This is a genomic window from Streptomyces sp. NPDC005648, assembly GCF_040605395.1.
GTDB lineage: Bacteria > Actinomycetota > Actinomycetes > Streptomycetales > Streptomycetaceae > Streptomyces.
This window is the reverse complement of record NZ_JBEXCS010000056.1, coordinates 1-57,671: the sequence shown is the minus strand read 5'-3', so window position 1 is coordinate 57,671 and position 57,671 is coordinate 1. Positions and strand designations below refer to the sequence as shown.

49 protein-coding genes and 3 tRNA genes (1 of these 52 running past the window's edge) are annotated in these 57,671 nt (G+C 69.2%); 29 read left to right on the top strand and 23 right to left on the bottom strand.

The genetic code is table 11. The annotated features are described in order from the left end of the window. The 7 genes from ABZT17_RS28450 to trxA all read left to right on the top strand — a co-directional run. On the top strand, positions 1-1,447 hold the 3' portion of the coding sequence (locus ABZT17_RS28450; protein WP_356352718.1) for a DUF6049 family protein. Its footprint begins 941 nt before the window's first position; the window shows 1,447 of its 2,388 coding nt (coding positions 942-2,388); the start codon falls outside the window, past its left edge; its stop codon occupies positions 1,445-1,447. A gap of 45 nt (positions 1,448-1,492) precedes the next feature. Continuing rightward, positions 1,493-3,760, top strand: a complete 2,268-nt coding sequence (murJ, locus tag ABZT17_RS28445) for a murein biosynthesis integral membrane protein MurJ (RefSeq protein ID WP_356352716.1) — start codon at positions 1,493-1,495, stop codon at positions 3,758-3,760. 139 nt (positions 3,761-3,899) lie between these two features. Then, positions 3,900-5,618, top strand: coding sequence for a protein kinase family protein (locus ABZT17_RS28440; RefSeq protein ID WP_356352714.1), 1,719 nt, complete (start codon positions 3,900-3,902; stop codon positions 5,616-5,618). 31 nt (positions 5,619-5,649) lie between these two features. Then, the gene (gene sigM / locus ABZT17_RS28435; RefSeq protein WP_356352712.1) at positions 5,650-6,375 is read left to right on the top strand and encodes an RNA polymerase sigma factor SigM; all 726 of its coding nucleotides are present in this window, start codon (positions 5,650-5,652) and stop codon (positions 6,373-6,375) included. Beyond that, a complete protein-coding gene (locus tag ABZT17_RS28430; RefSeq protein ID WP_356352710.1) occupies positions 6,372-7,283 on the top strand; it encodes a hypothetical protein in 912 nt (303 codons plus the stop codon). Before sigM ends, ABZT17_RS28430 begins: the two co-directional genes overlap by 4 nt. A 170-nt stretch (positions 7,284-7,453) precedes the next feature. Beyond that, a complete protein-coding gene (trxB, locus tag ABZT17_RS28425; protein ID WP_356352709.1) occupies positions 7,454-8,422 on the top strand; it encodes a thioredoxin-disulfide reductase in 969 nt (322 codons plus the stop codon). Between the two features lie 41 nt (positions 8,423-8,463). Then, on the top strand, positions 8,464-8,796 hold the full coding sequence (gene trxA, locus ABZT17_RS28420; RefSeq protein WP_356352707.1) for a thioredoxin: 333 nt from the start codon (positions 8,464-8,466) through the stop codon (positions 8,794-8,796). Positions 8,797-8,857: 61 nt separating this feature from the next. Here trxA and ABZT17_RS28415 read toward each other — a convergent pair whose 3' ends face one another. The 9 genes from ABZT17_RS28415 to rpmH all read right to left on the bottom strand — a co-directional run bounded on the left by ABZT17_RS28415 (position 8,858) and on the right by rpmH (position 15,814). Beyond that, positions 8,858-9,475 carry a GNAT family N-acetyltransferase gene (locus ABZT17_RS28415; protein ID WP_356352705.1) on the bottom strand — a complete coding sequence of 206 codons (618 nt, stop codon included), beginning with the start codon at positions 9,473-9,475 and terminating at the stop codon, positions 8,858-8,860. Between the two features lie 329 nt (positions 9,476-9,804). Beyond that, the gene (locus tag ABZT17_RS28410; protein ID WP_356352703.1) at positions 9,805-10,905 is read right to left on the bottom strand and encodes a ParB/RepB/Spo0J family partition protein; all 1,101 of its coding nucleotides are present in this window, start codon (positions 10,903-10,905) and stop codon (positions 9,805-9,807) included. Further along, entirely contained in the window at positions 10,902-11,975 is a 1,074-nt protein-coding gene (locus tag ABZT17_RS28405) for a ParA family protein (RefSeq protein ID WP_356352724.1), read from the bottom strand. The genes ABZT17_RS28410 and ABZT17_RS28405 overlap by 4 nt, the downstream gene beginning before the upstream one ends. Before the next feature lie 265 nt (positions 11,976-12,240). Further along, a complete protein-coding gene (gene rsmG, locus ABZT17_RS28400; protein WP_356352701.1) occupies positions 12,241-12,957 on the bottom strand; it encodes a 16S rRNA (guanine(527)-N(7))-methyltransferase RsmG in 717 nt (238 codons plus the stop codon). A gap of 119 nt (positions 12,958-13,076) precedes the next feature. Beyond that, positions 13,077-13,589, bottom strand: a complete 513-nt coding sequence (locus ABZT17_RS28395) for a R3H domain-containing nucleic acid-binding protein (protein ID WP_356352700.1) — start codon at positions 13,587-13,589, stop codon at positions 13,077-13,079. A gap of 15 nt (positions 13,590-13,604) precedes the next feature. Next, the gene (gene yidC, locus ABZT17_RS28390; RefSeq protein ID WP_356352698.1) at positions 13,605-14,909 is read right to left on the bottom strand and encodes a membrane protein insertase YidC; all 1,305 of its coding nucleotides are present in this window, start codon (positions 14,907-14,909) and stop codon (positions 13,605-13,607) included. A gap of 3 nt (positions 14,910-14,912) precedes the next feature. Then, the gene (gene yidD, locus ABZT17_RS28385) at positions 14,913-15,287 is read right to left on the bottom strand and encodes a membrane protein insertion efficiency factor YidD (protein ID WP_356352696.1); all 375 of its coding nucleotides are present in this window, start codon (positions 15,285-15,287) and stop codon (positions 14,913-14,915) included. Beyond that, entirely contained in the window at positions 15,284-15,655 is a 372-nt protein-coding gene (gene rnpA, locus ABZT17_RS28380; protein WP_356352694.1) for a ribonuclease P protein component, read from the bottom strand. Before rnpA ends, yidD begins: the two co-directional genes overlap by 4 nt. Before the next feature lie 21 nt (positions 15,656-15,676). After that, positions 15,677-15,814 (bottom strand): 50S ribosomal protein L34, encoded by a 138-nt coding sequence (gene rpmH, locus ABZT17_RS28375; protein ID WP_015659252.1) that lies wholly within the window; start codon positions 15,812-15,814, stop codon positions 15,677-15,679. Positions 15,815-16,198: 384 nt separating this feature from the next. Here rpmH and dnaA point away from each other — a divergent pair, with 384 nt between their 5' ends. The 9 genes from dnaA to ABZT17_RS28330 all read left to right on the top strand — a co-directional run bounded on the left by dnaA (position 16,199) and on the right by ABZT17_RS28330 (position 29,168). Continuing rightward, positions 16,199-18,259, top strand: a complete 2,061-nt coding sequence (dnaA, locus tag ABZT17_RS28370) for a chromosomal replication initiator protein DnaA (protein WP_356352692.1) — start codon at positions 16,199-16,201, stop codon at positions 18,257-18,259. Positions 18,260-19,136: 877 nt separating this feature from the next. Next, positions 19,137-20,267, top strand: coding sequence for a DNA polymerase III subunit beta (gene dnaN, locus ABZT17_RS28365; RefSeq protein WP_356352690.1), 1,131 nt, complete (start codon positions 19,137-19,139; stop codon positions 20,265-20,267). Between the two features lie 179 nt (positions 20,268-20,446). Further along, positions 20,447-21,322, top strand: coding sequence for a phosphogluconate dehydrogenase (NAD(+)-dependent, decarboxylating) (gene gnd, locus ABZT17_RS28360; RefSeq protein WP_356352689.1), 876 nt, complete (start codon positions 20,447-20,449; stop codon positions 21,320-21,322). A 53-nt stretch (positions 21,323-21,375) separates the two neighbouring features. Beyond that, on the top strand, positions 21,376-22,497 hold the full coding sequence (gene recF / locus ABZT17_RS28355) for a DNA replication/repair protein RecF (protein WP_356352687.1): 1,122 nt from the start codon (positions 21,376-21,378) through the stop codon (positions 22,495-22,497). Beyond that, positions 22,494-23,024 (top strand): DciA family protein, encoded by a 531-nt coding sequence (locus tag ABZT17_RS28350; protein WP_356352685.1) that lies wholly within the window; start codon positions 22,494-22,496, stop codon positions 23,022-23,024. The genes recF and ABZT17_RS28350 overlap by 4 nt, the downstream gene beginning before the upstream one ends. Positions 23,025-23,422: 398 nt before the next feature. Beyond that, entirely contained in the window at positions 23,423-25,483 is a 2,061-nt protein-coding gene (gyrB, locus tag ABZT17_RS28345; RefSeq protein ID WP_356352683.1) for a DNA topoisomerase (ATP-hydrolyzing) subunit B, read from the top strand. 42 nt (positions 25,484-25,525) lie between these two features. After that, complete coding sequence (gene gyrA / locus ABZT17_RS28340; RefSeq protein WP_356352681.1) at positions 25,526-28,120, top strand: DNA gyrase subunit A; 2,595 nt, start codon at positions 25,526-25,528, stop codon at positions 28,118-28,120. Between the two features lie 18 nt (positions 28,121-28,138). Beyond that, a complete protein-coding gene (locus tag ABZT17_RS28335; protein WP_356352679.1) occupies positions 28,139-28,990 on the top strand; it encodes a DUF3566 domain-containing protein in 852 nt (283 codons plus the stop codon). Positions 28,991-29,091: 101 nt separating this feature from the next. Continuing rightward, a tRNA-Ile gene (locus tag ABZT17_RS28330) sits at positions 29,092-29,168 on the top strand. 213 nt (positions 29,169-29,381) lie between these two features. On the opposite strand, the gene ABZT17_RS28325 is transcribed toward ABZT17_RS28330, so the two are convergent. Continuing rightward, positions 29,382-33,365 carry a hypothetical protein gene (locus tag ABZT17_RS28325; RefSeq protein ID WP_356352677.1) on the bottom strand — a complete coding sequence of 1,328 codons (3,984 nt, stop codon included), beginning with the start codon at positions 33,363-33,365 and terminating at the stop codon, positions 29,382-29,384. A 334-nt stretch (positions 33,366-33,699) separates the two neighbouring features. Then, positions 33,700-34,191, bottom strand: coding sequence for a hypothetical protein (locus ABZT17_RS28320; RefSeq protein WP_356352676.1), 492 nt, complete (start codon positions 34,189-34,191; stop codon positions 33,700-33,702). A gap of 185 nt (positions 34,192-34,376) precedes the next feature. On the opposite strand from ABZT17_RS28320, the gene ABZT17_RS28315 reads away from it, so the two are divergent. Further along, on the top strand, positions 34,377-34,793 hold the full coding sequence (locus tag ABZT17_RS28315; RefSeq protein ID WP_356352674.1) for a hypothetical protein: 417 nt from the start codon (positions 34,377-34,379) through the stop codon (positions 34,791-34,793). A gap of 52 nt (positions 34,794-34,845) precedes the next feature. Here the strand turns inward: ABZT17_RS28315 and ABZT17_RS28310 are convergent, their stop codons facing one another. Next, positions 34,846-35,610 (bottom strand): glycosyltransferase family A protein, encoded by a 765-nt coding sequence (locus tag ABZT17_RS28310; protein ID WP_356352672.1) that lies wholly within the window; start codon positions 35,608-35,610, stop codon positions 34,846-34,848. 57 nt (positions 35,611-35,667) lie between these two features. Then, a complete protein-coding gene (locus tag ABZT17_RS28305; protein WP_356352670.1) occupies positions 35,668-36,006 on the bottom strand; it encodes a DUF6344 domain-containing protein in 339 nt (112 codons plus the stop codon). Between the two features lie 292 nt (positions 36,007-36,298). Here ABZT17_RS28305 and ABZT17_RS28300 point away from each other — a divergent pair, with 292 nt between their 5' ends. Together ABZT17_RS28300 and ABZT17_RS28295 are read left to right on the top strand one after the other, a co-directional pair. Continuing rightward, on the top strand, positions 36,299-36,427 hold the full coding sequence (locus tag ABZT17_RS28300) for a DLW-39 family protein (protein ID WP_003999697.1): 129 nt from the start codon (positions 36,299-36,301) through the stop codon (positions 36,425-36,427). Between the two features lie 156 nt (positions 36,428-36,583). Then, positions 36,584-37,876 (top strand): hypothetical protein, encoded by a 1,293-nt coding sequence (locus ABZT17_RS28295; protein WP_356352669.1) that lies wholly within the window; start codon positions 36,584-36,586, stop codon positions 37,874-37,876. 97 nt (positions 37,877-37,973) lie between these two features. On the opposite strand, the gene ABZT17_RS28290 is transcribed toward ABZT17_RS28295, so the two are convergent. Continuing rightward, positions 37,974-39,677, bottom strand: a complete 1,704-nt coding sequence (locus ABZT17_RS28290; RefSeq protein ID WP_356352667.1) for a protein kinase — start codon at positions 39,675-39,677, stop codon at positions 37,974-37,976. Positions 39,678-39,854: 177 nt separating this feature from the next. Then, the gene (locus tag ABZT17_RS28285; RefSeq protein ID WP_356352666.1) at positions 39,855-40,403 is read right to left on the bottom strand and encodes a DNA-binding protein; all 549 of its coding nucleotides are present in this window, start codon (positions 40,401-40,403) and stop codon (positions 39,855-39,857) included. A gap of 181 nt (positions 40,404-40,584) precedes the next feature. On the opposite strand from ABZT17_RS28285, the gene ABZT17_RS28280 reads away from it, so the two are divergent. Further along, positions 40,585-40,657: transfer RNA gene (locus ABZT17_RS28280), tRNA-Ala, on the top strand. Positions 40,658-41,269: 612 nt separating this feature from the next. On the opposite strand, the gene ABZT17_RS28275 is transcribed toward ABZT17_RS28280, so the two are convergent. Then, positions 41,270-41,971 carry a DUF5324 family protein gene (locus ABZT17_RS28275; RefSeq protein ID WP_356352664.1) on the bottom strand — a complete coding sequence of 234 codons (702 nt, stop codon included), beginning with the start codon at positions 41,969-41,971 and terminating at the stop codon, positions 41,270-41,272. A gap of 250 nt (positions 41,972-42,221) precedes the next feature. On the opposite strand from ABZT17_RS28275, the gene ABZT17_RS28270 reads away from it, so the two are divergent. Beyond that, complete coding sequence (locus ABZT17_RS28270) at positions 42,222-42,755, top strand: peptidylprolyl isomerase (RefSeq protein WP_356352663.1); 534 nt, start codon at positions 42,222-42,224, stop codon at positions 42,753-42,755. A gap of 130 nt (positions 42,756-42,885) precedes the next feature. Continuing rightward, positions 42,886-43,770, top strand: coding sequence for a rhomboid family intramembrane serine protease (locus tag ABZT17_RS28265; protein ID WP_356352661.1), 885 nt, complete (start codon positions 42,886-42,888; stop codon positions 43,768-43,770). Positions 43,771-44,039: 269 nt separating this feature from the next. Here the strand turns inward: ABZT17_RS28265 and crgA are convergent, their stop codons facing one another. After that, on the bottom strand, positions 44,040-44,294 hold the full coding sequence (crgA, locus tag ABZT17_RS28260) for a cell division protein CrgA (RefSeq protein ID WP_356352659.1): 255 nt from the start codon (positions 44,292-44,294) through the stop codon (positions 44,040-44,042). Between the two features lie 142 nt (positions 44,295-44,436). Here crgA and ABZT17_RS28255 point away from each other — a divergent pair, with 142 nt between their 5' ends. Genes ABZT17_RS28255 through ABZT17_RS28230 form a run of 6 tightly spaced genes read left to right on the top strand, consistent with a single transcriptional unit; the run spans position 44,437 to position 48,754 of the window. After that, a complete protein-coding gene (locus ABZT17_RS28255; protein WP_356352658.1) occupies positions 44,437-45,216 on the top strand; it encodes a DUF881 domain-containing protein in 780 nt (259 codons plus the stop codon). Between the two features lie 23 nt (positions 45,217-45,239). Next, the gene (locus ABZT17_RS28250; RefSeq protein ID WP_356352657.1) at positions 45,240-45,950 is read left to right on the top strand and encodes a class E sortase; all 711 of its coding nucleotides are present in this window, start codon (positions 45,240-45,242) and stop codon (positions 45,948-45,950) included. A gap of 17 nt (positions 45,951-45,967) precedes the next feature. Beyond that, complete coding sequence (locus ABZT17_RS28245) at positions 45,968-46,165, top strand: hypothetical protein (protein WP_356352655.1); 198 nt, start codon at positions 45,968-45,970, stop codon at positions 46,163-46,165. After that, positions 46,162-46,800, top strand: a complete 639-nt coding sequence (locus ABZT17_RS28240) for an aminodeoxychorismate/anthranilate synthase component II (protein ID WP_356352654.1) — start codon at positions 46,162-46,164, stop codon at positions 46,798-46,800. The genes ABZT17_RS28245 and ABZT17_RS28240 overlap by 4 nt, the downstream gene beginning before the upstream one ends. Continuing rightward, entirely contained in the window at positions 46,797-47,990 is a 1,194-nt protein-coding gene (locus tag ABZT17_RS28235; RefSeq protein WP_356352652.1) for a class E sortase, read from the top strand. Before ABZT17_RS28240 ends, ABZT17_RS28235 begins: the two co-directional genes overlap by 4 nt. 14 nt (positions 47,991-48,004) lie before the next feature. Then, entirely contained in the window at positions 48,005-48,754 is a 750-nt protein-coding gene (locus ABZT17_RS28230; RefSeq protein WP_356352650.1) for a class E sortase, read from the top strand. 86 nt (positions 48,755-48,840) lie between these two features. Here ABZT17_RS28230 and pknB read toward each other — a convergent pair whose 3' ends face one another. The 6 genes from pknB to ABZT17_RS28200 all read right to left on the bottom strand — a co-directional run bounded on the left by pknB (position 48,841) and on the right by ABZT17_RS28200 (position 57,038). Further along, positions 48,841-50,850, bottom strand: a complete 2,010-nt coding sequence (gene pknB, locus ABZT17_RS28225; RefSeq protein ID WP_356352648.1) for a Stk1 family PASTA domain-containing Ser/Thr kinase — start codon at positions 50,848-50,850, stop codon at positions 48,841-48,843. Between the two features lie 169 nt (positions 50,851-51,019). Next, positions 51,020-52,507, bottom strand: coding sequence for a penicillin-binding protein 2 (locus tag ABZT17_RS28220; protein WP_356352646.1), 1,488 nt, complete (start codon positions 52,505-52,507; stop codon positions 51,020-51,022). Beyond that, on the bottom strand, positions 52,504-53,946 hold the full coding sequence (locus tag ABZT17_RS28215; RefSeq protein ID WP_356352644.1) for an FtsW/RodA/SpoVE family cell cycle protein: 1,443 nt from the start codon (positions 53,944-53,946) through the stop codon (positions 52,504-52,506). The genes ABZT17_RS28220 and ABZT17_RS28215 overlap by 4 nt, the downstream gene beginning before the upstream one ends. Before the next feature lie 27 nt (positions 53,947-53,973). Beyond that, positions 53,974-55,560: a Stp1/IreP family PP2C-type Ser/Thr phosphatase gene (locus ABZT17_RS28210; protein ID WP_356352722.1), complete on the bottom strand. Its 1,587-nt coding sequence runs from the start codon at positions 55,558-55,560 to the stop codon at positions 53,974-53,976. Positions 55,561-55,660: 100 nt separating this feature from the next. After that, positions 55,661-56,179 carry an FHA domain-containing protein gene (locus ABZT17_RS28205; RefSeq protein WP_356352642.1) on the bottom strand — a complete coding sequence of 173 codons (519 nt, stop codon included), beginning with the start codon at positions 56,177-56,179 and terminating at the stop codon, positions 55,661-55,663. A gap of 10 nt (positions 56,180-56,189) precedes the next feature. Continuing rightward, complete coding sequence (locus ABZT17_RS28200; protein WP_356352640.1) at positions 56,190-57,038, bottom strand: DUF3662 and FHA domain-containing protein; 849 nt, start codon at positions 57,036-57,038, stop codon at positions 56,190-56,192. Between the two features lie 475 nt (positions 57,039-57,513). Here ABZT17_RS28200 and ABZT17_RS28195 point away from each other — a divergent pair. Then, positions 57,514-57,600, top strand: a tRNA-Leu gene (locus ABZT17_RS28195). Positions 57,601-57,671 lie beyond the last annotated feature (71 nt).

Here is a 57,671-nt window from a genome sequence, read left to right as displayed (position 1 = left end):
CTTCGCCGACCCGGACCTGGCCTCCCTGGCGCACAACGGCACGACCGTGACCGGTTCGCTGAGCCATCTCAAGGAAGCCACCGACGTCGCCGCCACCACCGTGCAGACGGTGCTCCACGTGACGCCGGACACCGACTTCGCCTGGCCCGTGAACGGCGCCGTGGACGCGTCCATCGTCAAGGTCGCCACCTCCGCGGGCGCCGACAAGGTGATCGCCCGCAGCGACAGCTTCCAGGAGACCGGCGGGCTGCCCTACACGCCCTCAGCGGCCCGTCCGATCGGTGGCGGCACCACGGCGGTCGTCGCGGACGCCCGTCTGTCCACGGCGTTCCAGGGCGACCTGACGCGAGCCTCCGACTCCACGCTGGCCGTGCAGCAGTTCCTCGCCCAGAGCCTGGCGCTCAACGCCCAGACGGACAAGCAGCGCAGCATCGTCGTCGCCCCGCAGCGGATGCCGACGACCCGCCAGGCCCAGGCGATGGCCGCGGCACTGACGGCCCTGGAGGGCGGCAACTGGTCGCAGAGCCAGAAGCTCACCGCGGCCGCCAAGGCCAAGCCGGACGCGGGCGCCACCACCAAGGTGCCGTCGACCTCCGCGTATCCCTCGTCGCTGCGCAAGCAGGAGCTGTCGCGACCCGCCTTCGAGCAGATCGCACGAACCCAGGACGCGCTCGACAACTTCCGGGTGATCCTCACCAACGAGTCCCGGGTGGTGACCCCCTTCGGGCGGGCCATGAACCGTGAGATGTCCACGTCGTGGCGCGGCAGCCCCGGTGCCGCAGCGAGCTTCCGCACCGGTGTGGAGGACCACCTCGGGGAGCTGACCAGCCAGGTCAAGCTGATCGACAAGTCCCCCACCAAACTGTCGGGTCGCAGCGCGACCATCCCCGTGACCGTGCAGAACAACCTGGTGCAGGGGGTCCAGCATCTGGTGCTGCGCCTCACCTCGAGCAACCCCACCCGCCTCCAGATCGGCGGCAAGGCCTACTACGAGCAGCGCATCACGGTCTCCGGCGGCCACAGCACGACCGTGAAGTTCACCACGTCCGCCAAGGCCAACGGACAGGCGACGGTGTACGCCCAGCTGTACACGGAGGACGGCCAGGAGTACGGCAACTCCGTCAGCTTCGACGTCAAGGTCACCGAGTTCACCGCCACCGTGATGCTGGTGATCGGCGGGGGCTTCCTCCTGCTCGTCCTCGCCGGCTTCCGGATGTACACCCAGCGCAAGCGGGCCGCCCGGGAGGCCGAGGAGAACGGCGGCGACGGAGCCACGGACGAGGGCGCCGAGGAGCCCGAGAACCCGGAGGGCCCCGACGGCCGTCTCAAGGAGGAGTCGGGCACGGATGCCCGGGCAGGCGACCCGGTGCAGCCGAGTGACCCGACACCGGACACCGCAGCGGAAAGCGCCGACCCGTCCGGCACGGGTGAGAGAGTGGACCGTTGAGCGAAGTCGTGGCCGGTGGGCCCGGGACGATGAGGTGGGGTAACCATGAACGCGCCGTACGAGGGTGACCGCGGCCGGGCCGCGGGCAGCTCGGGCCCCCCCGAGGGCCCGCCGCCCGAGCCCGGCCAGGTGCCGGCGCAACCGCCCGCCGACATGTACCTCCAGGACGCCTACGACCAGGACCCCTACCGCGCGCAGGACCTCGCCGCTCAGGACCCGGTCGCCGAGGCCCTCTACGACCGTGCCGCGCACCCCCCGCCGCCCCCGGGCACCTATCAGCCTCAGCAGCCCCTCTACGCGCAGCCGCAGCAGTCGGCGTACGCCCCCGATCCCCAGGTATGGGCCCAGACCCCGGCACCGGAGCCGGACGGTCCCACCCAGTACCTGCCCTATGGCGACAATCCGCGCACGACCCAGTTCGTGGGCGTCGACGACCTGGTGACCCAGGCCGGCGAGGAGCGCCATGAGCCGGACGCCTTCGCCCACCTCTTCCGGGACCAGCAGCAGGGCGGACGCCCCACGGATCCCCCGTCGGTGCCTGGCCCGGCGGCCGCTCCTGGCGGCCCGTCACAGGCACCCCCGTACCAGGCGCCGGCGGCTCCCGTGGCAGCGGCGGCCGACGAGACCATGAACCTCGGCACCGCGGCCGCCGTCGCCGCGGCGGCGCCGGCCGCGGCGAAGAGCGGGAAGGCCGGCGGCCTCCTCAAGTCCAGCGCCGTGATGGCCGCGGGCACGATGGTCTCCCGCCTCACCGGCTTCGTCCGCTCGGCCCTGATCGTCTCCGCGCTGGGCACGGCACTTCTCGGTGACACCTTCCAGGTCGCCTACCAGCTCCCGACGATGATCTACATCCTCACGGTCGGCGGCGGCCTCAACTCCGTGTTCGTGCCGCAGCTCGTGCGCGCCATGAAGGAGGACGAGGACGGCGGTGAGGCCTTCGCCAACCGGCTGCTGACACTGGTGATCGTGGCCCTCGCGGCGCTCACCGCCGTCGCGGTCCTCGCCGCGCCGGTGCTGGTGCGGGTGCTGTCGGTGGAGGTCGCCCACGATCCGGCCGCCAACGAGGTCGCCGTCACCTTCACCCGCTACTTCCTGCCCTCGATCTTCTTCATGGGGATCCATGTGGTGATGGGCCAGATCCTGAACGCGCGAGGCAAGTTTGGCGCGATGATGTGGACCCCGGTCCTGAACAACATCGTCATCATCGTGACGCTGGGCATGTTTCTGTGGGTGTACGGCACCTCCGCCAGCTCCGGGATGACCGTCCACACCATCCCGCCGGAGGGCCAGCGGCTCCTCGGTATCGGTGTCCTGCTGGGGCTCGTGGTCCAGGCTCTGGCCATGATCCCGTATCTGCGCGAGACCGGGTTCAGGCTGCGGCTGCGCTTCGACTGGAAGGGCCACGGCCTCGGCAAGGCCGCGATGCTCGCCAAGTGGACCGTGCTGTTCGTCCTCGCGAACCAGGCGGGCGCCCTCGTCATCACCCAGCTGGCCACCGCGGCCGTCAAGGCGACGGGCATCGCCGGCACCGGGTTCAGCGCCTACGCCAACGCCCAGCTGATCTGGGGCCTTCCGCAGGCCATCATCACCGTCTCCCTGATGGCCGCCCTGCTGCCGCGGATCTCGCGGTCGGCGGCCGAGGGCGACAGCGGCGCCGTCCGCGACGACATCTCCCAGGGGCTGCGCACCACGGCCGTCGCCATCGTGCCCATCGCCTTCGGATTCCTGGCGCTCGGCATCCCCATGTGCACGCTGATCTTCGGCGGCTCCGGCGTCGGCGCCGCCACCAACATGGGTTACATGCTGATGGCGTTTGGTCTGGGCCTGATCCCGTACTCCGTGCAGTACGTTGTCCTGCGCGCGTTCTACGCCTATGAGGACACCCGGACGCCGTTCTACAACACGGTCATCGTGGCCGCCGTCAACGCGGGTGCCTCGGTGGTCTGTTACTTGGTGCTGCCCCTGCGATGGGCCGTCGTCGGCATGGCCGCCTCCTACGGCCTCGCCTACGCGACCGGTGTCGGTGTCGCCTGGAACCGGCTGCGCAAGCGGCTCGGCGGCGATCTGGACGGCGCCCGGGTGCTGCGCACCTACGCCAGGCTCTGCATCGCCTCGGTGCCCGCGGCGGTGCTCAGCGGTGCGGCTTGTTACGGGATCGGCCACACGCTCGGCCAGGGAGTCGTGGGTTCCTTCGCGGCGCTATTGGTGGGTGGTGCGATTCTCCTCGGGATCTTCTTCGTAGCCGCACGAAAGATGCGCATCGAGGAGCTGAACTCGCTGGTCGGCATGGTCCGCGGGCGTCTGGGGCGCTGACGCGGGGGTACGCGCACAACCATCGTCCGCCACCGTGTGTCGTGCATACCGGCGGACTGTGGGCACAATTGGTTTCGGCGTCGGACGGCGCGCACGCAGGTCGGTCGGCGCGCAATGGATGGGGAGGCAGGGAACGACGGTGGCGGAACGGAGCACGGCTGCCGTCGACGTGGCAGACAACAGCGGCGACCAGTCGCTGACCGCACAGGCGGACCAGTCCACGGCCGACGGGGTGGCCCAGAACCGGGAGCGGGACACGGACATCGACGAGGCACAGGGGAGTGGCGGGACCGACGGTCCCGAGAAGGCCTCACCAACCGAACTGCACAGCGGCCACAAGCTGGCCAGACGGTACCGGCTCGAGGAGTGCGTCACCCGTCTGGACGGATTCAGCAGCTGGCGCGCGGTGGACGAGAAACTCCGGCGTGCCGTCGGAGTCCACATCCTGCCCGCGGACCATGCGCGGGCGCGTTCCGTGCTGGCCGCGGCCCGTTCCTCGGCGCTGCTCGGCGATCCGCGCTTCGTCCAGGTCCTCGACGCCGTCGAGGAGGACGACCTCGTCTACGTCGTCCACGAGTGGCTGCCCGACGCCACCGAGATGACCGCGCTGCTGGCCGCCGGCCCCCTGGAGCCGTACGACGCCTACCAGATGGTCAGTCAGATCGCCTCGGCGATGGCCGCCGCGCACCGGGAGGGCCTCGCCCATCTCCGGCTGAACCCCAACGCCGTGCTGCGGACGTCCAGCGGTCAGTGGCGCATCCGCGGCCTCGCGGTCAACGCCGCGCTGCGCGGCATCAGTTCGGACACCCCGCAGCGCACGGACACCGAGGCCATCGGCGCCCTTCTGTACGCGGCGCTCACCCAGCGCTGGCCGTACGAGAACGACGCCCATGGTCTGTCGGGGCTGCCCAAGGACATTGGCCTGATCGCACCCGACCAGGTGCGGGCCGGTGTTCACCGGGGCCTGTCCGAGCTCAGCATGCGCGCGCTCGCCAACGACGGGGCGACCGCCTCGCGCCACGAGTCCGCGTGCACGACGCCGGAGGAGCTGGTGAAGGCGATCGGTGAGATGCCCCGCATCCGCCCGCCGGAGCCGGCGTACACGGCACCGCCGGAGTACCAGCGCACGACGTACCAGCAGGGCACCTACGGCCGCCCGGCACCGCACCTCGGTGTCACGCAGCCCGTGCCTCCCCCGCCGGCTCCCCTGCAGAGCCGCACCGGCAAGGCGCTCAAGTGGGCCGTCTCGGCGCTGCTCATCGCCGCGCTGGGGCTGGGCAGTTGGCAGCTCGCCGAAGTCCTCATGGACAACGGCAACAAGTCCGACGACACCAACAAGACCCAGACGACCGACGGCAACGACAAGAACGGCGACAAGAACGCTCCGGTCAAGTTGCTCAAGATCCAGGATGCCCAGGAATACGCCGTCGAGGGGTCGCTGCAGGCTCCCGACGACGTCAAGAACACCTACGACAACGACAGCTCCACCTACTGGCGGACGAAGAAGTACAACGCCGGCCCCAAGCTCGCGCCGTACAAGCCGGGCGTGGGCATCGTCTACGAACTCAACTCGCCACAGACGATCTCGACGGCTGCCATAAAACTCAAGTACGCGGGCAACCACACGACGATCCACCTGTACGCCACCGACTCCCTGACCCCCTCGACGTCGGTGGACGGGATGACGGAGATCGGAACGGCCACCACTGACGGCGGCTCTCTCACGGTGAAGGCTTCGAAGAAGCTGAAGAGTCAATACGTACTCCTGTGGATCACAGACGTACCGATGGCCCCCCAGGACGGCTACAGCGGGGCCGGCTTCAAGCAGGGCATCACCGATGTGACGTTCAAGGGCTGACGGCGCACCACGTTCCAGGGGAGGGGGTCCGATGGCAGATGACACCGCATACGGCGACACGAGCGATCAGGACCTCCTGGCCCGCCATGTAGACGGCGACCCGGACGCCTTCGGTGAGCTTGTGCGGCGTCACCGCGACCGCCTGTGGGCGGTGGCCCTGCGGACGCTGGGCGACCGCGAGGAAGCCGCTGACGCCGTCCAGGACGCCCTGGTGTCGGCCTACCGGGCCGCCCATACCTTCCGGGGCCAGTCGGCCGTCACGACCTGGCTGCACCGGATCACGGTGAACGCCTGTCTCGACCGGGCCCGCAAGGTGGCGTCACGGAAGACCTCTCCGGTCGACGACACCGAGCGGCTGGAGCAGCTGCTGGAGCCCCACGAGGAGGCATCGGCACCGGCGGAGCGCAACGACCTGCACCGCCAGCTGCTGGAGGCCCTCGGCACCCTGCCGCCCGACCAGCGCGCCGCCCTCGTCCTCGTGGACATGCAGGGATATCCGGTCGCCGAGGCCGCCCGGATGCTCGACGTCCCGACCGGCACGGTGAAGAGTCGGTGCGCCCGCGGCAGAGCCAGACTCCTGCCGCTGCTCACGCACCTACGGCCGGAAAACGCCGGTCCCGGCAAAGAGGAAGGTGAGAGGCGGAACCGGACCCAGGGGACATCCGTCCCACCGGCAGCGGGACCGCCTACTGCCGGTCCGCGTGATACCGGGCCGAGTGATTCAGCTGCTGTGAAGGGCGGAGGTGGGCGAGCGTGACTTCCACGACGGACATGGCCGGACACCCGGACGTCGCCGAGATCTCCGACCTCACCGAGGGCCTGCTCCCGCCGTCCCGTACCGCGGATGTTCGCCGGCATCTGGACGCGTGCGAGCTCTGCGCCGATGTGCACGCCTCGCTGGAGGAGATCCGGGGACTGCTCGGCACGCTGCCCGGCCCGACTCGTATGCCCGACGATGTCGCGGGACGTATCGACGCCGCACTTGCCGCCGAGGCCCTGCTGACCGCCACGGCACCTGAGGCAGACGCCGCCCTCTCGCCGCTCGTCACCGCTTCCCGTTCCCACGCGGACGTGGACGTGGACGACAGCGCTCATGTTTCACGTGAAACATCAGTCACCACCGCCCGCCCCTCCGGTCACGCGCGTCCCTCGACCACCGGACCAGGCCGCAAGGACCGCGGGCGAGCCGGTCGCCGCAGGATCGCCGTCCTCGGCAGCGTCTTCGCCGTCGCCGCCCTCGGAGTCGGTTCCGTGCTGATCGCCACGCACGACGACGGTCGCCAGACCACCGCGGCCGACACCTTCTCCCAGAAGACTCTCGACAAGCAGGTCACAAGTCTCCTTTCGAAGGGCGGAGACTCCGGACGGGGCTCCGTCGCCCCCCACGACAGTGTCGGCGTCCAGGGTGGCCCGAGCATCGTGTCCCCGAAGCTCGACCGGGCGCCCTCGGTGCCGCTGTGCGTCCAGAAGGGCATCGGCCGCAATGACGCGGCGCTCGCCACCGAGGAAGGCAGGTACAAGGGCACCAAGGCCCTGCTGGTCGTCCTCGCCGACCCGTCCGACAGCACCAAGGTGAACGCGTACATCGTGGACACGTCCTGCGTGACCCACCCGTCGTCCGCCAAGGCCGAGGTCCTGCTGAAGCAGACCTACACCAAGCCTTAGGACCGAACGCTTCGACTTCGTCCCCCGTGGTGTCCCGTACGGTGTCGCAACCCCCGTGTGCCCGGACACACCGGGAATGCGCGCCCCTTAGGATCCGTTGGGTGGGGTGAGAGTTCTGAGAGGGGCTCCCACCGGTCCGACGACGCAGTCCAGAGACGAGGAAACCAGCTGTGAGCGACGTCCGTAACGTGATCATCATCGGCTCCGGGCCGGCCGGCTACACGGCGGCGCTCTACACCGCGCGCGCGTCGCTGAAGCCTCTGGTGTTCGAGGGCGCCGTCACCGCCGGCGGTGCGCTCATGAACACCACCGAGGTGGAGAACTTCCCCGGCTTCCAGGAAGGCATCATGGGCCCCGAGCTCATGGACAACATGCGCGCCCAGGCCGAGCGTTTCGGCGCCGAGCTCGTCCCGGACGACGTCGTCTCCGTCGACCTGACCGGTGAGATCAAGACCGTCACGGACACCGCTGGCACCGTGCACAAGGCGAAGGCCGTCATCGTCACGACCGGTTCGCAGCACCGCAAGCTCGGTCTGCCGAACGAGGACACGCTCTCCGGACGCGGTGTCTCCTGGTGTGCCACGTGTGACGGCTTCTTCTTCAAGGACCAGGACATCGCCGTGATCGGCGGCGGCGACACCGCGATGGAGGAAGCCACCTTCCTCTCCCGCTTCGCCAAGTCCGTGACGATCGTCCACCGCCGGGACACCCTGCGCGCCTCCAAGGCGATGCAGGAGCGCGCCTTCGCCGACCCGAAGATCAAGTTTGTGTGGGACAGCGAGGTCGCCGAGATCCAGGGCGAGCAGAAGCTGGCCGGTCTGAAGCTCCGCAACCTCAAGACCGGTGAGCTGAGCGATCTGGCGGTCACCGGCCTGTTCATCGCGATCGGCCACGACCCGCGCACCGAGCTCTTCAAGGGCCAGCTCGACCTGGACGAGGAGGGCTACCTCAAGGTCGCCGCCCCCTCGACCCGGACCAACCTGACCGGTGTGTTCGCCGCCGGTGATGTCGTGGACCACACCTACCGTCAGGCGATCACCGCGGCCGGCACCGGCTGCTCCTCCGCTCTCGACGCCGAGCGCTTCCTCGCCGCCCTCGCGGACGAGGAGCAGGCCGAGCCCGAGAAGACCTCTGTCTGACCCCCTTCCGCCCCACGCACCAACCAGTTAAGGAGCCATCCGTGGCCGGCACCCTGAAGAACGTGACCGACGATTCCTTCGAGCAGGACGTCCTCAAGAGCGACAAGCCCGTCCTGGTGGACTTCTGGGCCGCCTGGTGCGGTCCCTGCCGCCAGATCGCCCCGTCGCTCGAGGCGATTGCCGCCGAGTACGGCGACAAGATCGAGATCGTCAAGCTCAACATCGACGAGAACCCGGGTACGGCCGCCAAGTACGGCGTCATGTCCATCCCGACGCTGAACGTCTACCAGGACGGCGAGGTCGCCAAGACCATCGTCGGTGCGAAGCCGAAGGCCGCGATCGTCCGCGACCTCGAGGACTTCATCGCCGAGTGATGTTTCACGTGAAACATGAAGGGGCCGACCTGAACGGGTCGGCCCCTTTGCGTTGTCGATCTCAGAGAGGCCGGAGTGCCGGCTCCTTCTGGACCGCCCCCAACAACCGGTCGAGGGCCATCTCCACATCTTCCTTCCAGGAGATGGTGCTCCTCAGCTCCAGCCTCATCCGTGGATACGTGGGGTGCTGTCTCACCGTCTTGAAGCCCACCGCCAGCAGATGGTCGGCAGGCAGCACACAGGCCGCTTCCTTCCAGCGGGCGTCCCCGAACGCCTCGATCGCCTTGAACCCGCGTCGCAGGAGATCCTTGGCCACCGTCTGCACCATCACCCGACCGAGCCCCTGCCCCTGATAGCCGGGCACGATGAACCCGGTCATCAGTTGCACCGCATCCGGCGAAACAGGACTCGTGGGGAAGGCGGTGGAGCGGGGCACATAGGCGGGCGGGGCGTACAGCACGAAGCCCACCGGTACGTCATCGACGTAGACAACCCGGCCACAGGATCCCCAGTCCAGCAGGACGGAGGAGATCCATGCCTCCTTCTCCAGGACGGCCGTTCCGGCCCTTACCGCGGCCTCTCCGCTGACTGGGTCCAGCTCCCAGAAGACACACGCGTGGCAGCGGCTGGGAAGGTCCTGAAGGTTGTCCAGCGTGAGCGGTACGAGCCGTCGCCCCATGAAGGCTGTTCCTCGCTTCCTTCGCCCGCGGCGTCGCGGGCGGCTGTCAGAGCGCTCCGTTCCTTCAGCAGGCTGCCGACGAAGCCGCCGACCGCCCCCAGCCCCAGGCCCGCGCTCACCAGTCCGGTTCGGCTCACCGTTCGCATGGCCCCTGCCTCCCCTCAGAGGTACTGCCAGTGGATGCGCCATGCCCGTTCGCATCGTATCCACGATGTGATCCGGTCGACACCGACTGAAAGCAAAGAGCGGGCTGTGTTCCGGTACACACCGGACACAACCCGCTCCTCCGCGGTCATCTGAGCGCATACGCTCCGTCAACCAGGGGCTCGTCAGCCCTCGTCCTCCTCGGAGCCGCCGTCCAGCAGGCTCTTCTGCAGGACAGGCCCCTCACCGGGAGCGAGGCTGCTGAGGATCCGCTCCAGGTCCTCCATCGAGGCGAACTCGACGGTGATCTTGCCCTTCTTCTGCCCCAGGTCGACCTTCACCCGCGTCTCGAAACGGTCCGAGAGCCGGGTGGCGAGGTCGGACAGCGCCGGCGAGACCCGGGCGCCCGCCCGCGGCCCCTTGGAGCGCTGGGCCGTCTGCGGACGCGAGCCCATGAGGGTCACGATCTCCTCGACGGCCCGCACCGACAGCCCCTCGGCGACGATCCGGTGGGCCAGACGATCCTGCTCCTCCGAGTCGTCCACGGAGAGCAGCGCCCGCGCATGGCCGGCGGACAGCACTCCGGCGGCCACCCGGCGCTGGACCGCCGGCGACAGCTTCAGCAGACGGAGCGTGTTGGAGACCTGCGGACGGGAGCGGCCGATGCGGTCCGCCAGCTGGTCGTGCGTGCAGTTGAAGTCCTTCAGGAGCTGGTCGTAGGCGGCGGCCTCTTCCAGCGGATTCAGCTGGGCGCGGTGCAGGTTCTCCAGGAGGGCGTCCAGGAGAAGCTTGTCGTCGTCCGTGGCCCGCACGATCGCCGGGATCGCGTCCAAACCGGCCTCACGGCTGGCCCGCCAGCGACGCTCGCCCATGATGAGCTCGTAGCGCGAGGGACCGACCTGCCGCACGACGACCGGCTGGAGCAGGCCGACCTCCTTGATGGAGGTGACCAGTTCTTGCAGGGCGTCCTCGTCGAACACCTCACGCGGCTGACGCGGGTTCGGCGTGATGGAGTCGAGGGGGAGTTCCGCGAAGTGGGCGCCCATGGAGGACGCGGACGTCTCCGCATAGCCGTTGAACGGCGGCTCCTCGGTTTCATGTGAAACAGGCGGCAGCGTGGCCACCTTCGCCGCAGCCACTCCGCGGTCGGACGTCAGCACCGGCACAGTGGCCGGGGATGCGGAGCCCGCACCTCCCACCGCCGCCGGGGCCGGCGTCTTCTCCGTCGGGGCAGCGGGGATCAGTGCGCCGAGTCCACGGCCCAAACCCCTCCGTCGCTCGCTCACTGAATACCCTCCACCATGCTCGGGTTGCTCTGGGCGCCGATATGGGCCTGCGTCGGGTCATAGCTGACGCCGACACCCTTCAGCGCGATTTCTCGTGCCGCCTCAAGATAGGACAAGGCACCGCTTGACCCCGGATCGTAGGTCAGCACTGTCTGTCCATAGCTCGGCGCCTCGGAGATACGGACCGAGCGGGGAATGCTCGTCCGCAGCACCTCGTCGCCGAAGTGGGTGCGCACCTCTTCCGCGACCTGCGACGCGAGTCGCGTCCGGCCGTCGTACATGGTGAGCAGGATCGTCGATACATGCAGGGCGGGGTTGAGGTGCCCCCGCACCAGATCGACGTTGCGCAGCAGCTGGCCCAGGCCCTCCAGGGCGTAGTACTCGCACTGGATCGGGATGAGAACCTCGGCACCGGCGACCAAGGCATTGACCGTCAGCAGACCGAGTGAGGGCGGGCAGTCGATGAGGATGTAGTCCAGCGGGTGCTCATAGGCCTGGATCGCCCGCTGGAGTCGACTCTCTCGTGCCACCAGGGACACCAGCTCGATCTCCGCACCGGCGAGATCGATCGTGGCGGGGGCGCAGAAGAGCCCTTCGACATCCGGGACGGGCTGGACGACTTCGGCCAGCGGCTTGCTGTCGATGAGCACGTCGTAGATGGATGGCACTTCGGCGTGGTGGTCGATCCCCAGAGCCGTGGACGCGTTGCCCTGAGGGTCGAGGTCGACCACCAGGACCCGGCCCCCGTGCACGGCCAGCGAAGCGGCGAGGTTGACCGTGGTCGTGGTTTTGCCCACGCCACCCTTCTGGTTGGCGACCACGATGACTCGGGTCTGCTCGGGCCGTGGCAGGCCCTCGCCGGCACGGCTCAGAGCCTCTACCGCCAGTTGGGCAGCACGACCGATCGGAGTGTCGTCCATCGGGGGCGGTGTTTCACGTGAAACATCGTCCCCCATCGACTCGGTACGGGGACCGGGGACCGGATCGGTCATCGGTCCCGCGATGTTGGCGTCGGACCGCAAGGATTCACTCTCCTCGACTTCAGGCTCGCAATGAACAGAGCCTCCCATGTCTTCGGGGTCGTGAACCAGTGAGGCCTGGTGTTCTGTGGAGAAATCCACCTCTGTGGACAACTCCACACCCTCATCGAGTGAACCGAGAGGCTTTCGGTCGCGGGGTTCGGCCGCGGCGCGGCCACGACTGATGATGCCGTGCAGCAGTGAGCGACGTTTCACGTGAAACACGATGCACAGACACGGTGGCCGAACTGTCGCGACACTCCGGCATGCGTAGGTTTGGCAGCTTGTGTGGAGTACGGCTCGTCGTCAGTACGGATCAGCGGCGCCGACGTGTCCGGCCGGTGCGAGCCGCCTTGGCACGCTTGGCGGCGAAGCGCACACCACCGGGACTCTCGCCGACCTCGACCCGTACGACGGTGGACAAGGGGTCCACCACTCCCTCACCCACATGCAGGATGGATGTCTCCACCGCGCCGAGCTTGCTCAGCGCGGTCGCCGCGCTCTTCAGCTCCTCCTCCGCGGTGTCGCCCTTGAGCGCCAGCATCTCCCCGTACGGCCGCAGGAGCGGAATACCCCAGGTGGCCAGTCGGTCCAGCGGGGCCACGGCTCGCGCGGTCACCACATGCACCGGCGGCACCTTGCCCATGACTTCCTCGGCCCGGCCCCGCACGACCGTCACATGGTCCAGGCCCAGCAGCTCCACGACCTCCGTGAGGAAGTTCGTGCGACGCAGCAGCGGCTCCAGAAGAGTGATCTTGATGTCGTCGCGGACGAGTGCCAGGGGAATGCCGGGCAGGCCGGCCCCGGAGCCGACATCGCACACCGTCACCCCCTCGGGCACGACCTCGGAGAGGACCGCGCAGTTCAGCAGGTGCCGCTCCCACAGGCGAGGGACTTCGCGCGGGCCGATCAGACCGCGCTGCACACCCGCCTCCGCGAGCAGCTCCGCGTAACGAACCGCGTCCGCGAAGCGATCACCGAACACCTCACGCGCCTGCTCGGGCGCGGGGGGAAGCTCCGCTGCCTCCGTCACGGGGGACCGTCCTTCCGTACCGCATCAGCGCGACCAGGCGCCGACCACCAGAACTAACAGGCTGACAAAATCCGGCCCCGTCTGCGCTACAGACGGGGCCGGAGGGACGAACGGACCGATCAGGCGGGCAGTACGACGACGAAGCGCTCTGGCTCCTCGCCCTCGGACTCGCTGCGCAGGCCCGCGGCCTTGACCGCGTCGTGCACCACCTTGCGCTCGAACGGCGTCATCGGCTGCAGCTTCACGGGCTCGCCGGTGTTCCTGGCATCGGCGGCGGCCTTCGCGCCCAGCTCGGACAGCTCGGCACGCTTCTTGGCCCGGTAGCCCGCGATGTCCAGCATCAGCCGGCTGCGGTCCCCGGTCTCCCGGTGCACGGCCAGACGCGTCAGTTCCTGAAGCGCCTCCAGCACCTCACCGTCACGGCCGACCAGCTTCTGCAGGTCTCGGCCGCCCGAGTCGCTGATGATCGAGACAGCGGCGCGGTCGGCCTCGACGTCCATGTCGATGTCGCCGTCGAGATCGGCGATGTCCAGCAGACCCTCGAGGTAGTCCGCCGCGATCTCGCCCTCCTGCTCCAGGCGGGTCAGGGTGTCTGCACCCTCGGCAGCGGCGGAGGTGGTGCCTTCCGTCACGGGATGGACTCCTTCTTACTTCTTGGACGGGGACTTGGGGCGCTGCGGGCCCTTGCGCTGCCCGGACTGGGCCTTGCTGCGGGTGCCGCTGCCGGGCTGGGCCTTCTTGGCTGCGGGGGCAGGCTTGGCGTCCTGGGGCTCGGCGTCCTGGGGCTCGTCGGACTTACTCAGCGAGGTGGCCGAACCGGAGGCCGAGTCGGACGAAGCGGACTCCGCCGACTTCGCACCGGACTGACGCTGGGACTTGGTCTGACGCTTGGGCTGCTGGCGCTTGGGGGCGGCGGTGCCGGTGGTCGGCGTACCGTCCTCGGACTCGACCGCGACGGCGCCCTCGCTCTTCACCACGGCGCCGTCGGTCTGGGCCGCGAGGCCCGCCTTGGTCAGACCGTTGATGAACTTGCGCTCGAACTCGTTGCGGTCGCGGCCCTTGGCGACGATCGCCTTGATGATCGTGCGCTCGCTGCGCTTGCGGGCCTTGCCGTGGGTCGTGACGTGCTTGGTCAGGCGCTCCAGGTAGGCGGCCTGGGCCTTGGAACCCGGGGTCGGGTTGTTGTGGATGACGTACATCTGCTGGCCCATGGTCCACACGTTGGTGGTCAGCCAGTAGACGAGCACACCGACCGGGAAGTTGATGCCGAAGACGGCGAACATCACCGGGAAGACGTACATCAGCATCTTCTGCTGCTGCATGAACGGCGTCTTCACCGTGGTGTCGACGTTCTTCGTCATCAGCTGGCGCTGCGTGTAGAACTGCGACGCCGACATCAGGACGATCATGATCGCGGTGACGACCCGGACGTCGGTGAGGGTGGCGCCGAGCGCGTCCACCTTCGCGGCGCTGTCGGTGAACTTCGCCGCGAGCGGGGCACCGAAGATATGCGCCTTACGGGCGCTGGCCAGCAGCGACTCGTTGATGACACCGATCGTCGAGCCCGTGGCGATGCCGTTGAGCACGTGGTACAGGGCGAAGAAGAACGGCGACTGCGCCAGGATGGGAAGGCACGAGGAGAGCGGGTTGGTGCCCGTCTCCTTGTACAGCTTCATCATCTCTTCGGACTGACGCTGCTTGTCGTTCTTGTAGCGCTCCTGGATCTTCTTCATCTCGGGCTGGAGCGTCTGCATCGCCCGGGTCGACTTGATCTGCTTCACGAAGAGCGGGATCAAGCAGATACGGATCAGGATCACCAGGGACACGATGGACAGGCCCCAGGCCCAGCCCGTGTCGGGACCGAAGATCTTCCCGTACATCGAGTGGAACTGGACGATGACCCATGAGACGGGTGTCGTGATGAAGCTGAAGAGGCTGGCAATCGTGTCCACTAATCATGCTCCTTGGGCATGGGACGAGGTCTCTGCGGCCGGGCTCGAAGGAGGATTCTCTTCGGTGCTCGAAACAGGATTCTCTTCGGGGGCCGGTTCGGCGGAGGACCCGCCCCTGCGTGCACGCCACGCGTCACGCAGCATTTCGTGCCACCGAGGGCGCTTGCGCGGCGGGACATGGTCCACACCGCCCAGCGACCACGGATTGCACCGCAGGATGCGCCAGGCGGTGAGCGCCGTGCCCTTGATCGCACCGTGCCGGTCGATGGCCGTGTAGCCGTAGTGGGAACACGACGGGTAGTACTTACACACCGGCCCGAGCAGCGGACTGATCGTCCACTGGTAGAGCTTGATCAGAGCCAGCAGCGGGTACTTCATCGCGCGCCCCCTCCCAGCAGCCGCTCGATGGCGGCATCCAGGTCTCGGGCCAGTTGTGCATGGTCGGCGTCGCCCGCACCGGGCAGCGCTCGTACGACTACCAGGCTACCGGGGGGCAGGAGGGCCACTCGGTCCCGCATCAGATGACGCAGCCTGCGCTTCACCTTGTTGCGGACGACCGCGCCGCCCACTGCCTTGCTCACGACGAAACCCGCACGCGTCGGGGGAGCGCTCTCCCCAGGCGCGTGCGGGTCCCTGGCACCGCTACGAAGATGGACGACGAGACACGGGCGTCCGGCCCGGCGCCCTCGTCGTACCGCGGTCGCGAAGTCCTCGCGCCGCCTCAGCCGGTTCTCGGTGGGCAGCACGACGGCATGACCTGACCGGAATCAGGCGGACAGGCTCGCGCGACCCTTGGCACGACGGTTCGCGAGAATCGCGCGACCGGCACGGGTACGCATCCGCAGGCGGAAGCCGTGGGTCTTGGCACGACGACGGTTGTTCGGCTGGAAGGTGCGCTTGCTCACTCGGGGGCTCCAGAAATCAAATCGGTGGTGGCGGGTGCCGTCCTGGCTGTCACCGTGCGCCCACGAGTAGCTCGCAGTTACGCCCGATTGCACCGCTTCCCGATCACCTGACGCGATCTGTGCCCATCGGAGGCAGGCGGCAGCAGCCATCGACAACTCGACCTGGTTACGGTACGCGCGGCTACGCCATCCGGTCAAACCAGCGGTCACCGAGAGACACTATCCACAGGCTGGGGACAACAACTTGAACCGCACCCGTTGCCCTGACTACCGTGACTGAACTCCGATTCGTTCCCTTGAACCCTTGTTCATGGCTCCACCCCACTTGAATCCCGACCCGTCCCAGAACCACACGTTCGTGGGACCCGTGAGAGAGCGTGCCCTGTGGCTGACGTACCTGCCGATCTTGCCGCAGTGTGGCCACGAGTACTCGAGCAACTCCTCGGCGAAGGTCGTGGACAGGGCGTGGAGACGAAGGACGAGCACTGGATCCGCCGCTGCCAGCCCCTCGCGCTGGTCGCCGACACGGCCCTGCTCGCCGTACCGAACGAATTCGCGAAGGGCGTCCTGGAGGGCCGCCTCGCCCCCATCGTCAGCGAGACCCTGAGCCGCGAGTGCGGCCGCCCGATCCGTATCGCGATCACGGTCGACGACTCCGCGGGCGAGCCCCCCGCCCCGCCGGCACCCCCGGTCCGCCCGCAGCCCCGCTACGAGGAGCCCGAGCTCCCCTCCGGTCAGTACGACACGAGCCAGTACGACACCGGCCAGTACGACAACAACCAGTACGACGGATACGGCCGCCACCGCGCCGACGACCCGCGCCCGCCCCGGCCCGACCAGCTCCCGGGCGCCCCCGGCGACCAGCTGCCCACCGCCCGCCCCGCCTATCCGGGCGAGTACCAGCGCCCCGAGCCCGGCGCCTGGCCGCGCCCCTCCCAGGACGAGTACGGCTGGCAGCAGCAGCGCCTCGGCTTCCCCGAGCGGGACCCGTACGCCTCTCCGTCTCAGGACTCCTACGGCTCCCCCCAGGACTCCTACACACCGCCGGCCCAGGACACGTACGCCCCGTCCCAGGACTACCGCCCGCAGTCGATGGAGCGCCCGCCCTACGACAGCCCGCGCCCCGACTACGACAGCCCGCGCCCGGACTACGACCAGGGTCGCCCCGACTACGACAAACCCCGCCCGGACTACGACCAGGGCCGCTCCGACTACGACAAACCGCGTTCCGACTACGACCGCGGCCGGCCGGACTACGACCAGCGGAACGTCCGCCGGGAGGTGCCCGAGCAGCCGTCCGGATCCGGGCACGTCCACCGCGGCGGCCCGGTCGGCTCCGCGCTGCCCGCCTCCAGCGGTGCCCCCGGCCCGCTGGCCGCGAAGCCCGCACCGGCGACCGGCCCCGGCGAGCCCACCGCGCGCCTGAACCCGAAGTACCTCTTCGACACGTTCGTCATCGGCGCCTCCAACCGCTTCGCGCACGCGGCCGCCGTCGCGGTGGCCGAGGCGCCGGCGAAGGCGTACAACCCCCTCTTCATCTACGGGGAGTCGGGGCTCGGGAAGACCCACCTGCTGCATGCGATCGGGCACTACGCGCGCAGCCTCTACCCGGGCACACGCGTGCGCTACGTGAGCTCGGAGGAGTTCACCAACGAGTTCATCAACTCCATCCGCGACGGCAAGGGCGACAGCTTCCGCAAGCGGTACCGGGAGATGGACATCCTGCTCGTCGACGACATCCAGTTCCTCGCGGACAAGGAGTCGACGCAGGAGGAGTTCTTCCACACCTTCAACACGCTCCACAACGCCAACAAGCAGATCGTGCTCTCCAGCGACCGGCCGCCCAAGCAGCTGGTCACGCTGGAGGACCGGCTGCGGAACCGTTTCGAGTGGGGTCTGATCACCGACGTCCAGCCGCCCGAGCTGGAGACGCGCATCGCGATCCTGCGCAAGAAGGCGGTGCAGGAGCAGCTCAACGCCCCGCCGGAGGTACTGGAGTTCATCGCCTCCCGCATCTCGCGCAACATCCGCGAGCTGGAGGGGGCGCTGATCCGGGTGACGGCGTTCGCGTCGCTCAACCGGCAGCCGGTGGACCTCGGCCTGACGGAGATCGTCCTCAAGGACCTCATCCCCGGCGGGGAGGACTCGGCGCCCGAGATCACCTCCACGGCGATCATGAGCGCGACGGCGGACTACTTCGGACTGACCGTGGAGGACCTGTGCGGTACCTCCCGCGGCCGCGCGCTCGTCACCGCCCGCCAGATCGCCATGTACCTGTGCCGCGAGCTCACCGACCTCTCGCTGCCGAAGATCGGCGCGCTGTTCGGCGGCCGCGACCACACGACCGTCATGCACGCGGACCGCAAGATCCGCAATCTGATGGCCGAGCGGCGCTCCATCTACAACCAGGTGACCGAGCTGACCAACCGCATCAAGAACGGCTGACGGCCACCGAGTCACCGAGTCACCGCACTGAGGGCGCCCCCGGAGGAGATCCGGGGGCGCCCTTCGTCATGCGCGGGCACACACGCGTGCCATCCGCTGTTCGATTAGCCGCCGGGTTACGGCCGCCCTCCACAGATTCGCCGACTTTCTGCCGTCCACATCCTGGGGACCGCGAAGTTGTCCAGATCACGATCCACAGGTCCGCCGCCAGGAGATCATCAGGGCAGGTCAGGTGGCTGTGGATTCGTGGACGAAGGATCTCCACAGCCTGTGGACAGCAAGAAGATCCACAGCCTGTGCATCGAGTTGTCCACCGGCAACCCACAGATCGGGGCCGGTTGTCCCCAGCGATTAGGGGCTTCTCCACATGCCTGTCCACTGTTCGGCAACCCGACGCGCCTGATCACCGGGTCGAGTGAAAGCCGTCACACGAAGCTGCCGGGTTGGGCTGTGGGAAACGTGGGTAAAGCTGGGGACGGCTCTGGGGAGAAGTCGCCTCAGGCTGTGCACGGTGTGTGCAGAACTTTCCGTTCTCCACAGAACCGGCGAGTTGTCCACTGGTGTCACCCACAGGGTCCGTGGACAAAATTTCCGGTCTGACCTGCGAAAACGCGGTTATCCACCGTTTCCACAGCCCCTACTACTACTGCCAACTAGAGAGAGCTGGGAATCCGTTTCGAAGCGGGGCCTGTGCACAACTCGCTGTCCGGCTCCCGGCTGCCCCTCATCACGACTTGACCCCGAGAGGCACCTACTGTCAGTGGGGTGCGTCAGACTGTTCCCCGGTGTCCTTCCCGTCACAGGGGCCGATGACACCGAGACAGACGACGAAGCCACGCAGGCCGAGAAGCGCCGGCAACAGCAGGAGGCGGCAACAGTGAAGATCCGGGTGGAACGCGACGTACTCGCGGAGGCAGTGGCCTGGGCGGCGCGCAGCCTTCCGGCCCGTCCGCCGGCGCCTGTCCTCGCCGGCCTCCTGCTGAAGGCCGAGGACGGCGCTCTGAGCCTGTCCAGCTTCGACTACGAGGTGTCCGCGCGCGTGAGCGTCGAGGCGGAGGTCGAGGAGGAGGGCACGGTCCTCGTCTCGGGCCGGCTGCTCGCCGACATCTGCCGCGCGCTCCCCAACCGCCCGGTGGAGATTTCCACAGACGGTGTACGGGCGACCGTGGTCTGCGGCTCCTCGCGGTTCACACTCCACACCCTGCCTGTGGAGGAGTACCCGGCGCTGCCCCAGATGCCGAGCGCGACCGGCACCGTCCCCGGTGAGGTCTTCGCTTCCGCGGCCGCCCAGGTGGCCATCGCGGCCGGCCGTGACGACACCCTGCCGGTGCTCACCGGTGTGCGCATCGAGATCGAGGGCGACACCGTCACCCTGGCCTCGACCGACCGCTACCGCTTCGCGGTCCGTGAGTTCCTGTGGAAGCCCGAGAACCCGGAGGCCTCCGCGGTCGCGCTGGTGCCCGCGAAGACGCTCCTGGACACCGCCAAGGCGCTCACCAACGGTGACAGTGTGATCCTGGCGCTGTCCGGTTCCGGCGCGGGCGAGGGCCTGATCGGTTTCGAGGGCGCGGGGCGCCGGACGACGACCCGGCTGCTGGAGGGCGACCTCCCGAAGTACCGCTCGCTGTTCCCGACGGAGTTCAACTCCGTGGCCGTGATCGAGACCGCCCCCTTCGTGGAGGCCGTCAAGCGTGTGGCCCTGGTCGCCGAGCGGAACACCCCGGTACGGCTGAGCTTCGAGCAGGGCGTGCTGATCCTGGAGGCCGGTTCCAGCGACGACGCACAGGCTGTGGAGCGGGTGGACGCGCAGCTGGAGGGCGACGACGTGTCGATCGCCTTCAACCCGACCTTCCTGCTGGACGGCCTGAGCGCGATCGACTCCCCGGTCGCCCAGCTGTCGTTCACGACGTCCACCAAGCCCGCGCTGCTGAGCGGCAGGCCCGCGCTGGACGCGGAGGCGGACGACGCCTACAAGTACCTGATCATGCCGGTGCGTCTGAGCGGCTGAGATCCCCGCCCGGTTGTCCACAGGCCGTGGACGACCGGGCGCTCCTTTGGGGAGAACCCGCAGGTCGGGGCATACGTTTGAGCGGGTATGCCCACAGGTGTGCGTGAGGGTCCGGGTTTAGGCTCGGACGTAGGTACGAACGTGCCCCACACGCCACACAGCAACCTAAGGAACAACTGATGGAGCTCGGTCTCGTCGGCCTCGGCAAGATGGGCGGCAACATGCGCGAGCGGATCCGCCGCGCGGGCCACACCGTCGTCGGATACGACCGCAACCCGGACCTCGCGGATGTCCACAGCCTCAAAGAGCTTGTGGAGACCCTGGCGGCCCCGCGGGTGATCTGGGTGATGGTCCCGGCGGGCGTCCCCACCCAGCAGACCGTCGACGAGCTGGCCGAGCTCCTCCAGCCGGGCGACGTGGTCGTGGACGGCGGCAACTCCCGCTGGACGGACGACGAGAAGCACGCCGAGGAGCTCGCCGCCCAGGGCATCGGCTTCGTCGACTGCGGTGTCTCGGGCGGTGTCTGGGGCCTGGAGAACGGCTATGCGCTGATGTACGGCGGTGACGCGGAGCACGTCGCCAAGGTGCGGCCCGTCTTCGACGCCCTCAAGCCCGAGGGGAAGTTCGGCGCGGTGCACGCCGGCAAGGTCGGCGCGGGCCACTTCGCCAAGATGGTCCACAACGGCATCGAGTACGCGATGATGCAGGCCTATGCCGAGGGCTGGGAACTGCTGGAGAAGGTCGACTCGGTGACCGACGTCCGGGAGGTCTTCCGCTCCTGGCAGGAGGGCACCGTCATCCGCTCCTGGCTCCTGGACCTCGCGGTGAACGCCCTCGACGAGGACGAGCACCTGGACAGGCTGAAGGGTTTTGCACAGGACTCGGGCGAGGGACGCTGGACTGTGGAAGCCGCCATCGACAACGCCGTGCCGCTCCCGGCGATCGCGGCCTCCCTCTTCGCGCGGTTCGCGTCGCGCCAGGAGGACTCTCCGCAGATGAAGATGATCGCGGCGCTGCGCAACCAGTTCGGCGGCCACGCGGTCGAGACGAAGTAATCCACAGGGCTGTTGAGAACGGCCCACTACCTGGGGGAGGTCGGCGACCGACCATGCACGTCACGCATCTGTCGCTGGCCGACTTCCGCTCGTACGCCCGGGTCGAAGTTCCGCTCGACCCGGGCGTCACCGCCTTCGTCGGCCCGAACGGCCAGGGCAAGACCAACCTGGTCGAGGCCGTCGGCTATCTCGCCACCCTCGGCAGCCACCGCGTCGCCTCCGACGCCCCCCTGGTGCGCATGGGCGCCGACCGCGCGGTGATCCGCGCGCAGGTCAGACAGGGCGAGCGGCAGCAGCTGGTCGAGCTGGAGCTGAACCCCGGCAAGGCGAACCGCGCCCGCATCAACAGGTCATCGCAGGTCAGACCCCGTGACGTGCTCGGCATCGTACGGACCGTGCTGTTCGCGCCCGAGGATCTCGCCCTGGTCAAGGGCGACCCGGGTGAGCGGCGCCGGTTCCTCGACGAGCTGATCACGGCCCGCTCCCCGCGGATGGCCGGCGTGCGCTCGGACTACGAGCGGGTCCTCAAGCAGCGCAACACCCTGCTGAAGTCCGCCGCGCTGGCCCGTCGGCACGGTGGCCGCTCGATGGACCTGTCCACGCTCGACGTATGGGACCAGCATCTGGCGCGTGTGGGCGCCGAGTTGCTGGCTCAGCGGCTCGATCTGATCGCCGCGATCCAGCCGCTGGCGGACAAGGCGTACGAGCAACTCGCGCCCGGCGGGGGCCCGATCGCGCTCGACTACAAGCCGTCGGCCCCCGGTGAGGCGCACACGCGTGAGGATCTCTACGAGCAGCTGATGGGGGCGCTCGCGGAGGCGCGGAAGCAGGAGATCGAGCGCGGCGTGACCCTCGTAGGCCCTCATCGGGACGATCTGCTGCTGAAACTGGGGCAGTTGCCCGCCAAGGGGTACGCGTCGCACGGCGAGTCCTGGTCGTACGCGCTGGCGTTGCGGCTGGCCTCCTACGACCTCCTGCGGGCCGAGGGCAACGAGCCGGTGCTGGTGCTCGACGACGTGTTCGCCGAGCTGGACACCCGGCGCCGGGAGCGGCTGGCGGAGCTGGTCGCGCCGGGCGAGCAGGTGCTGGTGACGGCCGCGGTCGACGACGACGTACCGCATGTGCTGACGGGGACGCGGTTCGCCGTGTCGGACGGGACGGTGGAGCGCGTATGAGCACCCCGCAGGAGCCTGAGAAGGTCCCGGAGCCGTCCGGTGTCGACCTCGCGCGCGTGGCGCTGCGGGCGGCGAAGGAAGCCGCACGCGCGCGTGGCGACGCGGCCCAGCAGAAGAAGCAGGCGCGGCGCGGCGGGCTGCGCTCCGGCGCGCGCGCCGACGGGCGTGACCCTATGGCGTTCGGCGCGGCGATCAACCGGCTGATCACCGAGCGGGGCTGGGAGACACCCGCCGCCGTGGGCGGGGTGATGGGGCGCTGGCCGGAGATCGTCGGCGAGAAGCTGGCCGAGCACTGTGTGCCGCAGCGGTACGACGAGGACGAGCGCGTGCTGACGGTGCAGTGCGACTCCACGGCCTGGGCGACCGAGCTGCGCCGTCTCGCGCCCGCTCTGGTCGCCCGCCTCAACGAGGACCTGGGCCACGGCACCGTGCGGATGATCAAGGTGTTGAACCCCGGTGGCCCCGCCCGTCGCTACGGTCCCCTGCGTGCCCCGGGCTCCACCGGCCCCGGCGATACGTACGGGTGACAGACCTCACATCCGCAGGCCGTCGGCGGTCCCTTCGTACCGTGGGCGGCCGGGCTTTCGTGTGCCCGCACGCGGTTGCGAATCGCGACCTGACTCCCAAGTAGCCAAGGGTTGACAGCCGGAAGCGCTGAGTGCCTCCGTGAGCCTCTTGGAGCCCCGCTCCGTATATGGGGACCCGGCGGAGGCATATTGAGGGCGCCACATGAGGACTCAGGTACCGGCAAACCCCCATCACTGTCGGCGCTACCGGTAGACTGGAAGCCAATCCCGCCCCATTCATGGGGACCGCCCGGGACAAGCTGAGCAACGTTGATCAAGGCTTACCAACGCAACATGCCGCAGCCGCTCCGGCAACCCGCCGTGAAGCCCGGCTCGTGCTGTGCCAGAAAGGGCGCTTCGTGGCCGATTCCGGCAACCCCAACGAGAACATCCCGTCCACCGACGCCGGCGAGCACGCCGCGGTGACCTCGTCGAACGGCGAGGTCACCGCCTCGTACGACGCCAACGCCATCACCGTCCTCGAAGGCCTGGACGCGGTCCGCAAGCGCCCCGGTATGTACATCGGGTCCACCGGTGAGCGCGGTCTGCACCACCTGGTGCAGGAGGTCGTCGACAACTCGGTCGACGAGGCGCTGGCCGGCCACGCGGACACCATCGACGTGACGATCCTCGCGGACGGCGGCGTCCGCGTCGTCGACAACGGCCGCGGCATCCCGGTCGGCATCGTCCCCTCCGAGGGCAAGCCGGCCGTCGAGGTCGTGCTGACCGTGCTGCACGCGGGCGGCAAGTTCGGCGGCGGCGGCTACGCGGTCTCCGGCGGTCTGCACGGCGTGGGTGTCTCCGTCGTGAACGCCCTGTCGACCAAGGTGTCCGTCGAGGTCAGGACCGACGGCTTCCGCTGGACGCAGGACTACAAGATGGGCGTCCCGACGGCCCCGCTCGCCCAGCACGAGGCGACTCAGGAGCACGGCACCTCGGTCACCTTCTGGGCCGACCCGGACATCTTCGAGACGACCGACTACTCCTTCGAGACGCTGTCGCGGCGCTTCCAGGAGATGGCGTTCCTCAACAAGGGTCTGCGGATCAGGCTCACCGACGAGCGCGAGTCGGCGAAGGCCACCTCGGGAGCCGACGAGGCGGGCGCGGACGAGAAGGCCGAGGTCAAGTCGGTCGAGTACCACTACGAGGGCGGCATCGTCGACTTCGTGAAGTACCTCAACTCCCGCAAGGGGGACGTGGTGCACGCCACCGTGATCGACCTGGAGGCGGAGGACAAGGAGAAGCTCCTGTCCCTCGAGGTCGCGATGCAGTGGAACAGCAGCTACACCGAGGGCGTGTACTCCTTCGCGAACATCATCCACACGCACGAGGGCGGCACCCACGAAGAGGGCTTCCGCGCCGCGCTGACCTCGCTGATCAACAAGTACGCGCGCGACAAGAAGCTGCTTCGGGAGAAGGACGACAACCTCACGGGTGACGACATCCGCGAGGGTCTGACCGCGATCATCTCGGTGAAGCTGAGCGAGCCGCAGTTCGAGGGCCAGACCAAGACCAAGCTGGGCAACACCGAGGTGAAGACCTTCGTGCAGAAGGTCGTCTACGAGCACCTCACGGACTGGCTGGACCGCAACCCGAACGAAGCCGCGGACATCATCCGCAAAAGCATCCAGGCGGCCACCGCGCGCGTGGCGGCCCGCAAGGCCCGTGATCTGACGCGCCGCAAGGGTCTGCTGGAGTCGGCGTCCCTGCCCGGCAAGCTGAGCGACTGCCAGTCCAACGACCCCACCAAGTGCGAGATCTTCATCGTCGAGGGTGACTCCGCCGGCGGCTCGGCCAAGTCCGGCCGCAACCCGCAGTACCAGGCGATCCTCCCGATCCGCGGCAAGATCCTCAACGTGGAGAAGGCGCGGATCGACAAGATCCTGCAGAACCAGGAGATCCAGGCGCTGATCTCGGCCTTCGGCACGGGTGTGCACGAGGACTTCGACATCGAGAAGCTCCGCTATCACAAGATCATCCTGATGGCGGACGCCGACGTCGACGGCCAGCACATCAACACCCTGCTGCTGACCTTCCTGTTCCGCTTCATGCGGCCCCTGGTCGAAGCGGGCCATGTGTACCTGTCGCGTCCCCCGCTCTACAAGATCAAGTGGGGCCGGGACGACGTGGAGTACGCGTACTCCGACCGCGAGCGCGACGCCCTGATCGAGATGGGCCGCCAGCGCGGCAAGCGCATCCGCGAGGACTCGATCCAGCGCTTCAAGGGTCTCGGCGAGATGAACGCCGAGGAACTGCGCGTGACCACCATGGACATCGAGCACCGCGTCCTCGGCCAGGTCACCCTCGACGACGCCGCCCAGGCCGACGACCTCTTCTCGGTCCTGATGGGCGAGGACGTCGAGGCCCGCCGCGCGTTCATCCAGCGCAACGCCAAGGACGTCCGCTTCCTCGACATCTGAGTCGGTCTCAGCTGACCGCACCAGGAAGGATCTTCACCAGCAATGGCCGACGAGAACACTCCTGTCACCCCTGAAGAGGGCGGCGACGTCGTCATGCGGATCGAGCCCGTCGGGCTCGAGACCGAGATGCAGCGCTCGTACCTCGACTACGCGATGTCCGTCATCGTGGCCCGTGCGCTGCCGGACGTCCGGGACGGCCTCAAGCCCGTCCACCGCCGTGTCCTGTACGCGATGTACGACGGCGGCTACCGCCCCGAGCGCGGCTTCTACAAGTGCGCGCGCGTGGTCGGCGACGTCATGGGCAACTACCACCCGCACGGCGACAGTTCGATCTACGACGCACTGGTGCGCCTGGCGCAGCCGTGGTCGATGCGGATGCCGCTGGTGGACTCCAACGGCAACTTCGGCTCCCCGGGCAACGACCCGGCGGCGGCGATGCGCTACACCGAGTGCAAGATGGCGCCGCTGTCGATGGAGATGGTCCGTGACATCGACGAGGAGACCGTCGACTTCACGGACAACTACGACGGCCGTTCCCAGGAGCCGACGGTCCTGCCGGCCCGCTTCCCGAACCTGCTGATCAACGGCTCGGCCGGTATCGCGGTCGGCATGGCGACCAACATCCCGCCGCACAACCTGCGCGAGGTCGCGGCCGGTGCCCTGTGGTACCTGGACAACCCGGAGGCCTCGCACGAGGAGCTCCTGGACGCCCTCATCGAGCGCATCAAGGGCCCCGACTTCCCGACCGGCGCACTCGTCGTGGGCCGCAAGGGGATCGAGGAGGCGTACCGCACGGGCCGCGGCTCGATCACCATGCGGGCGGTCGTCGAGGTCGAGGAGATCCAGAACCGCCAGTGCCTGGTGGTCACGGAGCTGCCGTACCAGACCAACCCCGACAACCTCGCGCAGAAGATCGCCGACCTGGTCAAGGACGGCAAGGTCGGCGGCATCGCGGACGTCCGTGACGAGACGTCGTCGCGCACGGGCCAGCGGCTCGTGATCGTCCTGAAGCGGGACGCGGTCGCCAAGGTCGTGCTGAACAACCTCTACAAGCACACGGACCTGCAGACCAACTTCGGCGCCAACATGCTGGCGCTGGTCGACGGCGTCCCGCGCACCCTCTCCCTGGACGCGTTCATCCGCCACTGGGTGACGCACCAGATCGAGGTCGTCGTCCGCCGTACGCGCTTCCGGCTGCGCAAGGCCGAGGAGCGGGCGCACATCCTGCGTGGTCTGCTGAAGGCCCTGGACGCCATCGACGAGGTCATCGCGCTCATCCGGGCCAGCGAGACCGTCGAGATCGCGCGCACCGGCCTCATGCAGCTCCTGGAGATCGACGAGATCCAGGCGAACGCCATCCTCGAGATGCAGCTGCGGCGCCTCGCCGCCCTGGAGCGGCAGAAGATCGTCCAGGAGCACGACGAACTCCAGGCGAAGATCAACGAGTACAACGAGATCCTGGCCTCCCCGGTCCGCCAGCGCGGCATCGTCAGCGAGGAACTCACCGCGATCGTCGAGAAGTACGGCGACGACCGCAAGACGATGCTGGTGCCCTTCGACGGCGACATGTCCATGGAGGACCTGATCGCCGAAGAGGACATCGTCGTCACCATCACCCGCGGCGGCTACATCAAGCGCACCAAGACCGAGGACTACCGCTCGCAGAAGCGGGGCGGCAAGGGCGTGCGCGGCACGAAGCTGAAGCAGGACGACATCGTCGACCACTTCTTCGTCTCCACCACCCACCACTGGCTGCTGTTCTTCACCAACAAGGGCCGGGTGTACCGGGCGAAGGCGTACGAGCTTCCGGACGCCGGCCGTGAGGCGCGCGGCCAGCACGTCGCGAACCTGCTGGCCTTCCAGCCGGACGAGGCGATCGCCGAGATCCTCGCCATCCGGGACTACGACGCGGTGCCGTACCTGGTCCTCGCGACCAAGGGCGGTCTGGTCAAGAAGACGCCTCTGAAGGATTACGATTCGCCCAGGTCCGGCGGTGTCATCGCGATCAACCTCCGTGAGACGGAGGACGGTTCGGACGACGAACTGATCGGAGCCGAACTCGTCTCATCCGAGGATGATCTGCTTCTGATCAGCAAGAAGGCACAATCGATCAGGTTCACCGCCACGGACGAGGCATTGCGCCCCATGGGGCGTGCTACGTCCGGTGTCAAGGGCATGAGTTTCCGCGAGGGCGATGAACTTCTGTCGATGAATGTTGTTCGACCCGGTACGTTCGTGTTCACTGCCACAGACGGCGGGTACGCGAAGCGGACCGCCGTCGACGAGTACCGCGTCCAGGGTCGCGGTGGCCTGGGTATCAAGGCCGCCAAGATCGTGGAGGATCGCGGCTCGCTCGTCGGCGCGCTGGTGGTCGAGGAGAGCGACGAGATCCTCGCCATCACGCTGTCGGGCGGCGTGATTCGTACGCGAGTCAACGAGGTCAGGGAGACGGGCCGTGACACCATGGGCGTCCAACTGATCAACCTGGGCAAGCGCGATGCCGTGGTCGGTATCGCACGTAACGCCGAGGCGGGGCGCGAGGCGGAGGAGGTCGACGGTGACGACGCCGTGGACGAGACCGCCGAGAGCGCCGCGACCACCGGCACGGACGAGGGTGAGTCGCCCTCGGCCGAGTAGCACGAGGAGTGAGTCATCGTGAGCGGAGCCACGGGCGCCGGATCGGCCGGTACCTCCACCGGTAATTCCACCGGTACGGAATCGGACGGCGGCGGCCGTGGCTCCGCCGCGCGTGCGGCGGATCCGCACACGACCCAACTTCGCAAGGTCGAGGTGGACCCGACCAGTCCGCCCGCGACCGACTCCGAGGGATCGCAGGGGGGAACCGTGACGGACGCACGAGGTCCGCAGACGACGGGGGCGGGCGCAGCCGCCCCGCCGAAGGCACAACCGCAGTCACAGCCGCCGGCCCCGCCGAGGCCGCAGCCCCCGGCCCAGTCCGCCCCGCCGCAGCAGGCGCCCTCCCCGCTGCCCGGCGAGCGCCGGCCGCAGCAGCCGGCCGGCCCGTACCACCCGCCGCAGGCCTATCCGAACCCGGCGGCCCAGGCGCAGTCGCCCGCCGCCCCCGCACCGGCGGGCGCGGTACGACGCCCCCGCACCGGCGCGCGCACCATGCCCCGCATCCGCAAGGCACGGCTTCGGGTGGCGAAGGCCGACCCGTGGTCGGTGATGAAGGTGAGCTTCCTGCTCTCCATCGCGCTGGGCATCTGCACGATCGTCGCCTCGGCCGTGCTGTGGATGGTCATGGACGCGATGGGCGTCTTCTCGTCGGTCGGCGGCACCATCTCCGAGGCCACCGGCTCCAACGAGTCGAACGGCTTCGACCTGCAGTCCTTCCTGTCGCTGCCGCACGTCCTGATGTTCTCGTCGATCATCGCGGTCATCGACGTCGTCCTCGCGACGGCGCTGGCGACCCTCGGCGCGTTCATCTACAACCTCTCCGCGGGTTTCGTCGGCGGCATCGAGCTGACGCTCGCCGAGGACGAGTGAGGGACGTCGCTGATCAGCTCCCGATACCGATTTTGGGACTGCCCACGTCGTGCGCTAATCTTCAGGAGTCAGCGCGCGGGACACACACCGCAGAGCGCGGCGGGGCTATAGCTCAGTTGGTTAGAGCGCATCCCTGATAAGGATGAGGCCACAGGTTCAAATCCTGTTAGCCCCACCAGCGAAAAGACCCCCAACCGGTCATGGTTGGGGGTCTTTCTCGTCCTCGGCCGGCATCAAGGGCATCCCTGGCCGGCATCGACACCGGCGTATGAAAAGACCCGACCGCTGGCGACGGGGGATGCACCAGCGGTCGGGCTATGGCCAAGGGTAACAAGGTCGGTTGCCCGGCGGGAGCCAACTGTTCGGAGCGAACTGACACTTGTGATCCGGATCACCCGGTTCCGCTCTCGCACGGGGGATCGTAGGAGAGCCGCGGCAGGTACTCGTGCCACTTCTGAGGGGTCAGTACGCCCTTGGTGGTGGAGCAGATACGGCGGATCGCCGTGTCGACGTCGAGGTTCCACAGGCGGACCGTGTCGGAGCCGCTGGAGACGCCGAGGAGGTTGCTGGCCGGGCTGAAGGCGAGGAAGTGGCCGGTCCTGGCGTTGGGGCTCATCGACTGGCCGATGGGGGCCGCGTCGGACGGGTCGGCGACGTTCCACAGGCGGACCGTGTTGTCGTTGCCGCCGCTGGCCAGGGTCCGGCCGTCCCGGCTGAACGTCAGCGACACGACCGCCTCGGAGTGGCCGGTGAGCGGGGAGCCGAGGGGCTTCGCGTCGGCGGGGTCGGTCACGTTCCACAGCCGTACGGTGTCGTCGTCGCTGCCGCTGGCGAGGGTGTGGCCGTCCGGAGTGAAGGCCAGGGCGTTGACCGGCCCCTGGTGGCCCCGCAGCGGCTTGCCGAGCAGCTTCGGGTCCGCCGGGGCGGTGACGTCCCACAGGCGTACGGCGCCCTCCTCGCTCCCGGCGGCCAGGGCCCGGCCGTCCGGGGTGAAGGCCAGGGAGTCGATGAAGCCCCCGGGGCCGGTGAGCGGCTCGCCGAACGGCTTCACATGGGCCGGGTCGGCGACATTCCAGAGCCGGATCGTGCGGTCCTCGTAGGCGGTGGCGAGAATACGGCCGTCCGGACTGTAGGCGATCGCCTCGGGGCCCATGAATCGGGTCTTCAGACGGATGTCCGGTCCTGCGGAGACGGGATGGACGGGGTCCGTGACGTTCCACAGGGCGACCGAACGCTGGCCCGTCAGGACGACCAGGGTCCTGCCGTCGGGGGAGAAGGCCGGGGAGGGGTCGCCGTTGCCGGCGTCCATGAACGGTTTGCCCAGCAGGACGGGCCGGGCGGCGTCGCGTATGTCCCACAGCCGCATACGCCCGTCGCTCGCCGCCGTGGCCAGCACCTTGCCGTCGGGGCGGAAGGCGCCGCGGCCGCCGAACATGTCCGAGGTCGGGAGCGACCAGAGACGGACCTTGCTGTCACCGCTGCCGGTGGCGAGGGTCCTGCCGTCGGGGCTGAAGCCGAGGGCGTACATCTCCCCGCTGCCGCCCGCGAGCGGCTCGCCGATCTGCGAGGGGTAGGCGGGGTCGCGGACGTTCCACAGGCTCGCCGTGCTGTCGGCGCTGCCGGCGGCCAGCATGGTGCCGTCGGGGCTGAAGGCGACCGACCAGACCAGGCCGGTGTGACCGGTGAGCGGGGAGCCGAGGGGCTTCGCGTCGGCGGGGTCGGTCACGTCCCACAGCCGTACGGTGTCGTCCGCGCTGCCGCTGGCGAGGGTGTGGCCGTCCGGGCTGAAGGCCACGGAGTGCACGGTGGCCGTGTGCCCGGTCAGGGTCGGGCCGGTCCGCCTCGGATGGTTCGGGTCGGACATGTTCCACAGCATGACCGTGTTGTCGTCGCCCCCCGCGGCGAGCGTGCGCCCGTCCGGACTGATGGCGAGGGAGCGCACGGCGGCGGTGTGGTCGGTCAGCACGGCCCGCGATGTCGCGCGGGACGGGGTGGTCGTGTCCCACAGCCGTACGGTGTGGTCCTCGTCGGCGGTGGCGAGGGTGCGGCCGTCCGGACTGAAGGCGATCAGGTAGATCGTGCCGTCGTGCCCGTCCAGGGGCGCGCCCAGCGGCTTCGGCCGGCTGGGGTCGCGTACGTCCCACAGCCGGACCGTGCCGTCGTCCGAGGCGCTGGCGAGGGTCTTGCCGTCGGGGCTGAAGACCGCGCTGCTGACCCAACTGGTGTGGCCGGTCAGGGGTTTGCCCAGCGCTTTGGGACGGGTGCGGTCCGCCACGTTCCACAGCCGTACGGTCCGGTCGGCGCTGGCGGTGGCCAGGAGCCGGCCGTCCGGGCTGAAGGTGGTCAGGTACACGGCACCCGTGTGACCGAGCATCGGGGTGGCGAGCGGGGCGTTGACGATCGCGAGCAGCCGGTTGTTGGTGCCCGCGTCACCGGAACGCAGGTTGTGGGCGACCAGGTCGAGCTGTGCGGACAGTGAGGGGTCCGTGTACTGCACCCGGTCCGCCTCCGCGAGCACCTGTTCGAAAACGGCGTCGTCCCGCTGCTGCCACGCGACCACGGCCGCCCCGCCCGCGAGCACCGCCAGCACGACCAGCGCCGCCACCGCGCCCCGCCCGATCCACACCATCCGCCGGCGCAGCCGGACCGAGGCCGCCAGGAACTCCACCGCGCTGCGGGTCAGGAACCGGTCCCCCGCCGACCTCGCCCAGCTGTGCGCCTGCCCCAGCCTCGATCCCCGGTACAGCAGCGAGGAGTCGCGCCCCGAGTCCTCCCAGGCCCGGCCGTCCTCCTCGAGCCGCTGGCGCAGCAGATGGTCGCCGCGGTCCTCGTCGATCCACTCCCGCAGCCGTGGCCAGGCGTGCAGCAGCGCCTCGTGGGTGATCTCGACGGTCTCCGCGTCCAGCGTCACCAGCCGGGCGCGGACCAGCGCCTCCAGGGACTCCTCGGTCTTGCCGGGGTCCGTGGACTCCTGTGCCAGCTGCCGCCGGGTGCCCCGCCTGCGGGTGGCCTGGGTGTCCTCGCCGAGCCGCACCAGGCGGAGCAGCAGCAGCCGGGCCGCCGCTCGCGCCGCCGGGTCGAGGCCGGACCAGGCCCGCTCGGCGGTCGCGGCGACCGCGCCCTGGATGCCGCCCGCCGCGCGGTATCCGGCCAGCGTCAGCCGGCCCGCCTTGCGTCGCTGCCAGGTCGCGAGCAGGGCGTGCGACAGCAGCGGCAGCGCGCCCGCGTCATGCGCCCCGCGCGGGCCGTCCGCACTCACCTCCCGCACGATCAACTCCGCGAGACCCGGTTCGAGTTCCAGCCCCACGGCCTTCGCCGGACCGGTCACGGCCTCCCGCAGCTCCGCCGCGGTCAGCGGACCGAGCACCATGTGCCGGTGTTGCAGCGCGTCCGCCAGCTCGGGATAGGCCAGGCACTGCTCGTAGAAGTCGGCCCGGATACCGAGCACGACGAGCAGCGGGGCGAGGGCGCCCGCACCGGACGGCGAGCACGCCGCGTGCAGGACCTCGATGAACGTACGCCTGCTCGTCTCGTCCGGGCAGAGGGTGAAGGCCTCCTCGAACTGGTCCACGATCAGGACGGGACGGGCGGTGGACGCCGACTCCCGCCGCGCCCACGCCGCGACGGCCTGCCGTACGGCGTCCGGATCCGCGCCATCCGTGCCACCCGCGAGAACCTCGGCGAGTTCCGGTATTCGACGGGTCAGCTCGGCCGACGGGTCGGCGCCCGGTACGAACTGCACCACCGGGGGCGGCACACCGTCCTCGTCGCTCAGCGCGCCGTCACGGACGGCCGTCACCAGACCGGCGTTCAGCAGGGAGGACTTTCCGGCACCCGAGGCGCCGACGAGCATGACCAGGCCGCCGGCCTTCTCCGCCGTGCGCAACTGTTCGACCAGGGCCCCGGTGCTGCGCTCCCGGCCGAAGAACCAGCGGGCGTCCTCCTGCCGGTAGGAGGCCAGCCCCCGGTACGGGCACACACCGGCCTCGGCCGGCGTCTCCTCGGCCTCCGCCGCCGGCGCGGGACGCTCGCCGGCCGGGTCGGCCACGGCGCGCTCCCACAGGCGCTGCCACTGCGCCAGGTCGTACAGCCCCGGCGAGACCGGAGCGGGCCGGATCCGGCGGGCCTGGGGGATCAGGATGTGCAGCACCGCGGCGAGCGCGGTGAACTGCGCCGGCACGTTCTTGGCTCGGCGCCAGTCGCTGATCCGCTGCGCGGAGACCCGCACGGGCCGCCCCCGCTCGTCCTTCCGCTGCAGCTGTACGACAGCCTCGGCCACGCGAGTGAGGGGAGGGTTGCCCGCCTCCTTGTACAGCAGTGCAAGGCGCTCCGCGAAGGCTGTGCGTGCCCCTGAGTCGGAACTCAAGGCCTCCACCCCTACCTCCCCCGCGTTTGAACATCCGGACCGGAAAACTCACTTTATATGGCTGACCTGCGGGTTAAGGGTCCGGAAGAGGACCGGAGCCTCCTCGGTCCGCGCCCCAGCTGGCAGGATCCCGACCCGGTAGCGAGTTCATCACGCTACGTCCGCGCAGGCCATCGGCTCAGCACTCGGGGAGACAGCTCACGGCGCCGAACGTTCTCGGACAGCTTCCGCAGGAGGCTCCGGGCGACGGCGACGGTCTCTGCTGAGCCCGGCAGATCCGCGGCGTTCGGCGCCGGTCCCCACGAGGGGAGGGACCGGAGCCGGACGCCACGGGTCGGGTCCGCTATCTCCACCCCGCCTCGCGCGCGGCCGCCACCGCCAGCTTCTCGGCCTCATCGGCCGCCGCGTTCAGGGCCGTGTCCTTACCGGCCGCCGCTCCTCCCGCCGCCACCGCGGCCGCCCGTGAGGCGGCGAGAGCGGCCCCGAGCGCTTCACGGGCGCCTTCTCCCTCCTCCCGCGTCTGGGCCAGCTGAGCGGCCAGGGCGGCCGTGGCGGCGGCGTTACGGGCGCAGCGTGCGTCCGCCGCCGGGTCGGGCGCGGACGTCGTCAGGGCGGCGAGGGAACGGCCCGCCAGACGCAGGGCGTGGGCGGCACGTCCGACCGGGCTGTCCGGCACCGCCTGGGCGGCGGACTCGTCGACCCCGGCCCGACGGCACGCGGCCAGGGCGCGTTCGTACGCGCTACGCGCGCGTGTGCCGTGGAGTTCCCTCAGCGCCTGTGCCGCGGCGGTCCTGGCGGCCGTCTCGGCCGCGTCCACGCCGTGGGTCTCCGTCATCGCCGCCTCCTCGTCCATGACCGACGGCAGGGTGTCACGGCGACCGTGAAGAGGACAGAGGCACGCACTGGTCATCTGACGGCCCGTCAGCTATCGTCCCCGTGCCGTGCAGCCTCCGAAGGGTGAGTGAAGTGCCCCCACGTCCTCAGAGCCCGCAGCCGTCAGGAGCGCCACGCTGGGTCGCCATGGCCCACCAGCCGTCCTCCGCGTCCTGGCAGGTCTGCGCCGAGTCCCCCCACCGCGCCCCCGTCCAGTACGCGCTCGGCGAGATGGCGCAGACGGTACGCGCGCGTGGCGGCGATTTCGAGGTCGCCCTCTGGGGACCCGAGGACGGGGCCTGGCAGCGCTACGACGTCACGCCCGCCGCCACCGACACCTCACCGGCGCCCGGGCCTCCGGCCGCCACCGAGCAGCCCGTCAGCTTCAAGGAGCGCATGGGCGGCCGTCGTAGGCAGGTGCTGGTGGCCGGTCTCGGCAAGGCGGGGCTGCACGACCTGGGGCCGGACGACTGGAGCGCCGTACAGGCCCTCGCGGAGCAACTGGACGAGACCACCGTGCGCAGGGTCGCGCACTGGCTCGCGGTTGCGGGTGGGGCGCGCTAGGGGCGCACTCGGGGCGTTCCAGGGGGCTTGCGGCCGGTCTCGTACGGGTCGGTCACACCGTACGGGCAGGGTCGCGCCACGCAAAAGAAGCGAGCGCTGTCGCCCGCTGCTCCACCACCGCCATCCGGGCCGCGCGCTCCGTCGTCTCCGCGTGCGCCGCCTGCCCGGTCACCTGACCCTTCCACTTGCGGTACAGAAGCCCTGTCTCGCGGGAGAACCAGCCCCGGCCCACCGCGTTCAGCGCCAGCAGCAGCCCCGTGTCCTCAGAGGCCGGCAGCGCCATCCACCCGCCGAGCGCCAGCAGCAGCTCCTGGCGGACGAAGAGGGTCGCCGGATGCACCTGGGCGCGGAAGTCGTTCGCCTTCCAGTAGTCGAGCACGGCGCCTCGCTCTATCGGTCCCTCCTCGGGATCGCCCGGGAAGCCCACGGTCGAGCCGTCCGGCATCAGGTCCAGAGCCCGGGAGGTCGCCCACCCGATGGTGGGGTCGGCCTCGAGCGCGGCCAGGTCACGCGCCAGCACACCTGCCGCGAGTTGGTCGTCGGCGTCCAGCACCTTCACATACGTTCCGTCCGCGTGCGCCAGGGCGAACGTACGGGCTACTCCAGGACCGCCCGGCCTTCCCTGCCGGAAGGTCACGCGCGCGTCCTCGGGGACGTGCGGCCGGACCAGGTCCGTCGTGCCGTCCTCCTGGATCACCCAGTGCCACTCCCACCCTGGGGGAAGTTCTTGCGCGCATAACGACTCGTACGCCTCTCCCAGGAACTCGGCCGACGGGGCATGTACAGCGGTGACGATGACTATGCGCCGATGATGCATGGAGCCAGGCTACGGACTCCGGAAGAAGTCTTGGGGCGCCAGGGGGCTCGTGGTGCTTCAGGAGGGGTCGCACTGCTCGGTGGTCTCGCCCGTGGCGTCCGTCGTCTCGTCGAGCGGGCGGTGCCGGCAGCTGGGGGACTTGCCGTGGGCCTCGGCACGGATGCGCTGCTTCATCGTGGGGGGCAGGGCCCTGGCCTGGGACCAGACCCAGTGGTGGGAGGGCGTCGGCATCGTCGCGCGGTGCGCGGCGGTGCTCGTGCCCGTGCTCTTGCCGGTCGCCCCGGTCTGCGCCATGGCGGCGGGGGCGGCGGTGGCGACGAGTCCGAGCGCCGAGCAGAGCGCGAGCAGGGCGGTGACGAAGGCGGTCCAGACCTTCATGACCTGGGTGCGGGCCATGTTCCCTCACTTTCGGGTTGGGCGATTTGCGTACTTTCCTCATGATGTGTATGGAGGCCGCGAAGTGGTGGACCGACGCCCGTGGCGCGTCGATCTTCAGATGAACACCACACGAATGGGTGTAAGGTCTGAAGAAAGCCGCCAAAGGGATAATTTGGAGTAACCGCTTCCGGTTCTACTGCGTTGTCGGGAGCGGGAGTTGGGCCCGCACACAGGTCACCGATCGATATCGGTCGGTGTGTATAGTCGGGCGCCAGAGGTCCCCTACGTCAAGGAAAGACGAGGTCGCGCGGTGAAGAAGCTTCTCCTGGTCGCACTGGCCGCCATCGGCGGGCTCCTCGTGTACCGCCAGATCCAGGCGGATCGCGCCGAGCAGGATCTGTGGACGGAGGCGACCGACTCCGTGCCCACGGGTTCCTGAGCACCGACACCGATTCTGAACAAACCCCGGCCGTCCTCACGGTCGGGGTTTCGCGTTCCGGTTGCCGTGTTGCGCGATCCACGGATGATGCGCGCCACCGCGGGGCAGGATGGGCGTCGGTCCCGCGGTCCGGGCGACGACGAGGGGTGGCGCGAGATGAGATGGCGTACGGCGGCGTTGTTCTTCATATCGGCGCTGCTGCCGCTGTCATGGCCGACCGGACCGGCGCTGGCGGCCGATGCCTCGTCCTCGTACGTCTTCGCGCCGGACGCCGAGGGCGTCGAGGGGGCGACCGGGACCGCGGACGCGAGACTCCTCCAGGCCGGCACGTACTACCGCAGCTCGCTCCCGAGCGCCGCGAAGCGCTACTACCGCCTCGACCTCGACGCCTCCTCCAACGCCTACGTCTCCGTCACCGCCGTCCCCCGCACCGACGCCCGGGTCTCCGTGGCCGAAGGCATCAAGGTGACCGTCCAGAACACCGAGAGCCACATCTGCTCCACCGACAGCGCCACCTTCGGCACATCCGGCAGCCCGCACCCCATCACGGCGCTGGGGGCCCGCACCACCGCCCCGCGCACCCCCGTGTGCGCGGACGGCGGCACGTACTACGTGGTCGTCGAACGTGTCGGTACGGCGGACTCCGCGCCCGGCGACTGGGACCTTGAGCTCACCACCACGACGGAGCCGGGCCTGACGGGCGGTGGTGTGACGAGCGCCCCCCAGTCATGGAACTCCGCCACCCCCACGCCCCTCCCCGGTGCGCCGGCGGCCCTTACGGGCGGCGCCGGATTCGCCGTGGCGGCCGCTGTCGGCCAGGGCGTCTGGCGCACGACCGTCCCGCCCGGCCGGACGCTCTTCTACAAGGTCCCCGTCGACTGGGGCCAGCAGCTGTCCGTCACCGCCGAGCTGGGCGCCACCGGGGGCGGCCGGCGGGGCTACGCCATCGACGCCCTCGACATGACGCTCTACAACCCCGTGCGCGGCGAGGTCGAGGGGACGAGCCGCGGCTACAACGGCAAGCAGCTGTCCGCGCCGCTCGCCGCGCTGCCGCCGGTCGACTACGGCAACCGTTTCGCGGGCCTCCCCAAGGTCAACGCCATGCGGTTCGCCGGTTTCTACTACCTCGTCGTCCATCTCTCCGACGCCGTCGCCGACACCTTCGGCGACGGCCCCTTCGAGGTGACGCTGCGGATACGGCTCGCGGGCGGCGCACAGGACGGCCCCGCATACGGCGGGCAGTCCGTCCCCCGGAACGTCTTCCACATCACGGCACAGGACCGGGAGATCACGGCGCAGACGGTGACCGGGCCCGGGACGGCCACGGGGAACGACGGCGGCACGGCGATGAAGGCCCTGGCCGCGGGCGGGATCGGCGCGGGGACGGTGCTGCTCGCCGTGCTGGGGGTGTGGACGGTGACGGCTCGCAGGCGGGCCCGGGTGGTGTGAGGCGCATCGGCCGGTGCTTCGACCGGCTCCTCGGCCGCCTTCGACCGGCTCCTCCGCTGCTTCAGCGCTGCTTGGTGACGCACCGGCGGGCGGCCGCTCAGATGCGGGTCAGTGCCCAGATGCCCACGGCGTAGCAGGCCAGGGCCAGTAGGAGGAGGGGGAGCGCCACCTTGGCCGGGGGGCCTGGGCGGCGGGCGCGGTGGCCGCTGCGGCGGTTGCGGCGTGTGGCCTCTTCGGGGGTTTCCCGCGCGGGATGGGGAACCTGCGGGACCTGGGCGGTGTACGAAGCAGTAGAGGGTTCGGCGGGACGGTGGGGCGCCGGCTGCATGGTCCGGGGGGAGGACAGGACGTGGGTGGGGTCGTAGGGGGAGAAGGGGGCGGACGGAGGCTGTGTGGGCCGGGGTGGCTGTACCGGTGCCTGGGCCTGTGCCCGGGCCTGTGTGCGCCACTGGTCCTGCAGCTGCTCCGGGTGCTGAGCCTCGGCGCGCTGCTGCTGCGGCTCGCCGGCGAACGGCGGCCGCGAGAGCGGGTGCGGTGGGGTCGGTTCCGGGGCGGCGTTCCGGGGCGAGGAGGCCGTGGCCTGCGGCGGGGGGAGGTGGAAGCTGCCGGTGTCCGACATGCTGGGGGTCGGCGTGGGCGTGTGCGGCTCCGGCAGGGGGTCGCCGTCCGTGCCGGGATCGTGCGGTGCGGCGGAACCCGGGGCGTACGGGGACGGCTGGACCCCCCTCGCGGACCAACTGCCCTCCGCCGACTCGCCCCCTCCGGACGAGACGGCACCGAGGGCCGACCGGGAGCCTCCGCGAAGCCCGGCACCCGTGCCCGGCCCGTCATCCGTGCCAGGCCCATCCCCCGTCCCCACGCCGGTCGGCGAGGTCCCGGTGGTTGCCGTTGCCGGTCTCACCCCCACCCCCGGCGCCCGTTTCAGCGGGCCCTCCGGGACGAACCCCGGTGGCAGGGGGCCGAGTTGGTCGAAGATCTCTATCGACTCGTCGTCGGGTCCCGGCTCCGGCAGGAGCTCCGCGGCCGCCGCCAGGGCCTTGCGCGCCCCCGTGGCCGTGCGGAACCGCGACTCGGGATCGGGCTGCAGCAGCGACGCCACGACCTGCCAGAGGGGCTCGGGAATGCCCTTGGGCGCGCTCGGCGTCCCGTGTGCCGCGAAGTACTGGATGAGCGCCTTGGCGTCCGGCTTGGCGCCCTCCAGGAGATACAGCGCGACCAGACCGACGGCGAACAGGTCCGCCGGGAAGTCCGGTTCAGCGCCCAGCATCTGCTCGGGCGCGAGATAACCCGGCGTCCCCACCACGAGGTTGGTCTCCGTCAGCCGTGGCTCGCCCAGCCGCATGGCGATGCCGAAGTCGGAGAGCCGCAGACGCGGCCGGCCCGTACCGGTGGCCTCCAGCAGCACGTTGGCCGGTTTGATGTCCCGGTGCACCACGTCCTCCGCGTGCACGGCCGCCAGCCCCGACAGCAGCTGGTCGAGGAGCGTGCAGACGAACGCCGGCGGCAGGGGACCGTAGTCGCCGACCAGATGGACCAGTGAGCCTCCGGCCACCAGGTCCATGGTGAACAGCACCTGGTCGTCGTCGGCCGCCCAACTGGCCGGTGCGAGTACATGGGGGTGGTCGATCCGCAGGGCCTGTTCACGCACGAAGCGCAGCAGTGAGTGCGCGTCCCGCTGCTGCAGCACCTTGGCGGCCACATAGCGACGGCGCCGGTGGTCCCAGGCGCGCCAGACGGCGCCCACTCCACCACGCCCGATCGGGTCGACCAGTTCGTACCGGCCGGCGAAGACCTCACCCATGGCTGTGCGTCGCTCCTCCCCCTTCGGCTACCCCCCTTGCTTCCCCCTCGACGAGCGATACGACTCCCCCTCGCGCCTCCCTGCTCCGGTTCTCCTCGTCCGGTCCCCCGCCCGGGTCTTCTCCACCCGCGCCGTGGCCCGGCCGCCGAACCCCCTTCGGCGAACCGGGCCACCGCCTCAGTTCTGGTGGGACTGGTAGTGCGTCACCGCGTCGGAGGTGCGGCCGGCGCCGTACACCCGCAGGAACTCGGCCAGTTCGGGGTGGGTCGGCGCGAGCGTGTCCGCGGCGTCGATGATGTCACCCGCGGCGGCCACGGAACGGAGCAGCGACTGGATCTCGCGGACCACCCGCTTGACCGTCGGCGCACCCGAACTGCTCGTCGTGGTCGTGGTGTTGCTGAGCACGGATCCCCCCTGCGACTTCTTGATCTCGTCCATGCGGTCGGTGGCCTCCGCCGCGCTGACGCTGCCGTCCGCGACCTGCCCCGCCAGGTCCTGCAGCAGCTGCACCCGCTGTACGACGGCCGGATTGCCGATCTTCGCCCGCTGACCGCTCATCAGCTGCGACAGCATCGGAGCCGACAGACCGAGTACCCCCGCCAGACGAGCCTGGTTGAGGCCAAGATCGTCTATGAGCTTACGGAAGAGCGCCCCCAGTGGCTCCCCGTACCAGTTCCGCTGCAGTTCCCGCGCTCTCGCGGTCGCTTCCTGCTGTGCGGCGTCCATTGCGTCTCCCCATCGCTTCCCCAAGTACTGTGGTTCGCTGTAGCGAACCACGCCGAGCATCTTACGGAGAGTGGTCGCCTGCGGGGACCCCCAATCTTTTTGCGAGATCCCGGGGGTGACCCGGTACTCTGGTCTCCGGCGCCCGCCGGGATGCGGTTCATCCGGCCGGATGCCTCACTTCGGGGCCTTAGCTCAGTTGGTAGAGCGCTGTCTTTGCATGGCAGATGTCAGGGGTTCGACTCCCCTAGGCTCCACCCCGAAACCCCCTCCGACCTCGGAAAACATGGTCGGAGGGGTCTTTTTGTGCCCTGCGCCGAGGCTGCGGTCCGGCTCGGGACGCACGCGTGATCCGATCCGGGAGCGTTCCTGGTGGACGGCGCTCGTTCCCCCGCACCGGGAGCTGCCGGGAAACCGCCCGAACACCCGCCCCGTTCCCGAACTGTGCCCCGAGACCTGCCCCAAGAGCCCAACCGGCCCCGCCCTGCCGCCGCGCTTTTATGAACCGCCCCCCGCAGTGATGCGCGTCACCTGCGACTTCGACCGTCGTTGCAAAAGTTTGCGCAAATATCGGGAGCGGGAGTGACCTCACGGAGCGCTTCCCAGATGCCCCGGCGAGGTGCGCGGACCGCTCACCGCGGCAGTCGCCCCCGCTGTGAGCTGGAGTAAAGGCGGGACCGTAACCAGAAGGGCGCATTCCGTAAGAGGAGGTTGTGCATAACTCGGACACGTGGGTCGTTGCAACGGTGATGTTCGCGAGGGGTCCGCGATGTGCCCCGCACTGTTCCACGTGAAACATCGCTGTGGGGCGGGAGACCCTCAAGTCTCCCGCCCCACAGCGCAGTTCGACCGGTCCGGTCCGACGGGTGTCAGTGACCCTCGTCGTGACGCGCGGCCTCCTCCTCGGCCTCCTTGGCCTGGACCTCGGGGTCGAGGACCGACTTGCCGCTGCCGTCCACCGACGTCAGCCGTCCCGGCTCCGGAACCTCCGTCGCCGCCGGCGGCTCCACCAGCCAGTCCGGGTTGGCCTGCTTGTCCCACCACTTCCAGGCGGCGAAAGCGCCGCCCGCGAGCGCGCCGAGCACCAGCAGCGCCTTCGCGGCGCGACCGGCCCTCGCCCGCCGCTCATGCTTGCGGACCAGCTTCTGGATCTCCTGCGGCGAGACCTGGCCGCGCAGGGCGGCCAGTGCGGCCACACCGCGCGCGGCGGCCTCGTCCCTGACGGGCCCGGCCGCGGCCACCGCCTGCTCGATCCTCGGCCGGGAGTAGTCGGCGGCCTGTCGAGCCGCCTTGCGCGTACGTTCGGCGGCCTCCTGAGCGGCCTGGTCGACCTTCGGCGGCACATACGTGAGGGCCTGTTCGATACGCGGGGCGACATACGCGTCGTACTGGACGCGGGCCTGATCGGCGGCCTGCGACACCTTCGGCGCGAGCCGTACGCGTGCCTCGTGTGCGTAGTGCGCGGTCCTGTCCTTGGCCGTCTCGGCGTAGGGCGCCACCACTTCCGCGGCGTGCAGCACGCTGTCCTTCGCCGAACCGGTCGCGGCGCGCACGCTGTCGATGCGGGTCACGGGTTCCTCCTCCTCGGTGGCGTACGGTAATTCGACTTTCCACCCTTTTACGGATCATGCCTGCCAGGGAACCGCCAGGCATGCGAGGGCGGGCATCCGGGTCATGAGGATGAATACGGGGCAACGGGAGCTTGTCGTCGACAATGCCACGGATCGCCGCCCAGCGCGCCGGTACCCGGGGGTACGAGGCCGGATTTCCGCGAACCGTGCGAGGATCGGGGGATCACAGGAAGACAACGGAAGGCAGATCGTGGCTGAGCAGCTTTACGCCACCCTGAAGACCAACAATGGCGACATCGAAGTCCGGCTCCTGCCGAACCACGCGCCCAAGACGGTCCGGAACTTTGTCGAGCTCGCCCAGGGCGAGCGTGAGTGGATCAACCCCGCCACGGGTGCCAAGTCCACGGACAAGCTCTACGACGGCACGGTCTTCCACCGGGTGATCAGCGGATTCATGATCCAGGGCGGTGACCCGCTGGGCAACGGCACCGGCGGCCCCGGCTACCAGTTCGAGGACGAGTTCCACCCGGACCTCTCCTTCAACAAGCCCTACCTGCTGGCCATGGCCAACGCCGGTCCGGGCACCAACGGCTCGCAGTTCTTCATCACCGTGGCTCCCACGACGTGGCTGAACCGCAAGCACACCATCTTCGGCGAGGTCACCGACGCGGCCAGCCAGAAGGTGATCGACGCCATCGCCACCACCCAGACCAACCCGCGCACCGACCGTCCGGTCAACGACGTCGTCATCGAGTCGGTCGTCGTCGAGACCCGCGAGGGCTGAGACCCGCGAGGGACGGGACCCACGAGGGCCGAGTCCCCGCACGGCAGGAACCAAACGCCCCGCTCATCCGTAAAGATGGGCGGGGCGGTGCATTTGTGCACGGCACCCGCTCGACGACCAAGGGGATGTCATGGACCACGCGGCAGGCAGCTCGCAGGACGCCCAGAGCCTGCCCGGCTGCTACCGCCACCCGGACCGCGAGACCGGTATCCGCTGCACCCGCTGCGAACGCCCGATCTGCCCCGAGTGCATGGTCAACGCCTCCGTGGGCTTCCAGTGCCCCGAATGCGCCCGCGGCGACTCCGGCACGGGCCACGCCCCGGCCGCGTCCCGCCCCCGCACCGTCGCCGGCGGCACCGTCACGGCCGACCCGCGGCTGCTCACCAAGATCCTCATCGGGATCAACGTGGCCGTGTTCATCGCCGTCCATGTGCGGCCCTCGCTGCTGAGCGACCTCGTCCTGATCGGCGAGTGGCCCCCGGCCCCGTACAAGGCCACCCAGGGGGTCGCGGCGGGCGAGTGGTACCGCCTGGTGACCTCGATGTTCGCCCATCAGGAGATCTGGCACATCGGCTTCAACATGCTCAGCCTCTGGTGGCTGGGCGGACCCCTCGAAGCCGCCCTCGGCCGGGCCCGCTACCTCGCCGTCTACCTCACCTCCGGACTGGCCGGGAGCGCCCTGGTCTACTTCCTGGCCTCGCCCACGACCCAGACCCTCGGCGCCTCCGGAGCCATCTTCGGTCTGTTCGGCGCCACCGCCGTCCTGATGCGCCGGCTCAACTACGACCTGCGGCCGATCATCGCCCTGCTGGTGATCAACCTGATCTTCACCTTCAGCTGGAGCGGCATCTCCTGGCAGGCCCATATCGGCGGCCTCGTCGCGGGCCTCGTCACGGGCTACGGAATGGTCCACGCCCCCCGCGAGCGCCGAGCCCTCGTGCAGTACGGGACCTGCGCGCTCGTCCTGGTGGTCGTCGTGGTGATGACCCTGCTCAGGACGGCTCAGCTCACCTGACGTACCCGGTTGTCCACAGCGGGTGTCGAATCTTGTGCATGGTGTCCGGGAACAGCTGTGCCCCCTGTCACCGACCGCTGTTTCCGCAGGTCAGGCAGGGGGCGAACAGGCTTGCGAAGATGAGTGCGACAGTCGTACCGGCGTCAACGCCCGACTGGTTATCCACAGATCGTCGTTCTTTATCCCCAGGGCCTCTGTGGATATTTCACTGGCTGTGGATAACTCAGCGGATACCCCTGGGCAGAGCTATGTCCACCCGGTCGGGGCCCTTACTTCCACTGGGTGGAGACACCGAATCCGGCGGCGATGAAGCCGAAACCGACCACGATGTTCCAGTTGTCCAGGCTGTCGATCGGCAGTGAACCGTCGGTCACATAGAAGACGACGATCCAGGCGAGCCCGATGATGAACATGGCCAGCATCACAGGCGCCACCCAGGCGCGGCTGTTCAGCTTGATGGCCGTCGCCTGCTTCGACGGCGGCGGCGTGTAGTCGGCCTTCTTGCGGATACGTGACTTCGGCACGAGGGTCTCTCCTGTCGATGCGCTGCGTGGCCGCGCAGGGAACTGTGGCTGGCTCCGGGGCAGCGTACAAGGGGACTCTTAGCGCTCCCCCGGGCGTCCGTTAGCGTAGTGGTTCCGCGGCGCCGAAGGAGATAAGGGTACGTTGAGCAATTCTGCCGACTCCCCCCAGGCTGGATCCAGTCCTGGCCCAGGGCGCCGTTTCCGGCCCGTGCGGGTGCTCACGGTGGCCGTCTTCGCCCTCGCCGGGCTCATTTTCTTCACCAGTTTCAATACGGCCAAGGGCACCAACATCCGCACGGACACCTCACTGCTGAAGCTTTCCGACCTCATCCAGGAGCGCAGCCGCAAGAACAAGGGGCTGGACGACTCCAGTGCCTCGCTGCGCCGGCAGGTGGAGGCGCTGGCCGAGCGGGACGACGGCAGCAGCAAGGCGCAGGACGAGAAGCTGGCGGAGCTGGAGAAGAAGGCGGGCACCCGGAAGCTGAAGGGCACGGCGATCACCGTCACCCTCAACGACGCCCCGCCGAACGCCACCGCCAAGCTCCCCGGCTATCCCGAGCCGCAGCCCGACTACCTGGTCATCCACCAGCAGGATCTGCAGGCCGTGGTGAACGCCCTGTGGCTGGGCGGCGCCAAGGGCATCAAGGTCATGGACCAGCGGCTGATCTCCACCAGCGCCGTGCGCTGCGTGGGCAACACCCTGATCCTCCAGGGCCGGGTCTACTCACCGCCGTACAAGATCACGGCGATCGGTGACCCCGACAAGCTCAACAGGGCGCTGTCTGACTCCACCGCGATCCAGAACTACATGGTCTACGTGAATGTCTACGGTCTCGGCTGGAAAGTGACCCACGACGGGACGGTGACTCTGCCCGGCTACTCGGGCACAGTGGATCTGCACTACGCCCAGCCCGTGGAGTGAACTGAGCAGTTGGGGAGCTGCCGGTGCGCGTTGTGGTCAGGACCGTCAGCGAACTGTGCATCACCGTCGGGGCGCTGATCTGCCTCTTCGTCGTGTACGTGCTCTTCTGGACCGGGGTGCGGGCGGACGGTGCGATGAGCCACCAGATCGACGTCCTGCACGACCAGTGGTCGAAGAAGACGGCGCAGCCCAAGTCCACGGCCGGGAGCGCGGACGGGGGTACGGACGGGGGTTCCGCCGCTCCGGCCGAGCCGGCGCCGTACAAGGCGGGCAAGCCCTTCGCGATCATGTACATCCCACGGCTCGGTTTCACGTGGAACAAGCCGGTGCTGGAGAACACCGCGGTCAACACCCTGAAGAAGGGGCTAGGGCACTACGCGAACACCGCCCAGCTCGGGCAGGTGGGGAACTTCGCGGTGGCGGGGCATCGGCGGACGTACGGGGACCCGTTCGTGGACTTCCCCGAGCTGCGGCCGGGGGACGCGGTGGTGTTGACCGACGGGACGACCTGGTTCACGTATCGGATCGACAAAGGCCCCTACAAAACCGTTCCCACCGACATTGAGGTGATCGACCCTGTGCCACGTAAGTCGGGGTACACGCGCCCGGGCCGTTATCTCACGCTGACCACGTGCGATCCGGAGTGGGGGCACAGTCACCGGCTCATCGTGTGGGGTCACCTGGACAGCACACAGCCTGTGGACGAAGGCAGACCGGCGGCGTTGCGCCGTTAGTCTGGTGCGGGTACGGCGTGAGTCTGGTGCCGTGGTGGAACGGAAGGGACGGCATGTACGGCTGGATCTGGCGGCATCTGCCAGGGAACGCGTGGGTGAAGGCGCTGATCTCGCTCGCCCTCGTCCTGCTGATGGTCTATGTCCTCTTCCAGTACGTCTTCCCATGGGCCGAACCGCTGCTGCCCTTCAACGATGTGACGGTGGACAACCAGTGAGCGCGCGCATTCTCGTCGTGGACAACTACGACAGCTTCGTCTTCAACCTGGTCCAGTACCTGTACCAACTGGGCGCCGAGTGCGAGGTGCTGCGCAACGACGAGGTGTCGACCGCGCACGCCCAGGACGGCTTCGACGGTGTGCTGCTGTCACCGGGTCCGGGCACGCCGGAGGAGGCCGGGGTCTGCATCGAGATGGTGCGCCACTGCGCCGCCACCTCCGTCCCCGTCTTCGGTGTGTGCCTGGGCATGCAGTCGATGCAGGTGGCGTACGGCGGTGTGGTGGACCGCGCCCCGGAACTGCTGCACGGCAAGACCTCGCTGGTGGAGCACGAGGGCAGGGGCGTCTTCGCCGGACTGCCGACGCCCTTCACGGCGACGCGCTACCACTCGCTGGCGGCGATGCCCCCGACCGTGCCGGCCGAGCTGGAGGTGACGGCTCGTACCCACGACGGGATCATCATGGGGCTGCGCCACCGTGAACTCCCGGTCGAGGGCGTCCAGTTCCACCCCGAGTCGGTGCTGACCGAGCACGGGCACCGCATGCTGGCCAACTGGCTGGTGGAGTGCGGGGACGAGGGCGCGGTGGCGAGGTCGGCGGGGCTCTCCCCGGTGGTGGGCAGGGCCACGGCGTGACCGCACTGCGCCCCGAGCGCGAGTCCGACGCCTTGTACGGGCAGGAGCCCTACGAGGCGTCCGGTGCGTTCGAGTGGGCCGACGGGGGTTCGCAGGGAGCCCGTCGGCAGGAGGAGTGGTCGGTCGGGCAGCAGGCGACGTATCCCGTCGCGCCCCCGGCCGAGCCGGCGACTCCGCCCCCGGTCCAGCCGGTGACCCAGGTGCTGCCTCCCATCGACGAGGAGACGGTGGCGCTGCGGATCCCCGATCTGCCGCCCGGCGCCTCCATACCGCCGTCCGCGTCACCCTCGGCGTCACCGTCTGAATCGCCCTCTGACGCCTCAGGAGTCACATCCGCCACTGGAACCCCGCCGGGCGGCCGAGCGGCCCGCAGAAAGGCCGCCAAGCGCCGTCATGGGCGTCATGGGGGCGCGCACGCGGTCCCGGAGTCCGCCGAGACTTCCGAATCGGCGGAGTCCGCCGCCTCGGACGCTCCGCTGTCCCGGGTCGAGGCCCGGCGTCAGGCCCGTGCGCGCAAGCCCAGTGCGGGTGTTCTGGTGAGCCGCGCGATCGGTGAGGTGTTCATCACCACCGGCGTGCTGATGCTGTTGTTCGTCTCCTACCAGCTGTGGTGGACCAACGTGCGGGCGCATGCGCAGGCGGACAGCGAGACCAGCAGTCTGCAGAAGGACTGGGCGAGCGGGAAGCGGGCGCCGGGGGAGTTCGAGCCGGGGCAGGGCTTCGCCATCCTCCACATCCCCAAGCTGGACGTGGTGGTGCCGATCGCCGAGGGCGTCAGCAACAAGAAGGTGCTCGACAAGGGCATGGTCGGCCACTACAGCGAAGGCGCGCTGAAGACGGCGATGCCGTCGGCGAAGACCGGCAACTTCGCGCTGGCCGGGCATCGCAACACACACGGTGAGCCGTTCCGGTACATCAACAAGCTCAAGCCGGGCGACGAGGTCGTCGTGGAGACCCAGGACGAGTACTACGTCTACAAGATGACGTCGATGCTCCCCGTCACGTCCCCGAGCAACACGAGTGTGATCAGTCCCGTGCCGCCGCAGTCGGGCTTCACCGGGCCGGGCCGCTACATCACCCTGACGACCTGCACACCGGAGTACACCAGCAAGTACCGGTTGATCGTCTGGGGCAAGATGGTCGAGGAACGGCCGCGCAGCAAGGGCAAGCCGGATGCGCTCGTCGAGTAAGGGCAGATGCGACTGTGGCAGCGACCACTGACGGCACACACGAGGAAACCGACGCGCCCACGGCGCCCCCGGCAGGCCGACGGCGGGGCACGGGCCGAATCGCCCTGGCGGTCAGCGTCTTCGGTGAACTCCTCATCACGGGGGGCCTGATCCTCGGCCTCTTCGTCGTCTACTCGCTCTGGTGGACGAACGTCGTCGCCGACCGGGCCGCGGACAAGCAGGCCGACAAGGTCCGTGACACCTGGGCCAACGAGCCGGGCGGCCCCGGAGCGCTCGACACCAAGAACGGCATCGGCTTCCTGCATGTGCCCGCCATGAAGAACGGCGAGGTCCTGGTCGAGAAGGGCACGTCGACGAAGGTCCTCAACGAGGGCGTGGCCGGCTACTACCTGGACCCGGTCAAGGCGACGCTGCCGATGACGGGCAAGAAGGGCAACTTCACCCTCGCCGCCCACCGGGACGGCCACGGCGCCAAGTTCCACAACATCGACAAGCTGAAGAACGGCGACCCGATCGTCTTCGAGACACGGGACAAGTGGTACATCTACAAGGTGTACGACGTCCTGGACGAGACGTCGAAGTACAACGTCAAGGTCCTCTCGCAGATCCCCGGGGAGTCCGGCAAGAAGAAGGCCGGCCACTACATCACCCTGACCACCTGCACCCCGGTGTACACCTCCCGCTACCGGTACGTGGTGTGGGGCGAGCTGGTCCGCGTGGAGAAGGTGGACAGCAAGCGGACCCCACCCGAGGAACTGCGTTAGCGGTCGCTCGGACAGCGGCTGTACGAGAGCCCCGGCACCCTGTGTGAACAGGGCCCGGGGCTCTCGTGGTCGCGCGCGGTGGAGGGTCAGTCCTTCGTGCGGTACGCGGTTCCGGTGACGCCTCCGAAGAAGTTGGTGCCGCCGTTGTTACCGCCGTTGTTGTTGCCGTTCTGCACGGCGATCAGGTTGACCGAGGTGCCCTGGTTGACCGTGCTGCCCTGGCTCGGGTCCGAGCTGATGACGATGGCGTTGTCGTCCTGGGAGCCCTGGATGTTGCCGACCTGGAGGCCCGCCTGCCGAAGCGCCTGCTTGACGTTCCCCAGGGTCTGGCCCTGGATGTTCGGGACCTGGACCTGGCTGTTCTGCTTCTCGCCGATGTTGATCTGCACCGCGCTGTTCTTCTTGACCTGGGTGCCGATCGTGGGGTTGGTCGCGATGGCCTTGCCGTCCTGCGAGTCGTCGTTGGTCGGCGTGTTGACGCAGTTGCCGTTCAGGCCGGCGTCGGACAGCGTGGACTTGGCGTCGTCGCAGCTCTGGCCGGTGACGTCGGGGATCGCGACGGTCTGCGGGGCCTTGGCGATGGTGAGGGTGATCGTGGAGCCCTTCTGGACTTCCGCGCCGAGCTTCGGGTCCTGGTCCAGGACGGTGTTCGCGTCCTCGGTGGTGGACTCTTCGGTCTTCGTCTTGACGACGAACTTGTAGTCGTCGCCTTCCAGGATCTGGGTGGCCTCGTCGAGGCTCTTGCCCGTGACGTTCGGCACGGCCACCTTCGGCGCGCCGGTCGACACCACCAGGTTGACCGCCTCGCCCTTCTTGAGGTCGGTTCCGCCCTTCGGGTCCTGGGAGCAGACGTTGCCCTTGGTCTGGGCCTCGCAGGGCTGCTGCTTGACCGTGCCGACCTTGAGGTCGATGTTCTTCAGCTGGTTCTCGGCGTCGGACTGGGTCACACCCACGAGGTTGGGCACCGAGACCGTGTCGTCCGCGGAGTTGTTGCCGCTGAACGCCCACTTGCCGATCAGGATCGCGCCCACCAGCACCAGGACACCGGCCACGACCAGCAGGATCGTGGAGGTGTTGGACTTCTTCTGGCGGCGCCGGTCCACGCGGTCGTCGTCGTAGCCGTAGCCCCCGTCCGGGCCCATCGGCGGCAGCATCGACGTGGCGCCGGCGTCCGAGGAGCGCAGGGCCGTCGTCGGCTGGTCGTCCGGGTAGGCGCCGTAGCCGACCGAGCCCATGGCCGCCGTGGCCGCGACGGGCTGGCCGTCGAGGCAGGCCTCGATGTCGGCGCGCATCTCGTCGGCGGACTGGTAGCGGTAGTTGGGGTCCTTGACCAGGGCCTTCAGGACGATGGAGTCCATCTCGGGCGTGATCTCGGGGTCGAAGACCGACGGCGGCTGCGCTTCCTCACGTACGTGCTGGTACGCGACAGCCACCGGGGAGTCGCCGACGAAGGGCGGACGTACCGTCAGCAGCTCGTAGAGCAGACAGCCGGTCGAGTACAGGTCGGAGCGGGCGTCGACCTGCTCGCCCTTCGCCTGCTCCGGCGAGAGGTACTGCGCGGTGCCGATGACCGCGGAGGTCTGCGTCATCGTCATACCGGAGTCGCCCATGGCGCGGGCGATGCCGAAGTCCATGACCTTGACCTGGCCGTTGCGCGTCAGCATGACGTTCGCCGGCTTGATGTCGCGGTGGACGATGCCACTGCGGTGGGCGTACTCCAGGCCCTGGAGGATGCCGATGGTCATCTCCATCGCGCGCTCGGGCAGGAGCTTGCGACCGGAGTGGAGCAGCTCCCGGAGCGTCGAGCCGTCCACGTACTCCATGACGATGTACGGGATCGAGACCCCGTCGATGTAGTCCTCGCCCGTGTCGTAGACCGCGACGATCGCGGGATGGTTGAGCGAGGCGGCCGACTGGGCCTCCCGGCGGAACCGGGCCTGGAAGGACGGGTCGCGCGCGAGGTCCGCGCGCAGCGTCTTCACCGCCACGGTGCGGCCGAGCCGGGTGTCATGGGCGAGGTAGACCTCCGCCATGCCACCGCGGCCGAGCACCTGGCCCAGCTCGTACCGGCCGCCGAGGCGACGCGGCTCTTCCATAGCTTCCTACCAGCCCTCTCCGTCGGTCCCGACCGACACGGGTGTGCGGTCGGAGGCTGCCGTCCGGGCCTACCGTACCCGGCTGGGTTTGTGTGACCTGTCCAAGTGCGTCAGCCGATACAGGACCGGTATCGCAACGTGCGCCGATGTGAAGGCGACGTGAGCGGGGTCACTTCTTGGAGCCGATGACCGCCTCCATCACGCTCTTCGCGATCGGCGCCGCGAGACCGCCACCGGAGATGTCGTCACGGTTGGCCTGGTCGTCCTCGATGACCACGGCCACGGCGACCGGGGTGCTGCCGTCGCCGAGCTTGGCGTAGGAGATGAACCAGGCGTACGGGTTCTCACTGTTCTCCACGCCGTGCTGGGCGGTACCGGTCTTGCCGCCCACGGTGACGCCGTTGATCCGGGCGTTCTTGCCCGTGCCGTCCGAGACGACCGTCTCCATCATCGACTGCAGGATCTGCGCGTTCTTCGCGGAGAGGGGCCGGCTGAGCTCCTCGGGGTCGGTCTGCGAGATCGTGTCGAGGTTGGACGACTGGAGCTTGTCGACCATGTACGGCTTCATCAGCTTGCCGTTGTTGGCGACCGCCGAGGCGACCATGGCCATCTGCAGCGGGGTCGCCGCGGTGTTGAACTGGCCGATGGAGGAGAGCGCGGTCTGCGACTTGTTCATGTTGTCGGAGAAGACCGAGGCGCTGGAGCGGACCGGCGTGAACTGCTCCGCGTCGAAGCCGAACTTCTTGGCCTCGGCGAGCATCTTGTCGTTGCCGAGGTCGGCGCCGATCTTTCCGAACACCGAGTTGCAGGAGACCCTGAGCGCGACCCGCATCGTCGCGTTCTTGCAGGGGATGTTGCCCTCGTTCTTCAGCGGGAGCGTGGTGCCCGGCATGATGTACGGCAGCGGCGAGTCGGTGTTCTCGTCGGCCGAGGTGTACAGGCCGTTCTCCAGCGCCGCCGCGGCCGTGACCACCTTGAAGGTGGAGCCCGGCGGATAGGTCTCGCGCAGCGCCCGGTTGAGCATCGGGTCGTTCGGGTTGTTCTTCTTCTGCAGCGCGGTCCAGGCCTTGGAGTCCGTCGAGGTGGAGTTGCCGGCGAAGGACGAGGGGTCGTACGAGGGGTACGAGGCCAGCGCCAGGATCTTGCCGGTGGACGGGTCGAGCGCGGCGACGGCGCCCTTGCCGCCCTGCGCCTTGAGACCGTCGTACGCGGCCTTCTGCGCGGCGGCGTTCAGGGTGGTGACGACATTGCCGCCGGACTTCTGCTTGCCGGTGATCATGTCGAGGGTGTTGCGGAAGAAGAGCCGGTCGTCGGTGCCGGAGAGGATGCCGTCCTCGATGGACTCGAGCTGGTTGGCGCCGAAGGCCTGGGAGGCGTACCCGGTGACCGGCGCCCACATGGGCCCGTCCTTGTAGGTGCGCTTGTACTTCAGGTCGTTGAGGCCGCTGCTGCTGGTCGTGGTGGACCCGGTGATGGGGTCGCCGTCGACGATGATGTCGCCGCGCGGGGTGGAGTAGCGGGCGATGGTGACCCTGCGGTTCTTGGGGTCGTCCTTGAGGCTGTCGGCCTTGACGTACTGGAGCCAGTTGTCGCGGACGAGCAGCGCGAGGACGAGCAGGCCGCAGAAGATCGCGATCCGGCGCAGGGGCTTGTTCATGACGGGCGGACCACCTGGGTCATCTCGGCGTCGGGGTTGATGGCGGGGGCGGGCGCCGGACGGCGTGCGGTGTCGCTGATTCTGATGAGGATGCCGATCAGGGCCCAGTTGGCGAGCACCGAGGAACCGCCGTAGGCCACGAAGGGCATCGTCATACCGGTCAGCGGGATGAGGCCCATGACACCGCCGGCCACGACGAAGACCTGGAGCGCGAAGGCCCCGGAGAGGCCGACCGCCAGCAGCTTGCCGAACGGGTCGCGGGCGGCGAGGGCGGTGCGCACGCCGCGCTCCACGATCAGGCCGTAGATGAGCAGGACCGCCATGATGCCGGCCAGGCCGAGTTCCTCGCCGAAGGTGGCGAGGATGAAGTCGGAGTTGGCGGCGAAGCGGATCAGGTCGGAGTGGCCCTGGCCGAGCCCGGAGCCGAGGGTGCCGCCGGAGCCGAAGGCCCACAGCGCCTGCATCGACTGCTCGGAGTGGCCGGCCACGCCCTTCTGGCTGAGGGTGTACTCCTTCATCGGGTCGAGCCAGGCCTGGACGCGCTGCTGGACGTGCGGTTCGAAGCTGGCGACGCCGACGGCTCCGGCCGCGGACATCAGCAGACCGAAGACGATCCAGCTGGTGCGCTCGGTGGCGACGTAGAGCATGACGACGAACATGCCGAAGAACAGCAGTGAGGTGCCGAGGTCGGTCTCGAAGACCAGGATGAGGATTGACATCAGCCAGACGACCAGGATCGGCCCGAGGTCGCGGCCGCGCGGCAGGTACAGGCCGAGGAAGCGGCGGCTGGCCAGGGCCAGGGCGTCGCGCTTGACCATCAGATAGCCGGCGAAGAAGACGGCGAGGGCGATCTTGGCGAACTCACCGGGCTGCAGTGTGCCGAGACCGGGGATGCGGATCCAGATCTTCGCGCCGAAGATGTTGGCGCCGAGACCGGGCACCAAAGGCAGGATGAGCAGGACCAGGGCGCCGAACATCGAGATGTACGTGTAGCGCTGCAGGACACGGTGGTCCTTGAGGAAGATCAGCACGACGACGAACAGCGCGATGCCGAGCGCGGTGTACAGCAGCTGGCGGGGCGCCGCCTCGACGTAGTTGGGCAGCGACTGGAGCAGCTTCGACTGGTCGAGGCGCCAGATGACGACGAGTCCCAGACCGTTGAGCAGGGTGGCCAGCGGCAGCAGCAGGGGGTCGGCGTACGGGGCGAACTTCCGTACGGCGAGGTGGCCGACGCCGGCCAGCAGGCCGAGCCCGAGGCCGTAGCTGAGCAGGCCCGCCGGAACCTTGTCGTCGATGGCCAGGCCCACGTTGGCGTAGGCGAACACCGGGATGACGACGGCGAACACCAGCATGGCGAGCTCGGTGTTGCGTCTGCTCGGCGCGCCGATGGCGCCGATCGTCGAGGTGTGGTGCGTCGGTGTGTTCGTAGTGCTGCTCATCGTGTGACAGGGCCTCTCACGGCTTGCCTACTGCTTACCGCACATGGAGACGACCTTCTGCTCTTCCTCCGAGAGACTGGGGCCGGGGCTGGGAGTGGCGGTGGTCGCGGACGGGTTCGGGCTCGGGGACTTCGACGGCGTCGACGCCTTCGTCGATGAGGGGTTGGGTGACGCCGTGGCCTTGGACGTGACAGTGGTGTGGGTGGTTCCCGTGGTGCCACCGGCCTCGCCCTGACCGGTCTTGGAGTTCTGCTTGGACTCGGCCGCCTGCTGCTCGGACTGCTTCTTGCAGGCGGAGGCCTGCACGGCCAGCTCGTCCACCTTCTGCTGGGCGTCCTTGAGACCGCCCTCGGCGATGGTGCTCTTGACCTGCTTCTGCTGGTAGGGCGGCAGGTACTTGAGTTCGATCTCGGGGTGGTCCTTCTCCACCTTCGACAGGGACACCCAGGCCAGATCCTGGCTGATGCCCCGGTACAGGGCGACATGGGTGCCGTTGGTGCCGACGTAGTACTGGGACTGCGTCCAGCGGTAGCCGCCGTAGAGTCCGCCGCCGATCACGGCGAGCGCGAGCACGGTGTAGAAGGATCTCTTGAACCACTTGCGGCCCTTGCGGGGCTTGACGAAGTCGTCGTCGGTGTAGTCGCCGAAGCTGCCCGCCGGGATGTAGCCGGTGGTGTCGCCGGAGCCGGGCGGCCCGAACTCGCCGCCCCCGCCCTGTCCCGGCACCTGCCGGCCGAGGCCGGAGGCGCGCCCCGCGGGGGTCTCCATGAAGCCCGGGTCGTGCAGGTGGTTCTGGTTCTCGGCCACGGCGCCGACGACGACCGGGGTGTCGGAGAGCTGCCCGGCGAGGGTGTCCCCGGTGTCCAGGTCCAGTACGTCGGCGACGATGACGGTGATGTTGTCGGGGCCGCCGCCGCGCAGCGCGAGCTGGATGAGCTCCTGCACGGTCTCCTGGGGGCCCTGGTAGCTGGCGAGGGTGTCCTCGAGGGTCTGGTGCGAGACGACGCCGGAGAGGCCGTCGGAGCAGATCAGATAGCGGTCGCCGGCGCGGACCTCGCGGATGGAGAGGTCGGGCTCCACATGCTCGCCGCTGCCCAACGCCCGCATCAGCAGGGAGCGTTGGGGGTGGGTGGTGGCCTCTTCCTCGGTGATGCGGCCCTCGTCGACCAGCCGCTGCACCCAGGTGTGGTCCTGGGTGATCTGGGTCAGGACGCCGTCCCGGAGCAGGTAGGCGCGCGAGTCGCCGACGTGCACCAGACCGAGGCGCTGGCCCGTCCACAGCAGGGCGGTGAGCGTGGTGCCCATGCCCTCCAGCTGGGGGTCCTCCTCGACCATGGCGCGCAACTGGTCGTTGGCGCGCTGCACCGCGGTGCCGAGGGAGGTGAGGAGGTCGGAGCCGGGCACGTCCTCGTCGAGCGCGACGATGGTGGAGATGGCCTCGGAGGAGGCGACCTCACCCGCGGCGGCGCCGCCCATGCCGTCGGCGATCGCGAGCAGGCGCGGGCCGGCGTATCCGGAGTCCTCGTTGCCCTCGCGGATCATGCCTTTGTGCGATCCGGCGGCGAAGCGCAGTGACAGACTCATGCGCACCTCGCCCGTCGGCTCCGGGTACATCCGCACGGTGCCCACCCTCCGGTCGGGAGCGCGCCGGGGCCGTGGATGCCGGCCGCCGCTGCGTGCTCGCTCCGCTCGCGCTCTTTCATGACGTGTAGCACTACTTCCGCAGCTCGATGACTGTCTTGCCGATGCGGATCGGCGCGCCCAGCGGAATCGGCGTGGGGGTCGTGAGCCGGCTCCGGTCGAGGTACGTGCCGTTGGTGGAACCCAGGTCCTCGACGATCCAGTTGCCGTCGCGGTCCGGGTAGATCCTGGCATGGCGGCTGGAGGCGTAGTCGTCGTCCAGCACGATCGTGCTGTCGTGCGCCCGGCCCAGGGTGATCGTCTGGCCCTGGAGCGCGACGGTGGTGCCGGTGAGGGTGCCCTCGGACACGACCAGCTTGGTGGGGGCGTTACGGCGCTGGCGGCCGCCGCTCGCCTGCTGGCGCTGGGGCGGCGGTGCCGCCGCCTGCTGCCGGGCGGCCTGCTGCGGCCGGCCCGCCTCCCGCCGTGACCCGCGCTGGGTGACACGCGTACCGAACAGGTCGCTGCGGATGACCTGCACGGCCACGATCACGAACAGCCACAGTACGGCCAGGAAACCCAGCCGCATGACCGTGAGGGTCAGCTCTGACATTGCCCCCGCTTCACCCTTCGGCTTGCCGGTAAATGATGGTGGTGCTGCCCACGACGATCCGCGAGCCGTCGCGGAGCGTAGCGCGGGTGGTGTGCTGCCCGTCCACCACGATGCCGTTGGTGGACCCGAGATCCTGGATCGTCGAGGGCGTTCCGGTCCGGATCTCACAGTGCCGGCGGGATACGCCGGGGTCGTCGATCCGCACGTCGGCTTCGGTGCTGCGGCCCATCACCAACGTCGGGCGGGAGATCTGATGGCGGGCGCCGTTGATCTCCACCCAGTAGCGCATGCGTGCGCCGGCCGCCGGTGCGGCCGGGGCCGGCTGGAGATAGGGCGCGGAGCCGCGGGGGCCGCCCGGCGGCGGTGCGGCCGGCATGGGCGGGGCGCCCGCGGGGGAGGCGGCCGGCGGATAGCCGTAGCCGCCGGCCCGGCCCGGCGCCGGGGGCGCCGCCGGAGCGGATCTCCCGGGGGCCTGCTGGTTGGTGGAGGAGGCGAGCGTACGGCTGCGGACCCGGTACAGGCCGGTGTCGAGGTCGTCGGCCTTCTCCAGGTTGACCTTGATGGGGCCCATGAAGGTGTAGCGCTGCTGCTTGGCGTAGTCGCGCACCATGCCGGCGAGCTCGTCGCCGAGCTGGCCGGAGTAGGGGCTGAGGCGCTCGAAGTCGGGGGCGCTCAGCTCCACGATGAAGTCGTTCGGTACGACGGTCCGGTCGCGGTTCCAGATCGTCGCGTTGTTGTCGCACTCGCGCTGCAGCGCGCCCGCGATCTCCACGGGCTGGACCTCGGACTTGAACACCTTGGCGAAGGTGCCGTTGACCAGACCTTCGAGGCGCTGCTCGAACTTCTTCAGGACTCCCATGGGGCACCTCCTCCGTCGTTGCCACTGTGTCGTGCCTGGTACTGCTTACTGATCGTATCCACGCGCCGGTGAATCGGCTGGTTCCCCCTGTCGGCCCCGTCGACGGGTGTCGACGACGTCGAAGTTCGCTTCGGAAGTTCCCTCCGAAGCTCCCCTTCGAACTCGTCCCTCGAACTCCTTCTGCCCAGGATCGTAGAGGCGGCCGCAGACAAGTGTCCCGCACCTGACTGTGGACCCGGCCCGGCTCCTGTGGAGACGGGCCGTACCGGTACGAGGTTGATACGAGAACCGGCCCTCCTTGATACGGAGCGGACGACTCCGAGTGCGGGCCCGCGGGCCACCGGTTCGCACGACCTGCCTGGTCGGCGGCTGCCCCGGGGAAAGCGATGTGAATCCACCCCGGCCCGCGTGCTAATGTTCTGCGTGTCGGAAGGCGCCGCCCCCAAGAGGGAAGAAGCCCGAGGACACACCCAATGCGCGGGTGGCGGAATAGGCAGACGCGCTGGATTCAGGTTCCAGTGCCCGCAAGGGCGTGGGGGTTCAACTCCCCCCTCGCGCACCAGCCGGAAGCCCCCAGGTCCCAGACCTGGGGGCTTCCGCTTGACCTGCGTGATCTTTAGCTGTGCCATGATC

Coding starts and splice junctions, on each gene's coding strand:
- recF (WP_356352687.1), top strand. CDS start 21,376: ATGCACGTCACGCATCTGTCGCTGGCCGACTTCCGCTCGTACGCCCGG.
- ABZT17_RS28350 (WP_356352685.1), top strand. CDS start 22,494: ATGAGCACCCCGCAGGAGCCTGAGAAGGTCCCGGAGCCGTCCGGTGTC.
- gyrA (WP_356352681.1), top strand. CDS start 25,526: ATGGCCGACGAGAACACTCCTGTCACCCCTGAAGAGGGCGGCGACGTC.
- ABZT17_RS28320 (WP_356352676.1), bottom strand. CDS start 34,191: ATGACGGAGACCCACGGCGTGGACGCGGCCGAGACGGCCGCCAGGACC.
- ABZT17_RS28200 (WP_356352640.1), bottom strand. CDS start 57,038: ATGGGAGTCCTGAAGAAGTTCGAGCAGCGCCTCGAAGGTCTGGTCAAC.
- ABZT17_RS28295 (WP_356352669.1), top strand. CDS start 36,584: ATGAGATGGCGTACGGCGGCGTTGTTCTTCATATCGGCGCTGCTGCCG.
- ABZT17_RS28210 (WP_356352722.1), bottom strand. CDS start 55,560: ATGTACCCGGAGCCGACGGGCGAGGTGCGCATGAGTCTGTCACTGCGC.
- ABZT17_RS28220 (WP_356352646.1), bottom strand. CDS start 52,507: ATGAACAAGCCCCTGCGCCGGATCGCGATCTTCTGCGGCCTGCTCGTC.
- ABZT17_RS28265 (WP_356352661.1), top strand. CDS start 42,886: ATGGACCACGCGGCAGGCAGCTCGCAGGACGCCCAGAGCCTGCCCGGC.
- ABZT17_RS28315 (WP_356352674.1), top strand. CDS start 34,377: ATGGCCCACCAGCCGTCCTCCGCGTCCTGGCAGGTCTGCGCCGAGTCC.
- ABZT17_RS28310 (WP_356352672.1), bottom strand. CDS start 35,610: ATGCATCATCGGCGCATAGTCATCGTCACCGCTGTACATGCCCCGTCG.
- yidD (WP_356352696.1), bottom strand. CDS start 15,287: ATGAAGTACCCGCTGCTGGCTCTGATCAAGCTCTACCAGTGGACGATC.
- ABZT17_RS28415 (WP_356352705.1), bottom strand. CDS start 9,475: ATGGGGCGACGGCTCGTACCGCTCACGCTGGACAACCTTCAGGACCTT.
- pknB (WP_356352648.1), bottom strand. CDS start 50,850: ATGGAAGAGCCGCGTCGCCTCGGCGGCCGGTACGAGCTGGGCCAGGTG.
- ABZT17_RS28285 (WP_356352666.1), bottom strand. CDS start 40,403: ATGGACGCCGCACAGCAGGAAGCGACCGCGAGAGCGCGGGAACTGCAG.
- murJ (WP_356352716.1), top strand. CDS start 1,493: ATGAACGCGCCGTACGAGGGTGACCGCGGCCGGGCCGCGGGCAGCTCG.
- ABZT17_RS28405 (WP_356352724.1), bottom strand. CDS start 11,975: ATGGGAGGCTCTGTTCATTGCGAGCCTGAAGTCGAGGAGAGTGAATCC.
- ABZT17_RS28205 (WP_356352642.1), bottom strand. CDS start 56,179: ATGTCAGAGCTGACCCTCACGGTCATGCGGCTGGGTTTCCTGGCCGTA.
- ABZT17_RS28290 (WP_356352667.1), bottom strand. CDS start 39,677: ATGGGTGAGGTCTTCGCCGGCCGGTACGAACTGGTCGACCCGATCGGG.
- ABZT17_RS28215 (WP_356352644.1), bottom strand. CDS start 53,946: ATGAGCAGCACTACGAACACACCGACGCACCACACCTCGACGATCGGC.
- ABZT17_RS28305 (WP_356352670.1), bottom strand. CDS start 36,006: ATGGCCCGCACCCAGGTCATGAAGGTCTGGACCGCCTTCGTCACCGCC.
- sigM (WP_356352712.1), top strand. CDS start 5,650: ATGGCAGATGACACCGCATACGGCGACACGAGCGATCAGGACCTCCTG.
- gnd (WP_356352689.1), top strand. CDS start 20,447: ATGGAGCTCGGTCTCGTCGGCCTCGGCAAGATGGGCGGCAACATGCGC.